The organism is Chromobacterium sp. INPA-IVC (genome assembly GCF_059047085.1).
Window position 1 is genome coordinate 333,359 of sequence record NZ_JBTNLS010000005.1, and the last position, 57,671, is coordinate 391,029.

General features: G+C 63.2%; 46 protein-coding genes (2 of these 46 running past the window's edge). 29 read left to right on the forward strand and 17 right to left on the reverse strand.

What is annotated here, in order from left to right; all coding sequences use genetic code 11:
• From ACX17K_RS11295 to accD, 6 genes are all read left to right on the forward strand, one after another.
• On the forward strand, positions 1–2,035 hold the 3' portion of the coding sequence (locus tag ACX17K_RS11295; protein WP_493774866.1) for a type IV pilus assembly protein FimV. Its footprint begins 407 nt before the window's first position; the window shows 2,035 of its 2,442 coding nt (coding positions 408–2,442); the start codon falls outside the window, past its left edge; the stop codon is at positions 2,033–2,035.
• A 170-nt stretch (positions 2,036–2,205) separates the two neighbouring features.
• Positions 2,206–2,994, forward strand: coding sequence for a tRNA pseudouridine(38-40) synthase TruA (truA, locus tag ACX17K_RS11300; RefSeq protein WP_343479071.1), 789 nt, complete (start codon positions 2,206–2,208; stop codon positions 2,992–2,994).
• A gap of 31 nt (positions 2,995–3,025) precedes the next feature.
• Complete coding sequence (locus ACX17K_RS11305; RefSeq protein WP_493774932.1) at positions 3,026–3,649, forward strand: phosphoribosylanthranilate isomerase; 624 nt, start codon at positions 3,026–3,028, stop codon at positions 3,647–3,649.
• Positions 3,636–4,838, forward strand: a complete 1,203-nt coding sequence (trpB, locus tag ACX17K_RS11310; protein ID WP_493774867.1) for a tryptophan synthase subunit beta — start codon at positions 3,636–3,638, stop codon at positions 4,836–4,838. The genes ACX17K_RS11305 and trpB overlap by 14 nt, the downstream gene beginning before the upstream one ends.
• An 11-nt stretch (positions 4,839–4,849) precedes the next feature.
• Positions 4,850–5,638 carry a tryptophan synthase subunit alpha gene (gene trpA / locus ACX17K_RS11315; protein ID WP_493774868.1) on the forward strand — a complete coding sequence of 263 codons (789 nt, stop codon included), beginning with the start codon at positions 4,850–4,852 and terminating at the stop codon, positions 5,636–5,638.
• A gap of 75 nt (positions 5,639–5,713) precedes the next feature.
• The gene (accD, locus tag ACX17K_RS11320; RefSeq protein ID WP_493774869.1) at positions 5,714–6,583 is read left to right on the forward strand and encodes an acetyl-CoA carboxylase, carboxyltransferase subunit beta; all 870 of its coding nucleotides are present in this window, start codon (positions 5,714–5,716) and stop codon (positions 6,581–6,583) included.
• Between the two features lie 45 nt (positions 6,584–6,628).
• Here accD and ACX17K_RS11325 read toward each other — a convergent pair whose 3' ends face one another.
• The 3 genes from ACX17K_RS11325 to tsaD all read right to left on the reverse strand — a co-directional run bounded on the left by ACX17K_RS11325 (position 6,629) and on the right by tsaD (position 10,417).
• Positions 6,629–7,336, reverse strand: coding sequence for a substrate-binding periplasmic protein (locus ACX17K_RS11325; RefSeq protein WP_493774870.1), 708 nt, complete (start codon positions 7,334–7,336; stop codon positions 6,629–6,631).
• 106 nt (positions 7,337–7,442) lie between these two features.
• Entirely contained in the window at positions 7,443–9,347 is a 1,905-nt protein-coding gene (locus ACX17K_RS11330; RefSeq protein ID WP_493774871.1) for an ATP-binding cassette domain-containing protein, read from the reverse strand.
• 44 nt (positions 9,348–9,391) lie between these two features.
• Positions 9,392–10,417 carry a tRNA (adenosine(37)-N6)-threonylcarbamoyltransferase complex transferase subunit TsaD gene (gene tsaD, locus ACX17K_RS11335; RefSeq protein ID WP_493774872.1) on the reverse strand — a complete coding sequence of 342 codons (1,026 nt, stop codon included), beginning with the start codon at positions 10,415–10,417 and terminating at the stop codon, positions 9,392–9,394.
• Positions 10,418–10,533: 116 nt separating this feature from the next.
• On the opposite strand from tsaD, the gene ACX17K_RS11340 reads away from it, so the two are divergent.
• Entirely contained in the window at positions 10,534–10,950 is a 417-nt protein-coding gene (locus tag ACX17K_RS11340) for an OsmC family protein (protein ID WP_231154018.1), read from the forward strand.
• Position 10,951: 1 nt separating this feature from the next.
• Here the strand turns inward: ACX17K_RS11340 and ACX17K_RS11345 are convergent, their stop codons facing one another.
• Positions 10,952–11,467, reverse strand: coding sequence for a NuoB/complex I 20 kDa subunit family protein (locus ACX17K_RS11345; protein ID WP_493774873.1), 516 nt, complete (start codon positions 11,465–11,467; stop codon positions 10,952–10,954).
• 43 nt (positions 11,468–11,510) lie between these two features.
• The gene (locus ACX17K_RS11350) at positions 11,511–12,413 is read right to left on the reverse strand and encodes a helix-turn-helix domain-containing protein (protein ID WP_493774874.1); all 903 of its coding nucleotides are present in this window, start codon (positions 12,411–12,413) and stop codon (positions 11,511–11,513) included.
• A 164-nt stretch (positions 12,414–12,577) separates the two neighbouring features.
• On the opposite strand from ACX17K_RS11350, the gene ACX17K_RS11355 reads away from it, so the two are divergent.
• The 4 genes from ACX17K_RS11355 to ACX17K_RS11370 all read left to right on the forward strand — a co-directional run bounded on the left by ACX17K_RS11355 (position 12,578) and on the right by ACX17K_RS11370 (position 15,696).
• On the forward strand, positions 12,578–14,107 hold the full coding sequence (locus ACX17K_RS11355) for a thioredoxin family protein (RefSeq protein WP_493774875.1): 1,530 nt from the start codon (positions 12,578–12,580) through the stop codon (positions 14,105–14,107).
• A 286-nt stretch (positions 14,108–14,393) separates the two neighbouring features.
• Entirely contained in the window at positions 14,394–14,798 is a 405-nt protein-coding gene (gene arfB / locus ACX17K_RS11360) for an alternative ribosome rescue aminoacyl-tRNA hydrolase ArfB (protein ID WP_343479057.1), read from the forward strand.
• A gap of 74 nt (positions 14,799–14,872) precedes the next feature.
• Positions 14,873–15,076: a hypothetical protein gene (locus tag ACX17K_RS11365; protein ID WP_021476013.1), complete on the forward strand. Its 204-nt coding sequence runs from the start codon at positions 14,873–14,875 to the stop codon at positions 15,074–15,076.
• On the forward strand, positions 15,073–15,696 hold the full coding sequence (locus ACX17K_RS11370) for a 3'-5' exonuclease (protein WP_493774876.1): 624 nt from the start codon (positions 15,073–15,075) through the stop codon (positions 15,694–15,696). The genes ACX17K_RS11365 and ACX17K_RS11370 overlap by 4 nt, the downstream gene beginning before the upstream one ends.
• 43 nt (positions 15,697–15,739) lie before the next feature.
• Here the strand turns inward: ACX17K_RS11370 and ACX17K_RS11375 are convergent, their stop codons facing one another.
• Positions 15,740–16,087, reverse strand: a complete 348-nt coding sequence (locus ACX17K_RS11375) for a hypothetical protein (RefSeq protein WP_347752351.1) — start codon at positions 16,085–16,087, stop codon at positions 15,740–15,742.
• Positions 16,088–16,301: 214 nt separating this feature from the next.
• Between ACX17K_RS11375 and ACX17K_RS11380 the strand changes: the two genes are divergently transcribed.
• Positions 16,302–17,072 carry a class I SAM-dependent methyltransferase gene (locus ACX17K_RS11380; RefSeq protein ID WP_493774877.1) on the forward strand — a complete coding sequence of 257 codons (771 nt, stop codon included), beginning with the start codon at positions 16,302–16,304 and terminating at the stop codon, positions 17,070–17,072.
• 6 nt (positions 17,073–17,078) lie between these two features.
• Here ACX17K_RS11380 and kdsA read toward each other — a convergent pair whose 3' ends face one another.
• Entirely contained in the window at positions 17,079–17,927 is an 849-nt protein-coding gene (gene kdsA / locus ACX17K_RS11385) for a 3-deoxy-8-phosphooctulonate synthase (protein ID WP_493774878.1), read from the reverse strand.
• Positions 17,928–18,026: 99 nt separating this feature from the next.
• Entirely contained in the window at positions 18,027–18,377 is a 351-nt protein-coding gene (locus tag ACX17K_RS11390; RefSeq protein ID WP_493774879.1) for a hypothetical protein, read from the reverse strand.
• A gap of 130 nt (positions 18,378–18,507) precedes the next feature.
• Between ACX17K_RS11390 and ACX17K_RS11395 the strand changes: the two genes are divergently transcribed.
• Positions 18,508–19,212 (forward strand): glutathione binding-like protein, encoded by a 705-nt coding sequence (locus ACX17K_RS11395; protein WP_493774880.1) that lies wholly within the window; start codon positions 18,508–18,510, stop codon positions 19,210–19,212.
• Positions 19,213–19,234: 22 nt separating this feature from the next.
• A complete protein-coding gene (locus tag ACX17K_RS11400) occupies positions 19,235–19,849 on the forward strand; it encodes a hypothetical protein (RefSeq protein ID WP_493774881.1) in 615 nt (204 codons plus the stop codon).
• Between the two features lie 43 nt (positions 19,850–19,892).
• On the opposite strand, the gene ACX17K_RS11405 is transcribed toward ACX17K_RS11400, so the two are convergent.
• Positions 19,893–20,306, reverse strand: coding sequence for a hypothetical protein (locus tag ACX17K_RS11405; protein ID WP_493774882.1), 414 nt, complete (start codon positions 20,304–20,306; stop codon positions 19,893–19,895).
• Between the two features lie 433 nt (positions 20,307–20,739).
• On the opposite strand from ACX17K_RS11405, the gene ACX17K_RS11410 reads away from it, so the two are divergent.
• Entirely contained in the window at positions 20,740–21,816 is a 1,077-nt protein-coding gene (locus tag ACX17K_RS11410; RefSeq protein WP_493774883.1) for a glycosyl hydrolase family 18 protein, read from the forward strand.
• A 64-nt stretch (positions 21,817–21,880) separates the two neighbouring features.
• On the opposite strand, the gene ACX17K_RS11415 is transcribed toward ACX17K_RS11410, so the two are convergent.
• Genes ACX17K_RS11415 through ACX17K_RS11430 form a run of 4 tightly spaced genes read right to left on the reverse strand, consistent with a single transcriptional unit; the run spans position 21,881 to position 30,746 of the window.
• Complete coding sequence (locus tag ACX17K_RS11415) at positions 21,881–23,272, reverse strand: efflux transporter outer membrane subunit (RefSeq protein WP_493774884.1); 1,392 nt, start codon at positions 23,270–23,272, stop codon at positions 21,881–21,883.
• 5 nt (positions 23,273–23,277) lie between these two features.
• On the reverse strand, positions 23,278–26,382 hold the full coding sequence (locus tag ACX17K_RS11420) for a multidrug efflux RND transporter permease subunit (protein ID WP_493774885.1): 3,105 nt from the start codon (positions 26,380–26,382) through the stop codon (positions 23,278–23,280).
• Complete coding sequence (locus ACX17K_RS11425; RefSeq protein ID WP_493774886.1) at positions 26,379–29,480, reverse strand: MdtB/MuxB family multidrug efflux RND transporter permease subunit; 3,102 nt, start codon at positions 29,478–29,480, stop codon at positions 26,379–26,381. The genes ACX17K_RS11420 and ACX17K_RS11425 overlap by 4 nt, the downstream gene beginning before the upstream one ends.
• A gap of 15 nt (positions 29,481–29,495) precedes the next feature.
• The gene (locus ACX17K_RS11430; protein WP_493774887.1) at positions 29,496–30,746 is read right to left on the reverse strand and encodes an MdtA/MuxA family multidrug efflux RND transporter periplasmic adaptor subunit; all 1,251 of its coding nucleotides are present in this window, start codon (positions 30,744–30,746) and stop codon (positions 29,496–29,498) included.
• Positions 30,747–31,217: 471 nt separating this feature from the next.
• On the opposite strand from ACX17K_RS11430, the gene ACX17K_RS11435 reads away from it, so the two are divergent.
• From ACX17K_RS11435 to ACX17K_RS11495, 13 genes are all read left to right on the forward strand, one after another.
• Positions 31,218–33,077, forward strand: a complete 1,860-nt coding sequence (locus tag ACX17K_RS11435) for a potassium transporter Kup (RefSeq protein WP_493774888.1) — start codon at positions 31,218–31,220, stop codon at positions 33,075–33,077.
• A gap of 248 nt (positions 33,078–33,325) precedes the next feature.
• On the forward strand, positions 33,326–34,852 hold the full coding sequence (locus tag ACX17K_RS11440; RefSeq protein WP_231154036.1) for an amino acid permease: 1,527 nt from the start codon (positions 33,326–33,328) through the stop codon (positions 34,850–34,852).
• Positions 34,853–34,956: 104 nt separating this feature from the next.
• Entirely contained in the window at positions 34,957–35,658 is a 702-nt protein-coding gene (locus ACX17K_RS11445; RefSeq protein WP_021476030.1) for a MarC family protein, read from the forward strand.
• A gap of 113 nt (positions 35,659–35,771) precedes the next feature.
• On the forward strand, positions 35,772–36,905 hold the full coding sequence (yiaY, locus tag ACX17K_RS11450; RefSeq protein WP_493774889.1) for an L-threonine dehydrogenase: 1,134 nt from the start codon (positions 35,772–35,774) through the stop codon (positions 36,903–36,905).
• 166 nt (positions 36,906–37,071) lie between these two features.
• A complete protein-coding gene (locus ACX17K_RS11455) occupies positions 37,072–37,449 on the forward strand; it encodes a DUF488 domain-containing protein (protein WP_493774890.1) in 378 nt (125 codons plus the stop codon).
• 81 nt (positions 37,450–37,530) lie between these two features.
• On the forward strand, positions 37,531–37,974 hold the full coding sequence (locus ACX17K_RS11460; protein WP_021476033.1) for a MarR family transcriptional regulator: 444 nt from the start codon (positions 37,531–37,533) through the stop codon (positions 37,972–37,974).
• Between the two features lie 123 nt (positions 37,975–38,097).
• The gene (locus ACX17K_RS11465) at positions 38,098–39,282 is read left to right on the forward strand and encodes an O-succinylhomoserine sulfhydrylase (RefSeq protein WP_493774891.1); all 1,185 of its coding nucleotides are present in this window, start codon (positions 38,098–38,100) and stop codon (positions 39,280–39,282) included.
• A gap of 196 nt (positions 39,283–39,478) precedes the next feature.
• On the forward strand, positions 39,479–40,120 hold the full coding sequence (locus ACX17K_RS11470) for a TetR/AcrR family transcriptional regulator (RefSeq protein WP_493774892.1): 642 nt from the start codon (positions 39,479–39,481) through the stop codon (positions 40,118–40,120).
• 74 nt (positions 40,121–40,194) lie between these two features.
• The gene (locus ACX17K_RS11475) at positions 40,195–42,648 is read left to right on the forward strand and encodes an acyl-CoA dehydrogenase (protein WP_493774893.1); all 2,454 of its coding nucleotides are present in this window, start codon (positions 40,195–40,197) and stop codon (positions 42,646–42,648) included.
• A gap of 112 nt (positions 42,649–42,760) precedes the next feature.
• Positions 42,761–43,138: an acyl-CoA thioesterase gene (locus ACX17K_RS11480; protein WP_493774894.1), complete on the forward strand. Its 378-nt coding sequence runs from the start codon at positions 42,761–42,763 to the stop codon at positions 43,136–43,138.
• A gap of 177 nt (positions 43,139–43,315) precedes the next feature.
• Positions 43,316–44,797: an OmpP1/FadL family transporter gene (locus tag ACX17K_RS11485; protein ID WP_493774895.1), complete on the forward strand. Its 1,482-nt coding sequence runs from the start codon at positions 43,316–43,318 to the stop codon at positions 44,795–44,797.
• Between the two features lie 422 nt (positions 44,798–45,219).
• Positions 45,220–47,595, forward strand: coding sequence for a 3-hydroxyacyl-CoA dehydrogenase/enoyl-CoA hydratase family protein (locus ACX17K_RS11490; RefSeq protein WP_493774896.1), 2,376 nt, complete (start codon positions 45,220–45,222; stop codon positions 47,593–47,595).
• 194 nt (positions 47,596–47,789) lie between these two features.
• On the forward strand, positions 47,790–48,992 hold the full coding sequence (locus tag ACX17K_RS11495; protein WP_493774897.1) for an acetyl-CoA C-acyltransferase: 1,203 nt from the start codon (positions 47,790–47,792) through the stop codon (positions 48,990–48,992).
• A 114-nt stretch (positions 48,993–49,106) separates the two neighbouring features.
• Here the strand turns inward: ACX17K_RS11495 and ACX17K_RS11500 are convergent, their stop codons facing one another.
• From ACX17K_RS11500 to ACX17K_RS11515, 4 genes are all read right to left on the reverse strand, one after another.
• Positions 49,107–51,155 (reverse strand): acyltransferase family protein, encoded by a 2,049-nt coding sequence (locus ACX17K_RS11500; RefSeq protein ID WP_493774898.1) that lies wholly within the window; start codon positions 51,153–51,155, stop codon positions 49,107–49,109.
• 732 nt (positions 51,156–51,887) lie between these two features.
• Positions 51,888–52,355, reverse strand: coding sequence for a serine protease external chaperone (locus ACX17K_RS11505; protein WP_493774899.1), 468 nt, complete (start codon positions 52,353–52,355; stop codon positions 51,888–51,890).
• Positions 52,352–54,151 (reverse strand): S8 family serine peptidase, encoded by a 1,800-nt coding sequence (locus ACX17K_RS11510; RefSeq protein ID WP_493774900.1) that lies wholly within the window; start codon positions 54,149–54,151, stop codon positions 52,352–52,354. Before ACX17K_RS11510 ends, ACX17K_RS11505 begins: the two co-directional genes overlap by 4 nt.
• A 210-nt stretch (positions 54,152–54,361) precedes the next feature.
• The gene (locus ACX17K_RS11515; protein ID WP_493774901.1) at positions 54,362–55,879 is read right to left on the reverse strand and encodes a cyclic-di-GMP receptor FimW-related protein; all 1,518 of its coding nucleotides are present in this window, start codon (positions 55,877–55,879) and stop codon (positions 54,362–54,364) included.
• A gap of 104 nt (positions 55,880–55,983) precedes the next feature.
• Here ACX17K_RS11515 and ACX17K_RS11520 point away from each other — a divergent pair, with 104 nt between their 5' ends.
• Positions 55,984–57,671: the 5' portion of a patatin-like phospholipase family protein gene (locus ACX17K_RS11520; RefSeq protein ID WP_493774902.1), read on the forward strand. Its footprint extends 547 nt past the window's final position; 1,688 of the gene's 2,235 nt are visible here — the first part of the coding sequence; it begins with the start codon at positions 55,984–55,986; the stop codon falls past the right edge of the window.

A 57,671-nucleotide genomic window follows, 5' to 3' on the forward strand; every position in this document is an offset into this window, starting at 1 on the left:
GCCGGTGCCTGCCGGCGGGGACGACGACAAGCGCCATGCCGCGACGCCGGACCAAGGCTCCAGGCTGGATGGGGCGGGTTTGGGCGATATCCGCGTCAGCTCCCGTCTGGGCGAGCCGCTGATCGCCGAGCTGCCCTTGCTGGGCGGCGCTTTCGACAAGTCGGAGCAGCTGCGGGTGGCGATTCTGCCGGATGCCGCGCAAGGCGTGGCGATGAAGGAGCAGCTGTCGCAAGTGGCGTCGATCTCGCATCAACTGGACCGTTCGCCCAACGGGCACCGCGTGCTGCGGCTGTCCTCATCCCTGCCGATCACCCAGCCGAGATTGTCGTTCCGGGTGGAAGTGATCGCCGGCAATGTCCGGGCGCAAAAGACTTATAGCCTGGCGCTGGATGGCGCAGTCTCCAAGAGTGGAGCGGCTGTCGCCAAGCCGGAGGCGAGGCCTGCCGGCGCGGAGTTGATGTCGAACGGCAAGATCTATCAAGTGAAAAGAGGCGATACCTTGTCGGGGATCGCCATGCGGATGAGCGGCCATGCCCGCGGCGAAGACGTGGCCGGCCGGCTGCTGCGGGACAACCCCGAGGCCTTCGTCGGCGGCGACGCCAATCGCTTGCTGGCGGGAGCGGAGCTGCATTATCCGGGCGGCTGGACGATGCCGGAAGCGGCGAAGGGCGCTGGCAAGCCGGAGGAGGCGAGGGGTGCAGCCAAGCCGGGCAGCATGGCCAAGCTGTTGGCGGAAGGGCATCAGGCCGATCTGGCGAAGCCCGGCCCGGCCAAGGCGGCGGTCCAGCCGGAAGCCAAGCCGGCGGCGAAGCCCGTTCCGGAATCAAAACCTGCCGTCCAGGCCGCATCGTCGCCGCAGGCACTGGCGGCCGAGCGCCGCATGCGCGACATGCTGATGAAGCAGGAACAGGCGCTGAAACAGACCGAGCAAAGAGCCAAGGCGCTGGAAGACAAGATCCGCTCGCTTCAGCAAGCCAAGAGCAAGCCCTCTGCCGCATCCGCGCCATCCGCGGGCGTTGTGGCGGCCAGCAAGCAGGAGGGCGGCGTGTCCGCCAAGCCCACGCCTGCCGCGCCCAAACCACCCGCCGAGAAGCCTGAGGCGCAGGCGGCGAGGAAGGAGGAGCCTCCCGAGACGCCGGCAGTCAAGCCGGAGGTTCCGGCTTTGCATGGCCCGCCGGAGCTGCTTCAGTCCCCTGAGAACAGGCCCAAGCCGCTTGTCCGGCAGGAGGCGGCGCCTCCGTCTCCGCCGGCGCGCGGCGCGGCCAATGGCGGGATGGCGGGGTTGAGCGACCGGGATGTCCAGATCAAGTTGGGCGGCGCCGCCGCCGCGCTGGGGCTGGTGGCTTTGCTGCTGATCCGTCGCAGGCGCGCGGCCGCCGCCGGCCAGGCATCCGGCGGGAAGGAGGGAGGCGATGGCGAGTCCGCCCAGATGCAGTTGAAGCCATTGACCTCGCTGATGAGCTCGTTGAAGAGCGACGATGGAATCGATCTGGGCTCCGTCGACGTGATGGCCGAGGCCGAGGTTTATCTGGCTTATGGCCGGGACGACCAAGCCTTGCTGATTCTGCGCGAGGGTCTGGCGAAAGAGCCCTTAAGGCAGGACTTGCGCTACAAATTGCTGGAAGTGTTGGCGGCCCAGCCTGACAAGGAGGCGTTCATCGAGGAGGCTACCGCCGCCCAGGGCATGTTCAGCCAGGACAGCACGATGTGGCAGCGGATCAGCGAGCTGGGCCGCGCCCAATTGCCCGACCACCCCTTGTTCGCCCGGGAGCCCGGCGTGGAACCGCAGATCGCCGAGCCCAAGGCCGCGGCGCCTGAGCCGCGCCCCGCGATAACGGTTCCGCCGCCCGCGCCCCCGGCACCCCAGGCGCCGCCTGTCGCGGCTAAGGCGCCGTCCGCTCCGCCGCCGGCCATCGAAGCGCCGATCGAGGGGAGCGAGGATGTCGAGAAAATGGAGCTGGCCAAGCTGTATATGGAAATGGGCGACAAGGAAACCGCCGAGTTATTGATGCGGGAGGCCCAGCACGGCCGCTAGACGCGTGAGAGGGTAGAGGTAATGGCGCCGGTTTTCAGCCGGCGCCATTTGTTTTTGTATTGAGGCGACGCGTGTGGCGCAAACCGGGCAGGATAGGATAAAGTGGGTGCTTTATCGCTCTGGCGAGGCTTTGCATGGCCGGAGCGTGGCAATGATATGGATGAGTGGGTATGAGAATCGCGCTCGGCATAGAGTATGACGGTCGGGCGTTCGCCGGCTGGCAGACCCAGCCGCACGGCAACACGGTACAGGACAGGCTGAATCAGGCATTGGGGCAGATCGCCGGCAACCGCGAAGTAGCCACCCACGCCGCCGGCCGCACCGACGCCGGCGTGCATGCCGCGATGCAGGTGGTTCATTTCGATACCGATGCGACGCGTCCGCTCAATGCCTGGGTAAGAGGCGTCAATGCGCTGCTTCCGCCCGAAGTGGCCGTGGTGTGGGCGCGCGAAGTCGGCGACGAATTCCATGCCCGGTTTTCCGCGTTTTCCCGCAGCTACAGCTATTTCCTGCTGACTCATCCGGTCCGCTCCTGCCTGCTGGCGGGCAAGGTGGGGTGGTATCACCAGGCGCTGGATGTGGCGGCGATGCGCGAAGCGGCGGCGCGGTTGCTGGGACGGCATGATTTTTCCAGTTTCCGCGCGTCGGAGTGCCAGGCGAAGTCGCCGGTCAAGGATCTGCAGCAACTGGATATCGTCGAATCCGACGGCCTGCTGCGCTTCGATTTGAACGCCGACGCCTTCCTGCACCACATGGTGCGCAACATCGTCGGCGCGCTGCTCTACGTGGGTAAAGGGGCGTTGAGCCCTGACGACATGCAGGCCTTGCTGGCGGCGCGCGACCGCACCAGCGCGCCGCCCACCTTCATGCCGGACGGCTTGTATCTGACCGGCGTGGGTTATCCGGACGCGTTCGCGCTGCCGTCCCGTTGCGAGGCCGCGCGGCTCAGGCTGCGCTGAAGTACAACCCTTATCGAGCGGGGCACAGGACATCGTGGTCAGAATCAAGATTTGCGGCATCACCCAGCCGGAGGACGGCGCCGAGGCGGCCCGCCTGGGAGCGGACGCCATCGGACTGGTGTTTTACGACAAGAGCCCGCGCAATGTGTCGATTGAGCAGGCGCGCGCGGTGATCGCCGCGCTGCCGCCCTTCGTCAGCGTGGTGGCCTTGTTCGTCAATCCCGAGCGCGAATGGGTGGAGCGGGTGTTGGCCGGTTGCGCGATCGACGTGCTGCAGTTCCATGGCGAGGAGAGCGCTGAGTTCTGCCGCGCTTTCCATCGGCCCTACCTGAAGGCGGTGAGGGTGAAGCCGGGCGTGGACCTGCTGGAATGGGCGGGCCGTTATCCCGATGCGCGCGGCCTGCTGACCGACGCTTTCGTCGAAGGCGCGCACGGCGGCACCGGCGCCACTTTCGACTGGACCCTGTTGCCGGACGATCTGCCCTTGCCGCTGATCCTGTCCGGGGGGCTGGACGAACAGAACATTATCGAAGCCGTGAACCGGGTGAAGCCGGCCGCGGTGGATGTCTCCAGCGGAGTGGAGACGTCCAAGGGAATCAAATCCGCCGCCAGAATGGCGGCCTTCATATCAGGAGCAAGACATGGATCGGTATGATTTTCCGGATGCGCAGGGCCATTTCGGCCCTTACGGCGGCGTCTACGTCGCCGAAACCTTGATGGTGGCGCTGGATCAGCTGAAAGAAGAATACGCCCGCGTGAAGGCCGATCCGACGTTCTGGCAAGAGTTCCATCATGAGCTCAAGCACTATGTCGGCCGCCCCAGCCCGGTTTACCACGCCAAGCGCTGGTCCGAGCAGCTGGGCGGCGCGCAGATCTGGTTCAAGCGCGAAGACCTGAACCATACCGGCGCCCACAAGATCAACAACGCCATCGGCCAGGCGCTGCTGGCCCGCCGCATGGGCAAGAAGCGCGTGATCGCCGAAACCGGTGCCGGCCAGCACGGCGTGGCCACCGCCACCGTCGCCGCCCGCTACGGCATGGAGTGCGTGGTGTACATGGGCGCGGAGGACGTCAAGCGCCAGTCGCCCAATGTGTTCCGGATGAAGCTGCTGGGCGCCACCGTGGTGCCGGTCGAGTCCGGCTCCAAGACGCTGAAGGATGCGCTGAACGAAGCGATGCGCGACTGGGTGACGAATGTCGATTCCACCTTCTACATTCTCGGCACCGCCGCCGGCCCGCATCCGTATCCGATGCTGGTTCGCGATTTCGTATCGGTGATCGGCGCGGAATCCAAGATTCAGATGCCGGAAGTGATAGGCCGCCAGCCCGACGTGGTGGTGGCTTGCGTGGGCGGCGGCTCCAACGCGATCGGCATGTTCCACCCCTATATCGACGTGCCGGGCGTGCGCATGGTGGGCGTGGAGGCGGGCGGCCACGGCGTCGCCAGCGGCAAGCACGCGGCGCCGATCTCCTCCGGCGCGCCGGTGGGCGTGCTGCATGGCTCCAAGAGCTATCTGATGCAGGACGCGGACGGCCAGATCATCGAGACCCATTCGGTCTCGGCCGGGCTGGATTATCCCGGCGTGGGGCCGGAGCATTGCCACCTGAAAGACATCGGCCGCGCCGAATACGTGTCGATCGACGACGACGAGGCGCTGCGCGCCTTCCACGATTGCTGTCATCTGGAAGGCATTATTCCGGCGCTGGAATCCAGCCACGCGCTGGCCTGGGCCGCCAAGGTCGCGCCGACGATGGGCAAGGACCAGGTGATTCTGGTCAACCTGTCCGGCCGCGGCGACAAGGACATCAATACCGTTGCCGGCCTGGCCGGCATCACGCTGTGAAGGGGGCGAGAATGTCACGCATTGCCAACTGTTTTGCCGAGCTCGCGGGCAAGAAGGCCCTGATTCCGTTCATCACCGCGGGTGATCCGCATCCCGGCCTGACCGTGTCGCTGATGCACGGTCTGGTGGAGGGCGGCGCCGACATCATCGAGCTGGGCGTGCCGTTTTCCGACCCGATGGCCGATGGCCCGGTGATTCAGCGCGCGTCCGAGCGCGCGCTCAAGCACAAGGTGGGTTTGCGCCATGTGCTAGAGATGGTGGCCGAATTCCGTCGCGACAACGCAACGACGCCGGTGGTGCTGATGGGCTACCTGAATCCGCTGTGCGCGATGGGCTATACAGAATTTGCCGCCCGGGCCAAGGCTGCCGGCGTGGATGGCGCGCTGACGGTGGATTGCCCGCCGGAGGAAGCCGCCGAGCTTCAATCCGCGCTGGATGCCCAGGGCCTGGACACGGTGTTCCTGGTGGCGCCGACCACGCCGCCGTCGCGGGTGGCGGAAATCGCCAAACTGGCGCGCGGATACGTTTATTATGTGTCGCTGAAAGGCGTGACCGGCGCCGGACATCTGGACATTGAGGATGTAGCGCGTAGAATTGCTGCCCTCAGACAACAATTGCCGCTGCCGATAGGCGTGGGCTTCGGGATTCGCGACGCCGCGACTGCCAAGGCCATCGCGGCCGCCGCCGACGCGGTGGTGGTGGGCAGCAGGCTGGTACAGGAAATTGAGGCGGCGACACCCGAAACTGCCAGAGAGCAGTTAACTCGTCTGGTAGCCGAACTAAAGGCTGCCATCCGCTAGAAAACAGACGGGGGCGCTTCGCCCCCGTCGCAATGTGGCCGGAGATATCCGGACACCTAGATTCAAGGAGTCAGCATGAGCTGGTTGAACAAGCTCCTCCCGCCGAAGATCAAGCGCGAAAACCGCGCCGACAAGCCTTCGGCGGTACCGGAGGGGCTTTGGAGCAAATGCCCGGAATGTGAAGCGGTACTGTATTACACCGATCTGGAAAACAACCTCCAGGTCTGCCCGAAGTGCAGCCATCACCACCCGTTGACGGCGCGCCAGCGCCTGAACCTTCTGTTGGACGAAGAAGGGCGGCGCGAGGTGGGCGAGGAAGTGCGGCCGGTGGACATCTTGAAGTTCAAGGACAGCAAGAAGTACCCGGACCGCCTCACTGCCGCCAAGAGCGACACCGGCGAGGACGACGCGCTGGTGGTGATGCAGGGAAGCATCCATTCGCTGCCGGCGGTCGTGGCCGCGTTCGAATTCAAGTTCATCGGCGGGTCGATGGGCTCGGTGGTCGGCGAGCGCTTCGTGCGCGGCGTGCAGGCCGCAGTGGAGGCCAAGGCGCCGTTCATCTGCGTGTCGGCCTCCGGCGGCGCGCGGATGCAGGAGGGCCTGAACTCGCTGATGCAGATGGCCAAGACCAGCGCCGCGCTGCAACTGCTGACCGAACACAAGCTGCCCTTCATTTCGCTGCTGACCGATCCGACCATGGGTGGCGTGTCCGCATCCTTCGCCTTCCTGGGCGATGTGGTGATGGCCGAACCCAAGGCCCGAATCGGCTTCGCCGGCGCCCGAGTGATCGAGCAGACCGTGCGCGAAACGCTGCCGGAAGGCTTCCAGCGCGCGGAGTTCCTGCTGGACAAGGGCGCGGTGGACATGGTGGTGGACCGCCGCGAACTGAAGCGTAAGATTGCCGGCCTGATCACGCTGCTGATGAAGGAGCCTGCCGCCGTTTGAGCGGCGTGCGCCTAGGCTATCCAATGCCGCCTTCGGGCGGCATTTTCATTTGGGGCGGCAGCCTTGCAGCGCGTTGTTGAATTGGGGCAGGAATTGCGGGCCCTCGCGGGCGAGGAAGACTTTGCCGAAGTAGAGGCCCATCGGCAGCGCTTCGGCCAGTTCGCTGCGCAGCTCCGCCTGCAGCCCCAGGCGGGCGATCAGCGCGTCCACCGCGTAGCTGTTGCCCAGCACGGCGTCCACCCTGCGGGATTGCAGCATGCGCAGCAGTTGCTCGCTATTGCCCGGGGTGGCGCTCAGGCGGTAGCCATGGTCGCGCAGCCAGGCATCCATATTGGAGCCGCTGAAGGCGGCGATGCGCGCCTGGCGTTTGAATGCCGGGCTGGAAGGCGATAGCGGATTGGCTTTGAGCAGATACCAGCGCCGCTCATAGGGAATCAGCGGAGCGGACAGCGTCGCGTAGTTGTCGCGCTCTTCGGATTGCGTGGCGGCGAAGAAACCATCGGATTGCAGATGCTGAACCTGCCATTGCGCGCGGGGCCAGGGCAGGAAGTCCAGGGTGTAGGGTCGCTGCATCTTTTTCAGCGCGCAATCGACGACCTGCACCGCCAGGCCATCCGCCTGGCCGTTGTCGCGAGTGAAAGAGAGAGGAGGCTGCAGATGGGTGGCGAGGCGGATGGGCTCTGCCGGAAAAACGCAGGGCGCGGTCAGCAGCAGGCTGGCCAGCAGAAGCTTGTGCGTGAGCGCATGCGGCATGGCGCGTTCCGGTTCGCGGGAGGCCCCCGCTTCTTCTTAGCGTAAGAAGACGGCGGCGGAGATTACAAGTAATTTCTCTCACCGCCATGATTCGCCGCAAGCGGCGCTAGTCGGCCTGGGCCAGCGCTTCCAGTTGTTCCTGCACTTCCATCCATTCTTCTTCGACGACGCCCAGCCGGCCCGCCACTTCGCCCTGGCGCCGCACGCTGTCGGCCAGTTTCTGCTTGTTGGCGTCGTCGTAGGCGTCACTGGACGACAGGAAGGTTTCTAATTGGCTCTTTTCCTGCGACAGTTTGTCCATTTCCTGCTCCAGCTTGGACAGGCGGCTCTGCAAGGGCTTGCGCTGTTTGGCCAGCTGTTGGCGGGCCTCGGCCTCTTGCCGTTTCTGCTCCTTGCGGTTGACCGTTTGCGCGTCGCCGTCGGACGGCTTGCCGTCTTCCGCCAGCTGGGCGAGGCGCCACTGGCGGTAGTCTTCCAGATCGCCGTCGAACGGCTGCACCTTGCCGCCGCTCACCAGCCAGAACACGTCGGTGGTGGACTCCAGCAGGCTGCGGTCGTGGGATACCACGATCAGCGCGCCGGTGAAGTCCTGCAGCGCCAGCGTCAGCGCGTGGCGCATTTCCAGATCCAGGTGGTTGGTCGGTTCGTCCAGCAGCAGCAGGTTGGGCTTTTGCCAGACTATCATCGCCAGCGCCAGGCGCGCTTTCTCGCCGCCGGACATCGGGCCGACCGGGTCGGTGGCGGCGTCGCCGCGGAAGTTGAAGCCGCCGAGGAAGCTGCGCAGCTCCAGCTCGCGCGTGGTCGGCGCCAGGCGCTGCATGTGCTGCAGCGGAGATTCGTCCGGCCGCAGCGTTTCCAGCGTGTGCTGGGCAAAGTAGCCAATTTTCAACATCTGCGCGTTGACGCGCTCGCCGGTTTGCGGCGCCAGGTCGCTGGACAGCAGCTTCACCAGCGTCGATTTGCCGGCGCCGTTGACGCCCAGCAGGCCGATGCGCGCGCCGGCTTCCACCGACAGGCTGATGCCGGACAAGATGGTCTTGTCGCCGTAGCCGGCGCTGGCTTTGTCCAGCTTCAAGAGCGGGTTGGGCAGGTGCTCGGGGCTGTCGAAATGGAAATCGAACGGCGACGCGGAGTGGGCCGGGGCGATGCGCTCCAGTTTTTCCAGCGCCTTGACCCGGCTCTGCGCCTGGCGCGCCTTGCTGGCCTTGGCCTTGAAGCGGGTGATGAACGATTCCAGGTGGGCGATCTGGCGCTGCTGCTTCTCGTACTCGCCTTGCTGGCGCGCCAGTTTCTCTGCGCGCATCACTTCGAACTGGCTGTAGTTGCCGGTGTACAGCGTCAGCGTCTGGTTGGCCACTTCCACCGTGTGGCTGCAGATGGCGTCCAGGAAATCCCGGTCGTGGGAGATCACCAGCAGCGTGCCCGGATAGGCCTTCAGCCAGTCTTCCAGCCACAACACGGTTTCCAGATCCAGGTGGTTGGTCGGCTCGTCCAGCAGCAGCAGGTCGGAGCGGCACATCAGCGCCTGGGCCAGGTTCAGCCGCATGCGCCAGCCGCCGGAGAAGCTGGCCACCGGGCGCTGCTGGCCGGCCTCGTCGAAGCCCAGGCCGGTCAGCAGTTTGCCGGCGCGGGCAGGGGCGGAGTAGGCGTCGATATGGGCCAGCTCGCCGTGCAGATGGCCGATGGCGTTGCCGTCGTGCTTGTCTTCCGCGAGGGCCAGCTGGGCTTCCAGCGCGCGCAGCTCCTTGTCGCCGTCCAGCACGTAGTCGAGCGCGCTGCGCTCCAGCGCCGGCGTTTCCTGCGCCACGTGGGCGACGGTCCAGTTGGGCGGCAGCAGCATGTCGCCGCCGTCGGCGTGCAACTCGCCCAGCAGCATCGCGAACAGGCTGGATTTGCCGACGCCGTTGGCGCCGGTCAGGCCGGCCTTGTAGCCTGGATTCAGCGTCAGGTTGGCGCCGATCAGCAGCTCTTTCAGGCCGCGGCGCAGGCTGAGGTTTTTCAGTTGGATCATATTCTTCTGGCCACCCGCGTGCGCGGACGGCGTATGAGTTCGGTTTAAACCGCCGGCAGGCTGGACAAGTCCCAGCGCGGCTTGATGGTGAAGCCGCCGGCCGGTTCGGCGAATTTGACGCGCATGGCGCCGGCGAAGGCGATCATGGCGCCGTTGTCGGTGCACAGCGCCAAGGGCGGGTAGAACACCTCGAAACGCTTGCGCGCGGAGGCTTCGTCCAGCGCGGCGCGCAGCTGCTTGTTGGCGCCGACGCCGCCGGCCACCACCAGCCGCTTCATGCCGGCTTGCTTCATCGCGGCCAGAGACTTCCTCACCAGCACCTCGACGATGGCCTCCTGGAAGGCGCGGCAGATGTCCATCCGCGTTTGCTCGTCCAGCTCGCCCTGTTCGGATTCCTGCTGGCGCACCAGCGTCAGCACCGCGGTCTTCAGGCCGGAGAAGCTCATGTCCAGGTTGCCGGAGTGCAGCATCGGCCGCGGCAGCGTGAAGCGGTCCGGACTGCCGGATTCCGCCAGCTTGGACAGCAGCGGGCCGCCGGGATAGGGCAGGCCCAGCAGCTTGGCGGTCTTGTCGAAGGCTTCGCCGGCGGCGTCGTCCACCGTTTCGCCGAGGATTTCGTAGTCGCCGACACCGCGCACGGCCATCAACTGGGTGTGGCCGCCGGAGACCAGCAACGCCAGGAAGGGGAACTCGGGCTTCGGGTCAGCCAGCAGCGGCGACAGCAGATGGCCTTCCAGATGGTGGACCGGGATCACCGGGATGTTCAGGCCGAAGGCCAGCGCATTGGCCATGCTGGCGCCGACCATCAGCGCGCCGCCCAGGCCGGGGCCCTGGGTGTAGGCGACGGCGTCGAGGTCGGCCAGCGTCTTGCCGGCGTCGCGCAGGCAGGCTTCGGTCAGCGGGATGGCGCGGCGGATATGGTCGCGGCTGGCCAGCTCGGGCACCACGCCGCCGTACTCGGCGTGCATCGCCATCTGAGTGTGCAGCTGATGGGCCAGCAGGCCGTGTTCGGTGTCGTACAGCGCGACGCCGGTTTCGTCGCAGGAGGATTCAATGCCTAATACCAGCATGGGTGCAGCTCGGAATATAACGGGACAATCTTTCTATTCTACCGGTGAATCTTTGTCCGCCCAAATCGGCAGTGTTAGTCTGATGAACATTTTTGATCAAATAGGGGAGCGGGACGATGCAGGCGAGGCTGAAATGGGTGGACGGCGTGTGCTTCATGGGCGAGACCGGCAGCGGCCACGCGGTGGTGATGGACGGCGCGCCGGAGGGCGGCGGCCGCAATCTGGGGCCGCGGCCGATGGAGCTGGTGCTGCTGGGCACCGCCGGCTGCACCAGCTACGACGTGATCACCATCCTGAAAAAGTCCCGCCAGGACGTGCGCGACTGTTGGGTGGAGATCCAGGCCGACCGCGCCGACGTCGATCCCAAGGTATTCACCCGCATCCATTTCCACTTCGTGGTGGTGGGCAGGGATTTGAAGCCGGACGCGGTGGAGCGGGCGATCAAGCTGTCGGCGGAAAAGTATTGCTCCGCGTCCATCATGCTGGCCAAGACCGCCGACATCACCCACGATTTCGAGCTGCGCGAGGATTGATTCAGCCAGGCTGCCTGCTTGTCGAACGGTCCAGCAGATCGCGCCGGCTGGCGGTGTCGTCGCGGCGTATCTTGGCCTGCAGTTGCATCAGGCCGTACAGCAGCGCCTCGGCGGTGGGCGGACAACCGGGCACGTAGATGTCCACCGGCACGATGCGGTCGCAGCCGCGCACTACCGAGTAGCTGTAATGGTAGTAGCCGCCGCCGTTGGCGCAGGAGCCCATCGACAGCACGTAGCGCGGTTCGGACATTTGGTCGTAGACCTTGCGCATCGCCGGCGCCATCTTGTTGGTCAGCGTGCCGGCCACGATCATCAGGTCGGCCTGGCGCGGCGTGGCGCGCGGTATCCAGCCAAAACGGTCCATGTCGTAGCGCGCCGCCGCCGCGTGCATCATCTCCACCGCGCAGCAGGCCAAGCCGAACGACAGATACCACAGGCTGCCGCTTTGGGCGCGGCCGAACAGGCCGTCTATGGTGGTGAGCAGGAATCCGTCTTTTTCCAGCGAGGGATGGTCCATCGGCGTTCTCCGTTGTGCAGATGGCCCATGGTGCGCTCTCGTTTCAGAACGTGTCTTGCACCGAGGCGACATCCGTCGCTTCGTCAGCCCGCATTTCCCGCAGATCGGCGTCCACGCTGTCCATCACCAGCCGTTTTTCGCGCGCGTCGTAGCGCAACAGGTCCAGTTCCCGATTGCTTTGGCCATGGAGGCCCTGAGCGAACTCGCGCGGGGTGAAGCCTGACAGCAGCTTGAAGTCGCGGCTCAAATGGGCCTGGTCGAAATAGCCGCAGTCCAGCGCCAGATCGGCCAGAGAGCCGGCCTGGCCCAGGATCACCCCGCCCATCGCCCGCATGAAGCGCGCCATGCGGCGCATGTCGCGCAAGGGCTGGCCGTAGCGGGCGAGGAAGCGGCGTTCGAACTGGCGCAAGCTCAGGCTGGATTGCTCCGCCAACGTTTGGCCATCCAGAAACAAGGACGCGGCCGGCAGTTGCCAATCGTCCAGGCTGTTCCGCGCCTCCCGCCGCGCCAGCCGGCTCAGCATCCATGCCGACAGCGCCTCCACCCACTGCGCAGAACCATCGCGCAGACGCAGGCTGTCGAACAGCTTTTCTTCTTCCGCGCGGCCGATCAGCGCTTCCAGCGGCCAGATCTGGTCGGTCAACTCATGGCTGGATATGCCGAACAGCGTCTGCAACTGGCCGATGCGCAGCGGCGCGCTGACAAATACCGTGCCGGGCTCGATGAGCAGGCTGATCGGGCGGGACAACATGCCGACGGCGAAGCTGCGCGGCGAGCCCATGCGTTCCTCGCCGCGTTCCGCATGCGTGGCGCCGTCCAGCAATGCGCCGACGTAGGGGAAGGGCATGGCGGGCATCCGCAGTGTGCCGCCGTCGGCATGCTCGATGTGGAAGTAACGGACGGTGCCGCTCAGCGATAGCGGCGGCGGCAAGATCAGTCGGCTCATGATTGGCGATGATAGGAGGGCCGGATGTTGAATGCCATCGGAATTTTGGTTGGTCCGCGCCTTTTGCAACGAGGCTGCTAAGCAAATCGCCAGCCTGTCTTTATGCCTCGGGAATATCCGGTGTAGCATGGGTCACGCATACAAAGACAGAAAGAGGCAGAGACATGAAGCGAACCTTGTTGGTGATGGCCCTGGCGCTGGCCGGTTTGATGCCGATCGCGCATGCAGACGTCAGCGACGGCCATGCCTTGCCGCCTGGCATCAGCTGGCAGCAGGGCGACGTGCCGGCGGCGTTCGCGCGCGCGCAGGCTGAGAACAAGCCGGTGTTCCTGTATTGGGGCGCGGTATGGTGCCCGCCGTGCAATCAGGTGAAGTCCACCATCTTCAACCGCCCGGACTTCATTGCCGCGACCCGCCAGTTCGTGCCGGTGTACCTGGACGGCGATAGCGAGAACGCGCAGCAGCTGGGCGAGAAGTTCAAGGTGCGCGGCTACCCGACCATGATTCTGTTCCGCCCGGACGGCGCGGAAATCACCCGCCTGCCGGGCGAGGTGGACCCGGAGCGCTACCTGCGCACGCTGCAACTGGGCTTGACGGCGGTGAAGCCGGTGAAGGCGCTGTTGTCCGACGCCTTGGCCGGCAACAAGCTGGCGACGGCCGACTGGCAGCTGCTGGCCGATTACGCCTGGGACGTGGATCGCGGCCAACTGCTGCCGGAGCAGGACGTTCCCGCCACGCTGGAGAAGCTGGCGGAGCGAGTGCCGGCTCAGCCAGCCGTCGTCGCCACCCGCTTGCAACTGAAGGCGCTGGCCGCGTTGGCTGGGGAAAAGGAGCCGCCGGCCTTCGACAAGAACCTGGCGCGTAGTCGTCTGCTGCAAGTATTGGGCGACGACAAGTTGAGCCGCGCCAACGCCGACGTCGTCATCTATTCCGCCGGCGATGCGCTGAAGCTGCTGGGCGACGATGCGGCGCTGCGGCAGGCTTTCGACGATCAGTTGAAGACGCTGGAGGCCGATTCGACCTTGTCCTGGAGCGACAGGCTGGGCGCGACATCTACGCTGCTGTCCCTGTACAAGCAGCAACATCCCAAGCAGGCGCTGCCGGCCGGGCTGGCGGCGGATGTGAAAGCCAAGGCGGCGGAAGCGGACAAGGCCAGCGCCAACCCCTATCAGCGCCAGGCGGTGATCACCGCCGCCGGCGAGCTGCTGGCCGACGCCGGCTTGCTGGACGAGTCGGACAAATTGCTGAAGGGAGAGCTGAAGACCTCGCACGCGCCGTACTACCACATGCTGATCCTGGCCTCCAACGCCAAGGAGCGCGGCGACAAGGCTGCGGCGCTGGATTGGTACCAGAAGGCCTATCAGGCGTCGGAGGGGCAGGCTACCCGGCTGCAATGGGGCGCCAGCTACGTCAGCAACGCGGTGGAACTGGCGCCGCAGGACGCGGTTCGGATCGAGACCGCCGCCAGCGAGGTGTTCGCCGATGCCGGCAAGTCGGGCAGCGCGTTCTACGAGCGCAGCCGCCGTTCTCTGGAGAAGGTGGCGGGCCGGCTCAAGTCCTGGAATCAGGACGGCAAGCACGCGGAGGCTGTCGGCCGTCTGGCGGGCCAGCTGGACGGCGTGTGCGGGAAGCTGCCGGCGGCCGACGCGCAGAAACCGGTGTGCGACGGGCTGGTGAAAAATCTGAAGTCGTGACAGGTTAGGCTTGATCGAGACCCGCCCGCCTGTCCGGCGCGGCGGGTTTTCTTTTCAGCCGGCGAGCAGCGCGGCCAGTTTGGCGGCGCTGTCGTCATCCGCCAGCGGGGGATGGAGGACATCGCCGACGCGGTGGCGTTTTTGATTTGATAGGCAATAGCTTTGTGACCGGCCAGGCGTTGATCTGCGGCGGGGGCATCCGGCTCGGGGCTTGATGCGAACAAACCGCGCGGGCTATTGGGTCCGCGCGGTTTATAATGCGTGTTTCGCAATGATTGTTTTCGCCATGCCTTCCCTGTATCTGGTCAAAGAGGACGAGGTGACGTTCACCGCGATGCGCGCCCAAGGCGCCGGCGGCCAGAACGTCAACAAGGTTTCGTCCGCCGTCCACCTGCGTTTCGACATCGCCGCCTCGTCGCTGCCGGAATGGTTGCGTGAAAGGCTGTTGGGCTTGAACGATCAACGCCTCAGCAAGGATGGGGTGTTGGTGATCAAGGCGCAGCAATACCGCACCCAGGAGCAAAACCGCGCCGATGCGATCGAGCGGCTCCAGGCGCTGATCGATGCCGCCGGGCATACGCCGAAAACGCGCCGCGCCACCAAGCCGACCTATGGCTCGAAGCAGCGCAGGCTGGCCGGCAAGTCGCAGCGGGCAGCGATCAAGTCCTTGCGTGGCCGGGTGGATGACTAAACCGCGCTTGCGCGCAGGCCAAAGCCGGGTACAATGCCCGGCTCGATAATGTATTGAATCGCAAGGAAATCCCGATGTCGAAGAAGCCGCAGGAAAAACTGGACGAGGAAACGCTGGCGCTGCTGGCCTGGTGCGCGGAAGTGGAAACCCATCTGGTTGCCGCAGGCGCGACCGAGGCCGAGGCTCAGGAACACATCGAAGAGCAGGCCGAATGGTATACCGACCAGTTTTTCGACGGTCTGACGCCGGAAGAGGCGGCAAAGGCCGCTCTGGCATGAGGCAGCGCGTCGCCGTCATCGACTTCGAGACCAACGGCGCGTCCCCGGGCGGCGACTGCCGCGCCACCGAGATCGGCGTGGCGATGGTGGAGGACGGCCGCGTGGTGGACCGTTTCCAGAGCCTGATGAATGCCGGCGTCTGGGTGCCGCCGATGATAGAGCGGCTGACCGGCATCAGCAACGCGATGCTGAAAACCGCGCCGCCGGCGGATCAGGTGATGGGCGACGCGGCCCGTTTTGTCGGCGATGCGCCGCTGGCCGCGCACAACGCCAGCTTCGACCGCAAGTTCTGGGACTACGAGCTGGGTTTGCTGGGTCTGGTCCGCCGCCAGGACTTCGCCTGCACCTTGATGCTGTCGCGCCGCCTGCTGCCGCAGGCGCCGGACCACAAGCTGGGCACGCTGGCGCGCTGGGCCAGCCTGCCGGACACCGGCCGCGCCCACCGCGCGATGGCGGACGCCGAAATGGCGGCCCACTTGATGGCGCTGCTGAGCGACACGCTGCGGCAGCAGTTTCACCTGCCGGACATCGACCACGCCTTGCTGTGCAAGCTGCAGAAAGTAACGGCCGCCAAGGTCAAACCCTATCTCAGGGAGTTGCAGGCCGCGACGACGGCGTGAAAAAGCGGAAGCCCTGGGCTTCCGCTTGTCGTTTATGGCCGGCTTACTTTTCCTGCGGCGTGATGACCTGCACCACATAGGCGTAAGGGCCGTTGGGCGGGCGTTCCGCGATGTAGGCGCAATACCAGTTGGAGCCCCAGGGCAGGCCGCTGTCCCATGGCGTGTTCTGGGCGTCGTCCCAAGTCCATTTCTTGGTCTTGTCCTGCGGATTCGACGGGAAGCTGGTTCCATCGTAAACATGGATCTGGCCCTGCTGCGCGCGGAACGGCGCGGTGCTGCTCCATTTGAGCCAGAGGTTGCCGTGTTGTTGGAACGCGGTCAGCGTCCACGCGTAGCTTTTGGTTGCCGTCGCTTCCGCGATGGCGGCCTGGGTTTCGGTGGCAGTGGTCATATTGCCCTCCAGGAGTTTTTGGGAAGATGATGGGCGGCTGGGGTGAGCCTTCTGGATCGCCGGATGGGCGATATGGGTGCGAGCCAGGCGAATGTCGTCGGCAGGGTATGGAGCCGCCCTGGTCCATATTAGGTAGTGAGGGTCGGCTTAAAAATACGTATCAATACTATTCTTGTTGAAATAATTTCATGGAGCTGTAAAGCGGCGAGGGAATATGGATACATTGCATGGACAGGCTAAGAAGGGTTTTGCCAAGGAGGCCCAGGCTTATGAGCGCGGACGGCCCGAATACGCGCCGGAACTGGCTGACTGGCTGAGGCGCGAATTGGGTTTGAGGCCGGATTCGGCAGTGTTGGACCTCGGCGCGGGCACTGGCAAGTTCACCCGCTTGTTGGCGACGGTGGCGGGCGAGGCGGCGGCGGTGGAGCCGGTGGATGAGATGCGGGCGCAGTTGCAGGCGCGCCTGCCGGGGCTGCGGGCGTTGAAGGGCACTGCGGAGGAGATTCCGCTGCCTGACGCGTCGATGGATGCCGTGGCGTGCGCGCAGGCGTTCCATTGGTTCGCCAATGAAGATGCGCTGCGGGAAATCCACCGGGTGCTGAAGCCCGGCGGCAGCCTGGGGCTGATCTGGAATGTGCGCGACGAGTCCTGCGATTGGGTGGCGCGAATCAGCGAGCTGCTGGCCCCGTACGAAGGCGATACGCCGCGCTTCCACTCCGGCGCATGGCGCAGGCCGTTCGAAGCCGCCCGCTACTTCGCCGCACCCGCCTTGACCATGCTGTCGCACAGCCATGTTGGCCCGCCGGAGCGGGTGATCGTCGATCGCTTCCTGTCGGTCAGCTTCATCGCGGCGCTGCCGGACGATGAAAAACGGCGCTTCGCCGAAGCGCTGCGCCGTTTGATCGCCACCCATCCGGATTTGCGCGGCAGGGACGAGGTGGCGTTTCCCTACCGCACCGAGGCTTATCGCTGCGTCCGGCAGTAGTTCGGCTTAGCCGATCTGCAGCGGCGGGAAGGATTTGACCAGGTCGTCGATGGCCTTGACCTGGGCCAGGAAGGGCTCCAGCTGCGCCAGCGGCAGCGCGCTGGGGCCGTCGCACTTGGCCTCGGCCGGGTTCGGGTGGGCCTCCAGGAACAAGCCGGCCAGGCCGACCGCCATGCCGGCTCGGGCCAGCTCCGCCACTTGGGCGCGGCGGCCGCCGGACGCGGCGGCGCCCGATTCGCGTTGCTGCAGCGAGTGGGTGACATCGAAGATCACCGGACGGTTGCCGCTGACTTTCTTCATCACGCCGAAGCCCAGCATGTCCACCACCAGGTTGTCGTAGCCGAGGCAGGTGCCGCGGTCGCACAGGATCAGTTGCTCGTTGCCGGCTTCGACGAACTTCTCCACCACGTTCTGGATCTGCGCCGGGCTCATGAACTGCGGCTTCTTGATGTTGACGGCGCGGCCGGTCTTGGCCAATGCCTCCACCAGATCGGTCTGGCGGGCGAGGAAGGCCGGCAGCTGAACCACATCGGCCACTTCGGCCACCGGGGCGGCTTGCCACGGCTCATGCACGTCGGTGATCACCGGCACGCCGAAGGTGTCTTTCACCGCCTGCAGGATCTTCATGCCTTCCTCCAGGCCCGGGCCACGGTACGAGTGGATGGACGAGCGGTTGGCCTTGTCGAAGCTGCCCTTGAACACGTAGGGAATGCCCAGCTTCTGCGTGACGCGGACGTATTCCTCGGCGGCGCGCAGCGCCAGGTCGCGGGATTCCAGCACGTTGACGCCGCCGAACAGCGTGAAGGGTGTCTGGTTGCTGACGTTGACGGACGGGAAAAGGGTGACGTTGATCAAGGGATTCTTCCTGTGTTCGTGCGCGGCCGCATGCAAGGCGCGGCCGATTGGGCAAAGCGACATGATATACCTGCGGCGCGGCGCGGGCCATCCTGGCGCTCAGGCGCCGCCTTGCGCGACCACCTCGGGAACCGCGTCGCGGGAGCGGACGCAGGCGTCCGCCGAGTCGGCCGCGCCGGTTTTTTCCAGGCCTGCGCACCATTTCTTTTTCAATTGCAGATTGATGGCGCAGGCATTGGCGGCGGGCTTGGCCGGATCGATCTTGTATGTTTTTGCGGTCGAGAAGATGCAGGACTGCATCTTGGGGCTTTCGATCTCGTCCGCTTCGTAGCGCTGCTGGCAGATGGCGATGGCCCAGTGCAGCGGCTCGCCCGGCGCGTTGGCAGGGCAGGCGGCGAGAGCGGGAGCGGCGGTAGACATCAAGGCAAGGGCGGCGAGGATTCTGCGCATAGTTCGGGTCCTGTCGGGTATCCAAATATCGGCGGGCGGGATCGTAGCATGGGAGGGCTGGCATCGCGAGAGACGCGGCAATGCCGAGCGGGTATAGTGGGCGTTTCGCCGTTTTTCCAAGGATAACGCCATGGCAGACCTGTCCGCCTTCCCGATCGCCGGCAAATGGCCGGCCAAGCATCCCGACCGCCTGCAGCTGTACTCGCTGCCGACGCCCAACGGCGTCAAGGTTTCCATCATGCTGGAGGAAACCGGCTTGCCGTACGAGGCGCACCTGGTCAGCTTCGAGCGCAACGATCAGCTGTCGCCGGAATTCCTGTCGCTAAACCCGAACAACAAGATCCCGGCGATCCTGGACCCGAACGGCCCCGAGGGCCAGCCGCTGGCCTTGTTCGAATCGGGCGCCAGCCTGATCTATCTCGCCGACAAGACTGGGCAGCTGCTGCCCAAGCATCCGGCCGCCCGCTACGAAGCCATCCAGTGGCTGATGTTCCAGATGGGCGGCGTGGGGCCGATGTTCGGCCAGCTCGGCTTCTTCCATAAGTTCGCCGGCAAGGACTACGAGGACAAGCGGCCACGCGACCGCTACGTCGCCGAGTCCCGCCGATTGTTGCAGGTGCTGGAGGGCAGAATGGCCGGCCGCGCCTGGATCATGGGCGACGAATACACCATCGCCGACATCGCCATCTGGCCGTGGGTGCGCAATCTGGTGGGTTTCTACGGCGCAGGCGAGCTGGTGGGCTTCGACGACTTCCCCAATGTCCAGCGCGTGGCGCAGGCCTTCGCCGAGCGGCCGGCGGTGGCGCGCGGCCTGGCTATTCCGGCGCGGGATTGAGGCGGACGTGAAAGGAGCGGCGATGAAATTCCGATGCCTCGCGGCGCTGGCCGCATTCTGCTGCGCCGCCGCGCAGGCGGCTGAGCCGTCCAAAGCCCAGATCGTCCGTTGGCTGGGCGATGTCGGCAAGGTGGAGTTGGGGCAGATTTATCCGCTGGCGCTCAAAGGCGGCGAGAAGGCCTATCTGGCGTCGGCGGAGTTTCCCGATCAGGGGCGCAACTTCATGCAAGGCTATGTGTTGGCCCGTCCGGCGCTGGGCAAGGCCATCGTGCTCGATGGTTTTAGCGGGCTATCCGCCGATGTGACGATGCTGTCCCATGATGGCAGCAAAGGCTATATGGCGATTCTGGGCAGTTCGAGCTCCGGTCAGGGCAATTTCGACGCCACGTATAGCGTGGTGCTGTTCGATGGCTGGAAGCCGCGGACGCTGTTCAAGGCCGAGGAAGGGAATAATTTCGGCGATTGCGGCGACGAGGGCAAGCCTTGCGAGGGCAGCCAGGTGTTTCTGAATCCGCTGGCGGGGCCCGGCGGCCAGCCTCAGCTGGCGGTGACCACCGTTCGTTACTCCGGGCCGGATGAAAAACGGACCAAGGCCAGCGTCAGTTCGAAGGTCGTCACGCTTTCCTACCCGAAGTGATGTTGGTAGGTCCGGCGTCCATACGCTCCCTCTCTCGGCGGCGTCAGCGCAGCGCGCCGCGTTTCACATGCGGCTCGCGCATGCTGTCGCTGTCGATTTTCCAGCCGCCGCCCTGTTTGACCACCACGTAGCGGGCCTTCTCCTCGCCGCCCTTGGGGTGGGGCTTGGCCTGTTCGTCGGTCGGCCGGGTCGGGTCCAATTGATAGCGGACCACGAATTCGCAGCGGCTCGGGCCGCATTGTCGCGGCTGGATGCCGTAGCCGGTGATCAGCGTCACCATATCCCAGCCCGGTTCGTCCTGATAGTTGGCGAAATAGCGGGCGCCCGGGTATGCCTGCAGCCGCATGCCGGCGGCGTCCTTGGCCAGATAGCTTTCCAGCATGCTTTGCGGCGAGCCGGCGGCCGAGGCGAGGGGCGCGGCCAGCGCCAGGCAGAGCAGGGCAAGGTTTTTGTTCATTATGTTTTCCTTGTTGTAATGGGCGAAGGTTCGGGCGATTTGCGGCATGCAGGCGTCGCGGCGGACCATGTACATGATCGCGCTCGGCCGAAACGATCGAGCATCACCGCCAGCAGCCATTGTGCATTTTCGTCTGGATGCGGGCCTTTCGGCTAGGAGAGCGCGACATCCGGATACTGTTCGCCATCGGGGGGCGGCACCCCGTAGACGTCATTTTCCCGCCAAATCGACGCTATCGAGGGACCGTCTGCGCCTTGTCCCTAATTGCCCCGCGATTGAGCCCAGTCTTGGTCTAATGGGAGCCTAGCCGCCAGAGCAAATGATTTGTGCCAGGAACGAAAACGGGGTATCGTCCCATTTTGATAAGTACTTAGCTTATTGATTGGATCTTGGCGAAAAAATTTAAAATCACAGCGCTAGCATCCAGGTGGGTATGTCTAATCAGCCTATCGCTGCACAGGCCGTGCATGCCGCAGGCAAAACTCTTCAAGGTGAATGCATGAAAAAAACGATTGCTGTCTTGCTGGCTGGATTGGCTTTTTCTTCCACAGCGGCGTTGGCTGCCCCAATGGTGCTGACGTATTACTCGGACTATCAGGGCAATTATGCGGCCTTGACCAAGTACTACTCGAACTTCAACGCGGTTTCCGTCGACTTCTACAACATCACCAAGGAAGGCGCGATCACCGGCAACGGGGCGGCCGCGCCGACTAACGCGCTGTCATTCCTGCGCGAGAAAAAAATCGCTGCCTATGGCTGCATTTCCAATGTTGACAGCGACTGGAGCGCGGACATTGCCCATGCGGTGTCAACCACGGCGCTGAATCAGTCGGCGGCTAACTTGGTGAAGTTCGCCCAGGCCAATGGCTTTGTCGGGATCAACATTGATTTCGAGGCGGTGGCGCAGGGCGACCGCAACAATTTCAGCAACTTCATCCAGGTCCTAGGCCGAGCATTGCACGCCAAGGGGCTGAAGCTGATCGTCAGCGTGCCGGCGTTCTCGACCAAAGATTACAACGACAAGGCGAATTATGGTTATGACCTGCAGGCGCTGGGCGCGGCGGCCGATTATCTGCAAATCATGACCTATGACGAAACGATCCCCACCTGGGGCCCGGGACCGGTGGCGGGGTCGGACTGGATGGAAAACGATCTGGATTACGCGGTATCGCTGGTGCCGGCGAGCAAGATATTGAACGGCATTCCCGCCTATGGCTATGACTGGAAGTCCGACAACAGCGGCAAGCAACTGTTCTGGAGCAAGACACAGGCCTTGATCAGCCAGTATGGCGTCAAGCCGCGCTACGATGTCGGCACTCACTCCGTCAACTTCACCTATGCGGCGAAGGACGGCAGCGGCGTGCATACCGTCTGGACCGAAAACGCCCGCAGCGTGGCGCTGAAGGCCAGTTTGGTGAACGCCTACGGTCTGGGCGGCACCTCGCTGTACGCGCTGGGCATGGAGGACGCCGGCTTCTGGGCCGCGGTGAAGCAGGGCCTGGCGCAGTGATGGCTGATTGTCGGCGATGAAAAAAACCGGGCCTGGGCCCGGTTTTTCCTTTGGAATGGCCGTATTACCAGCGGCCGCCAAGCGCGGCGATCAGTGCCACGCTGCCGGTGTACTGGCGGTTGACCACGGTCCAGAGGTTGTTCTCCGCCGCGATGCGGGCGTTTTGCGCCGACAGCACGTTCAGGTAGGCGACGGTGCCGGCCTGGTACTGGTTCATCGCGATGGTCTCCGCCCGCTTGGCCGCGGCCAGCGCCGCGGTCTGCATGCCGGACTCTTCCTTCAGCAGGCTTTGCGCCGACAGATTGTCCTCCACGCCTTGCAGCGCGGCGAGCACGGTCTGGCGGTAACTGGCCACGCTGGCGTCGTAGCTGGCGATCGCCTGGTCGGTCTGGGCGCTGCGCAGGCCGGCGTCGAACAGCGTCAGCGCCAGCGATGGGCCGACCGACCAGATGCGGTTCGGCAGCGTTACCCAGTCGGCGAAGGTGGAGCCGCGGTAGCCGCCGCTGGCGCCCAGCGTCAGCGTCGGGAAGAAAGCGGCTTTGGCGACGCCGATCCCGGCGTTGGCGGCGGCCATATTGCGCTCTGCCGCGGCTACGTCGGGCCGGCGCTCCAGCAGCGCCGAAGGCAGGCCGGCCGGAATCTGCGGCAGGTGGGGCGTTTCCGTGGCAGGAGGCAGCCCGAAGCTGGCCGGCGCCTGGCCCAATTGGGCGGCGATCGCGTGCTCCAGCTGGGCGCGGGTCAACTGCTTGTCCACCACCGCGGCTTGCGCGGTGTTCCATTGGCTTTCGGCCGAGGCCACCGCGTCGTCGCCGACGATGCCGGCGGCGAACTGATTGCGTGTCAGCTTCAGCGCTTCGCTCAGCGCTTTTTCGCTGTCGCGCAGATTGGCCAGCTGCCGGTCAGCCACCACCAGCTGCAGGTAGGCGGTGGCCAGCTGGGCCTGGCTGCTCAGGCGGATGGCCGCCAGCTGGGCCTCGGACGCCTGCTGCTTGGCCTTGCCGGCCTCCACCTCGCGGCGCACACCGCCCCACAGGTCCACTTCCCAGCTGGCGGACAGGCCCAGATTGTAGGCATTGGATGTGCCGGCGCCTGGAGAGGAAACGCCGCGGCTCTGCGAGGCGTTGGCGGACAGCGACGGGAACAGCCCGGCCTCTGCCTGGCGCAGCTGGGCCTGGGCTTCGCGGTACTGCGCCTCGGCCTGGGCGATGGTGGGGCTTTGTTTGTTCAGCGTGTCCATCAGGCCGTTCAGGGTCGGGTCCTGGAATGTTGTCCACCAGTCGCCGCGCGGCATCGCGTCCTGCGGTTCTGCGGTTTTCCAGCGGCCGTCTTCCTTGAAGCTGGCCGGAATGTCCAGCTTGGGCTTGACGTAGTCGGGGCCGATGGCGCAGCCGGCCAGCGCGGCGGCGATGAAGATGGCGCTCAGGCCGTGTTTCAGCGGTGTTGTTGTTCTATTCATGGCAATCATTCCTCTTTGCCGCCGGCCAGCGCGTGGCCGTGGCTGCCGCGCCATTTCAGGCACCACAGGCGGAAGCGGTCCAGATACAGGTAGACGATGGGGGTGGTGTACAGCGTCAGCAACTGGCTGAGCAGCAGGCCGCCGACGATGGAGATGCCCAGCGGGGTGCGCATCTCGGCGCCGTCGCCATGGCCCAGCGCCAGCGGCAGCGCGCCGAACAGAGCGGCCATCGTGGTCATCATGATGGGGCGGAAACGCAGCAGGCAGGCCTGCAGGATGGCTTCCTGCGGCGGCAGGTTCTGTTCGCGCTCGGCGGTGAGCGCGAAGTCGATCATCATGATCGCGTTCTTCTTGACGATGCCGATCAACAGCAGCACGCCGATCAGAGAGATGATGTTGAACTCGCCGCCGGTGGCCATCAGCGCCAGCAGCGCGCCGACGCCGGCGGAGGGCAGGGTGGAGATGATGGTGATCGGGTGCACCACGCTCTCGTACAGCATGCCCAGCACGATGTAGACCGCCACCAGCGCCGCCAGGATCAAATAAGGCTGGCTGTCGAGCGAGGCCTGGAACGACTTGGCCGTGCCCTGGAAGCTGGCGTGGATGCTGCTGGGCAGGCCGATGTCGGCGATGGCTGCGTCTATGGCCAGGGTGGCGTCGGACAGCGAGTAGCCCGGCGGCAGGTTGAAGGAGATGGTGGTGGCCGCGAACTGGCTCTGGTGGTTGACCGACAGCGAGGTGTTGGTCGGCTTCCAGCTGGCGAAGGCCGACAGCGGCGTCGGCTGGCCGCCCGGCGTCTGCAGGTAGATGTCGCGCAGGCTTTCCGGGCTCTGCCAGTACTGCGGCGCCACTTCCAGCACCACGTGGTACTGGTTGAGCGCGTTGTAGATGGTGGAGACCTGGCGCTGGCCGAAGGCGTCGTTCAGCACCGAGTCCACCTGCGCCTGGGTCAGGCCCAGCCGCGCCATCGCCGCGCGGTCGAAGTTGAGCGTGGTTTGCAGGCCCTTCACTTCCTGGTCGTTGTTGAGGTCGGCCAGGAAGGGGATCTTGCTCATCGCCTGCTGCACCTTGGGCGTCCATTCGCGCAGCTCGTTCAGATCGTCGCCCTGCAGCGTGTACTGGTACTGCGCGTTGCTGGCGCGGCCGCCGATGCGGATGTCCTGCACCGACTGCAGGAACAGCTGGGCGCCGGGTTCCGCGGCCAGCTTCTTGCGCAGCCGGGCGATCACCTGGTCGGCGTTTTCCTTGCGCTCGGACAGCGGCTTCAGGCTGACGAACATATTGGCGCCGTTGCGCTGGCCGCCGCCGGTGAAGCCCACCACCTTGTCCACCGCCGGATCGGCGCCGACCACGTTGATGAAGCGCTGGAGTTTGACCTGCATCGCCTGGAAGGAAATGCTCTGGTCGGCGCGGATCATGCCGGTCAGGCGGCCGGTGTCCTGCTGCGGGAAGAAGCCCTTGGCGATCACCACGTACAGGAACACATTGAGCGCGATGGTGGCGCCCAGGATGACCATCATCAGCCGGCTGTGGCGCAGCGCCCAGGACAGCGAGCGGCGGTAGCCGTCCAGCATCGCGTCGAACATGCGCTCGCTCCATCGGAACAGCTTGCCCGGCTCCTTGTGCGCGTCATGCGCTTTCAGCCAGCGCGCGCACAGCATCGGCGTGGTGGTGAGCGACACCACCAGCGACACCATGATGGCCACCGACAGCGTCACGGCGAACTCGCGGAACAAACGGCCGATGATGCCGCCCATCAGCAAAATGGGGATGAACACCGCGATCAGCGAAATGCTCATCGACAGCACGGTGAAACCGACCTCGCGCGCGCCCTGCAGCGCCGCCTGGAACGGCTTCATGCCGTCTTCGATGTGCCGCGAGATGTTTTCCAGCACCACGATGGTGTCGTCGACGACGAAGCCGGTGGCGATGGTCAGCGCCATCAGGCTGAGGTTGTTCAAGGAGAAGCCGGCCATATACATCACGGCGAAAGTGCCCACTAGCGACACCGGCACGGTGATGGCCGGAATCGCGGTGGCGCGGCCGTTGCGCAGGAACATGAACACCACCAGGATCACCAGCGCGATGGAGATCGCCAGCGAGCGCTCCACCTCCGACAGCGAGGCGCGGATGGTGGGGGTGCGGTCCATCACCTGGTTGATCTTGATCGCCGACGGGATGGAGGCTTGCAGCTGCGGCAGCATCGCCTTCACCCGGTCCACCGTTTCGATGATGTTGGCGCCCGGCTGGCGGAACAGGATCAGCATCACAGCCGGCTGTTTGCCCAGCATGCCGGCGTTGCGCAGGTCCACCACCGAATCCTTGACCTCGGCCACGTCGGAAATGCGCACCGCGTTGCCGTTCTTGTAGCTGACGATCAGCGGCAGGTAGTCGCTGGCCTTGCCGGCCTGGTCGTTGGCCTGCACCTGCCAGTGCTTGTCCTCGTTCTCGAGAAAGCCCTTGGGCCGGTTGGCGTTGGTGCTGGTGATGGCGGAGCGCACCGTTTCCATGCCGATGCCGTAGTGGTTCAGCTGCATCGGGTTCATTTCCACCCGCACCGCCGGCTGGGCGCCGCCGCCAATGATCACGTTGCCGATGCCGTCCACCTGCGACAGCTTCTGGCCCAGGATGGAGTCCGCCGCGTCGTACATCTGGCCGCGGGTCAGGCTGTCCGAGGTCAGCGCCATGATCATGATGGGCGCGTCGGCCGGATTCACCTTGCGGTAAGTCGGATTGGACGGCATGCCGGACGGCAGCAGCGAGTGGGCGGCGTTGATCGCCGCCTGCACGTCGCGCGCGGCGCCGTTGATGTCGCGGTCCAGGTCGAACTGCAGCGTGATGTTGGTGGAGCCCAGCGAGCTGGACGAGGTCATCTCGGTGATGCCGGCGATCCGGCCCAGCGCGCGCTCCAGCGGCGTGGCCACGGTGGCGGCCATCGTCTCCGGGCTAGCGCCTGGCAGCTTGGCCGATACCGAAATGGTGGGGAAGTCCACCTGCGGCAGCGGCGACACCGGCAACAGCTTGAAGGCGATGGCGCCGGCCAGCAGGATGGCCAGCGTCAACAGCGTGGTCGCCACCGGCCTGCGGATGAAGGGGGCGGACGGAATCATGCGTCCACCTCTTGCGCCAGTTCAGGCTTGTCCTTGCGGCCGAAGCGCCGCGCCAGCCGGTCGAAGGCCAGGTAGATCACCGGCGTGGTGAACAGCGTCAGCACCTGGCTGACCATCAGGCCGCCCACCATGGTGATGCCCAGCGGCTCGCGCAGCTCTGAGCCCATGCCGCCGCCCATCATCAGCGGCAGCGCGCCCAGCAGCGCCGCCATCGTGGTCATCAGGATGGGGCGGAAGCGCAGCAGGCAGGCCTGGTAGATCGCCTCGCGCGGGCTCATGCCCTGTTCGCGCTCGGCCTCCAGCGCGAAGTCGATCATCATGATCGCGTTTTTCTTGACGATGCCGATCAGCAGGATGATGCCGATGATGGCGATCACCGACAGGTCTGTGCCGGACACCATCAGCGCCAACAGCGCGCCGATGCCGGCCGAGGGCAGGGTGGAGAGAATCGTGATCGGATGGATGTAGCTCTCGTACAGCACGCCCAGCACGATGTACATGGTGACGATGGCGGCCAGGATCAGCCACAGCGTGTTGGACAAGGACGCCTGGAAGGCCATCGCCGCGCCCTGGAACTTGGTGTCCATGCTGGCCGGCAGGCCCAGCTCGGACTCGGCCTGGCGGATGGCGTCCACCGCTTCGCCCAGCGACGCGCCCTGTTTCAGGTTGAAGGAGATGGTGGCGGTGGGGAACTGGCCCAGATGGTTGATCGCCAGCGAAGCCGGGCGCTCCTCTATGGTGGCCACCGCGTCCAGCGGCACCGGGCCGCCGCTGGCGGTGGGCACGTAGATGCCCTTCAGCGACAGCGGATCGCGCTGGTGCTCCTTGTCCACCTCCAGCACCACGCGGTACTGGTTGGTCTGGGTGAAGATGGTGGAGATCAGCCGCTGGCCGAAGGCATCGTACAAGGCGTTGTCGACCGCCGCGGTGGTGACGCCCAGGCGCGAGGCGACATCGCGGTTGATGTTGACGTAGGCTTGCAGGCCCTTGTCTTGCAGGTCGCTGGCCACGTCGGCCAGCGCCGGCTCCTGCTGCAGCCGGTGCACCAGCTTGGGCACCCAGGTGGACAGGTCGTCCTGGCTGGTGGCTTGCAGCGTGAACTGGTACTGGGTGCGGCTGACGCGGGCGTCGATGGTCAGATCCTGCACCGCCTGCAGATACAGCGACATGCCCGGCACGTCGTCGGCGCGCTGCTGCAGCCGCGCGAGCACGGTGCGGATGTCGTCGCGCTCGCCCTTGGGTTTCAGATTGATCAGCAGGCGGCCGCTGTTCAGCGTGGCGTTGGTGCCGTCCACGCCGATGAAGGACGACAGGCTGTCCACCGCCGGATCTTTCAGCAGCTGCTCGGCCAGTTTTTCCTGGCGGTCGGCCATCGCGGTGAAGGAGATGGACTGCGAGGCCTCGCTGATGCCTTGTATCGCGCCGGTGTCCTGCAACGGAAAGAAGCCCTTCGGCACCCAGACGTACAGCGCCGCGGTCAGCGCCACGGTGCCGACGGCCACCAGCAGCGTGGTTTTCTGGCGGTCCAGCACCCAGGTCAGCATCTTGCCGTAGCGGGCGATGATGTCATCGAAGAACTTGCCGCTGGCGTGGTAGAAGCGGCCCTGTTTTTCTTCCGGCACATGCTTGAGCAGGCGCGCGCACATCATCGGCGTAAGCGTCAGCGAGATGAAGGCGGAAATCAGGATGGACACCGCCAGGGTGACCGCGAATTCGCGGAACAGCCGGCCCACCACGTCGCCCATGAACAACAGCGGAATCAGCACCGCGATCAGCGAGATGGTCAGCGAGATGATGGTGAAGCCGATCTGCTTGGAGCCCTTCAGCGCCGCCTCCAGCGGTTTCTCGCCTTCCTCGATGTAGCGGGCGATGTTCTCGATCATCACGATGGCGTCGTCGACGACGAAGCCGGTGGCGATGGTCAGCGCCATCAGCGTCAGGTTGTTGATCGAGAAGCCGGTCAGGTACATCACGCCGAAGGTGCCCACCAGCGACAAGGGCACCGCCACCGCCGGAATGATGGTGGCCGGCACATTGCGCAGGAAGACGAAGATCACCATCACCACTAGGCCGATGGCCAGCATCAGTTCGAATTCCACATCCTCCACCGAGGCGCGGATGGTCACGGTGCGGTCGCTCAGCACATGCACGTCGACCGAGGCGGGCAGGGTGCCCTGCAACTGCGGCAGCAGCGACTTGATGCGGTCGGTCACCTGGATCACGTTGGCGCCCGGCTGGCGCTGCACGTTGAGGATGATGGCCGGCGTGGAGCCGGACCAGGCGGCTAGCCGGGTGTTTTCGGCCGATTCCACCACCTTGGCCACATCCCTGACATAGACCGGCGCGCCGTTCTGGTAGGCGACGATGACGTTTTTGTATTCGTCGGCCGATTGCAATTGGTCGTTACCGTCCACTGTGGACGCCTGGGTCGGACCGTCGAAGCTGCCCTTGGCCTGGTTGACGTTGGCGGCGGCGACGGCGGTGCGGATGTCTTCCAGGGTCAGCCCGCGCGCGGCCAGCGCCTTGGGATTGCTCTGGATGCGCACGGCCGGCCGCTGGCCGCCGCTGATGCTGACCAGGCCCACGCCCGGCACCTGCGACAGCTTCTGCGCCAGGCGGGTGTCGACCATGTCTTCCAGCTTGGTCAGCGGCATGGTGGGCGAGCTGACGGCGACGGTGAGGATGGGCGTGTCGGCGGGATTGACCTTGTTGTAGACCGGCGGGCTGGGCAGGTCGGACGGCAGCAGGTTGCCGGCGGCGTTGATCGCCGCCTGGACTTCCTGTTCGGCCACGTCCAGCGTCAGGTCGAGGCTGAACTGCAGCGTGATCACCGAGGCGCCGCCGGAGCTGGACGATGACATCTGCGACAGGCCCGGCATCTGGCCGAACTGGCGCTCAAGCGGCGCGGTGACCGACGAGGTCATCACATCGGGGCTGGCGCCGGGATAGAGCGTCACCACCTGGATGGTCGGATAGTCGACTTCCGGCAGCGCCGATACCGGCAGCATGCGCCAGGCGACCAGACCGGTCAGCAGGATGGCCACCATCAGCAAGGTGGTGGCCACCGGCCGCGTAATGAACGGACGGGAGGGGTTCATGCGGTGTCCTTCCGTTTAGTTGGCCGCCGAGGCGTGCTTCTTGCCCCAGGCGCCTGCGCCGTGCTTTTTGTGGCCCTTGGCTTCGCCGGCGGCGGCCGAGGCGGCCTCGCGCGCCTGGGCGGCGCGGTCTATCACCTTGACCTGGGCGCCGTTGCGCAGCTTGTCCACGCCGTCTATCACCACGCGTTGGCCTGGTTTCAGGCCATCCTCGATGATGGTGTCGGTGCCTGAAACAGGGCCGGTCTTGACCTTGGCGATGCTGACGGTGGAGTCGCCGCCGACGGTGTAGACATAGCTGCCTACCTTGCCCAGCTGCACCGCCACGGTGGGCACCACCACCGCGTCCTTGCGCACGCCCAGCTGCAGGTTGACGTTGACGAATTGGTTGGGGAACAACTGCTGCTGTTCGTTGGCGAAAGTGGCCTTGATGTTGATGGTGCCGGTGCTGGTGTTCAACTGGTTGTCCAGCGCCAGCAGCTTGCCGTCGGCCAGTTTGTGGCGGTTGTCGCGGTCCCAGGCTTCCACCTTAAGCGCCTTGTCGGCGCGGGCGGCTTGCAGCACCGAGGCCAGGCTGACTTCGGGCACGGCGAAGAGCACGGTGATCGGCTGGGTCTGGGTGATGGTGACCAGGCCGTTGGCGTCGCTGGCGTGGACGATATTGCCCGGATCCACCTGGCGCAGGCCGACGCGGCCGCTGATCGGCGCGACGACGCGGGTGTAGTCGACATTGACGCGGGCGGCGGCCACGGCGCCCTGGTCGACCTTGACCGTGCCTTCGTACTGGTGCACCAGCGCCTGCTGGGTATCCACCTGCTGCTTGGCGATGGAGTTCTGGCTGGCCAGCTGTTTGTAGCGGGCCAGATCCAGGCGGGCGTTTTCCAGCAGCGCCTGGTCGCGCAGCAACTGGCCTTCGGCCTGGGTCAGCGCGGCCTGGTAGGGGCGGGCGTCAAGTTCTGCCAACAGCTGGCCTTGTTTGACCTGCTGGCCTTCGGCGAAGTGGATTTTGTCCAGTTGGCCGTCGACGCGGCTACGCACTGTCACGGTATAGGTAGAGGTGACGGTGCCCAGCGCGTTCAGCTGCAGGGGCGCGTCCATGGTCCGCACGTCGGCCACGCCCACCGCCATCGGCGCGCCGGCCTTGTTTCTGGCGGCGGCCTCCTGGGCGCTTTGATTGTGCTGGTGCCACCACCAGCCGCCGCCCAGCGCGGCGAGCAGAATGAGTATCAGGGGCAGGCGTTTGGATTTGGCTGGCGCGGCGGTGGACATGCGGAGAGCTCCGGGCGGACATTGAGTGTTGTTGTAAGGAAGCATGACATTTTTACATGCTTTGTGCTGCGCTTATGCGTTGAAACAGCGATTTAGTGCTGAATACATATGTATAAGAGTGAACGCATTGTATTAGCCTGGTTTGAGTCGTAAGCGGCTTTGTGTTGTGAATTGTTAATGAAAAACGAGCGTCCGCTTTTTAATATTGATTTAGGGTAAAAGCTCGTCGGGCTAAGGCTTTGGCCGCTATGGCATTCCGAAGTTGCCGGCCATCGAATGGCGGGAACGGTGTTTTTACCATTTGTTTACATGCGCCGGGTGGAATCTCTACCCGGCTTTTATTTTGGCGGCCCTAGCATGCTGAATGAAGTGTCAATTACCTGGACGATAGCGTTGCGAGGAGCAAACATGTTGGCTGCATTCAGAAGCATGGCCATTTCGGCCGCCGACCGAAAACGTCGGAGTCCAGCCATGGCCATGCTGGCATTGGCGGCGCTGGGCGTGGTGTTCGGCGACTTGGGCACCAGCCCGCTGTACGCGCTGCAGGAAGCGTTCAATGGCGATCACGGCGTGCTGCCGACTCCCGACAATGTGGTCGGGGTGGTGTCGCTGTTTTTGTGGTCGCTGATCCTGATGGTCAGCATCAAATACGTGTTGGTGCTGATGCGGGCCGACAACCGGGGCGAGGGCGGCATCCTGGCGTTGTTGGCTCAGATCACCGGCGGACGGACGGATGGCAAGGGGCGCGCCGCTTGGGGCTGGGTGTTGTTGGGCCTGGCCGGCGCGGCGATGCTGTACGGCGACGGGGTGATCACGCCGGCGGTGTCGGTGTTGAGCGCGATGGAAGGGCTGCAGGTGGCGACGCCGGCGCTGGCCGCCTATGTGGTGCCCGCCACCGTCGCCATCCTGGCTTTGCTGTTCATGGTGCAGCCTTTCGGCTCCGGCCGGGTGGGCGTGGCTTTCGGCCCGATACTGGCGGCGTGGTTCGTGGCCATCGCCGCGCTGGGTCTGGCCCAGTTGTGGCACAACCCGGCCATTCTGCAGGCGGCCAACCCTTGGCACGGCATCGCGTATTTCCAGCGCAACGGCTTTGCCGGTTTCGTTTCGCTGGGCGCGGTGGTGCTGTGCCTGACCGGCGCGGAAGCGCTGTACGCCGACATGGGCCATTTCGGCGCGCGGCCGATACGGCTGGCCTGGTATGGCCTGGCGCTGCCGTCGCTGATACTGAGCTATCTGGGGCAGGGCGCGCTGCTGCTCGCGCACCCGCAGTTGTCCGGCAGGCCTTTCTATTCCATGGTGCCGGAGTGGGGGCTGTACCCGATGGTGGCGCTGTCCACGCTGGCCACCATCGTCGCCTCGCAGGCCCTGATCACCGCTGTGTTCTCGCTGACCCACCAGTCGGTGCAGCTGGGCTTCTTCCCCAGGGTGAAGGTGCTGCATACCTCGGGCAGCCACAAGGGCCAGATCTACCTGCCCTTGCTGAACTGGATTCTGATGCTGGCCACGATCGCGGTGGTGCTGGGCTTTCGCGAGTCGGGCAAGCTGGCTGCGGCCTTCGGCCTGGCCGTTTCCACCACCATGGCCATCACCACCGTGCTGTTCGCGGTGCTGGCGCGCCGCCGCTGGCATTGGCCGTGGTGGGCGGTGGCGCTGGTGGCGGGGGGCTTGTTCGCCATCGACCTGGCCTTCTGGCTGGCCAATGTGCTCAAGTTTCTGGATGGCGGCTGGCTGCCTTTGCTGCTAGGCCTGGCGGTGTTCGCGATGATGGGTTGCTGGTTCGGCGGGCGAAGGCTGCAGCGGCATGAAAGCCGCGGCCGCCAGTTGCCGGTGGAGGCCTTGCTCTCCAGCCTGGAGACGCATCCGTTGATGCGGATTCCGGGCGTCGGGGTATTTCTGTCCGAAAGCGCGGACGGCGCGCCGCCGGTGCTGCTGCACCACCTGAAGCATAATCAGGCGCTGCACGAAACCGCGGTCCTGCTGACTTTGCAGATGCTGGACGTGCCGCGGGTCTCCGGCGAGCGCGTGTCGGCGCAGTGGCTGGGGCAGGGGGTGGCCAGGGTGGCGGCGAGCTACGGCTATATGGAGGAGCCGGACGTGCCGGCGGCGATGGCGCGCGCGGCGGAGCTGCTGCGCCTGCCGCCGCTGGAGCCGTTGAGCACCAGCTATTATCTGGGGCGGCAGACGCTGGTGGCCGCGCCGGGCAGCGGCGGCTTCAAGCGCTGGCTGGTCGGCGTCTTCGCCTTCCTCAGGCAGAACGAGCGCAGCGCCACGCTGTACTTCGGCCTGCCGCCCAATCGGGTGGTGGAGCTGGGCGCGCGCATCGAATTGTAGCGTGTCGGCCTCATGGCATTTCTGATCCGGCAGGGCGCGCCGCAGCGCCGGCTTCGCCTTGCCTGCTCTGGGTTCTGCGTTCATTTTCGAACATGACATCTTCGTTTTTTGCGTAAATCGCCTAATCCGGGCTAGGCAATGCCGGCGATCGATGTCATTCTTTCCCGCTTTGATTGTCACCCGCCCGGCGCAGAGCCTGGGCGACGCCGGTTCCGGTCCGCGCGGCAGAACAACAGAGTGAGTTGGATATGAGCAAGAAACAAGACGCGCCCGAGCTGCGGCGCACGCTGCAGGCGCGCCACCTGTCGATGATCGCCATCGGCGGTTCCATCGGCACCGGCCTGTTCCTGGCGTCCGGCGCCACCATCTCCAGCGCGGGCGCCGGCGGCGCGCTGCTGGCTTACGCGCTGGTGGGCCTGATGGTGTACTTCCTGATGACCAGCCTGGGCGAAATGGCCGCCTTCATGCCGGTGTCCGGCTCCTTCCAGGCCTACGGCTCGCGCTTCGTCGATCCGGCCTTCGGCTTCGCCCAGGGCTGGAACTACTGGTACAACTGGGCGATCACCGTCGCGGTGGAGCTGGCCGCGGCCGCCATCATCATGAACTACTGGTACCCCGGCATACCGGGCGTGGTGTGGAGCGGCGGTTTCCTGGCCATCATCTTCGCGCTCAACTATTTCTCGGTGAAGGGCTTCGGCGAGGCCGAGTTCTGGTGCTCCATGTTGAAAGTGGCCACCATCATCGCCTTCATCGTCATCGGCTTCCTGATGATTCTGGGCATCATGACCGAGCCGAATCCGAACCGCATCGCGCCGGGCCTGAATGTGATGATGCAGGGCGACGGCGCCTTCGTCGGCGGCCTGGCTGCCTTCGTCGGCGTCGCCATGGTGGTCGGCTTTTCCTTCCAGGGCACCGAACTGATCGGCGTCGCCGCCGGCGAGTCGGCCAATCCGGGCCGCACCATTCCGCGCGCCGTGCGCCAGATTTTCTGGCGCATCCTGATGTTCTACATGCTGTCCATCCTGATCATCGGCCTGATCCTGCCGCACAACGATCCGTCGCTGCTGAAGAACGACATGAAGGACGTCGGCGCCAGCCCGTTCACGCTGGTGTTCAACCGCGCGGGCCTCGCCTTCGCCGCCAGCCTGATGAACGCGGTGATCCTGTCCGCCATCCTGTCGGCCGGCAATTCCGGCATGTACGCGTCCACCCGCATGCTGTACGCGATGGCCAAGAACGGCATGGCGCCCAAGGTCTTCGGCAAGCTGACCGACAACGGCGTGCCGCGCAACGCGCTGTATGCCACCACGCTGGTGGCCTGCCTGTGCTTCCTGACCTCGCTGTTCCAGAGCAACGCGGTCTACATGTGGCTGCTGAACTCGTCCGGGATGACCGGCTTCATCGCCTGGCTGGGCGTGGCCATCAGCCACTACCGCTTCCGCCGCGCCTATGTGAAGCAGGGCTACAGCCTGGACGATCTGCCGTATAAGGCCAAGTGGTTCCCGCTGGGCCCGGTGTTCGCCTTCGTCTTGTGCCTGCTGATCATGCTGGGCCAGAACTACACCGCCTTCACCGCGGCCAAGGTGGACTGGAACGGCGTCATCGCCACCTATCTGGGCATCCCGCTGTTTGTGGCGCTGTGGTGGGGATACCGCGTCAAGCACAACACCCGGATGGTGCCGCTGGACAAGGTGGAACTGGCCGAGGCCCATCGCAACGCCTTGATGCTGCGGGAAGAAACCCGCGGCGGCAAACCGGCTTCCGCTCAGGCGTGACCGCTCTGGAAAATTGCTTGAAAAAGCCCGCTGGCAAGCGGGCTTTTTTTATGGTTTCATCCGCTATCCTGACAACATTTTAAACCTTCCAGGCGGGGTGCCGTATGCAGTTGCTGTCCACCTTCATTACCAAGTTTCTGTTCGTGATGGCGGCGCTGCTGCCTATCATGAACCCGCCCGGCCTGGTGCCCATCTTCATCTCGATGACGGCGCGTAACACGCCGCAGCAGCGGCGCTACCTGGCGCGGCGCATCGCCGTCTATTGCGCGCTGCTGTTGATCGGCAGCATGTTCGTCGGCGGCTACGTGCTGTCCTTCTTCGGCGTGTCGCTGCCGGTGGTGCAGATGTCAGGCGGCCTGCTGATCACCTTCGCCGCCTGGCGCATGCTGAACGACACGCCGGCCGAGTCCAGCCAGCCGTCGACCGAGCAGGCCAGGGTGGACAGCCAGGCGGAGCTCAAGCAGCGCGCCTTCTACCCGCTGACCTTCCCGCTGACCGTGGGGCCGGGCTCGGTATCGGTGGCCATCACCATCGGCGCCACGCTGACCGGCAGCGGCAAGGGCCTGGTGCGTTTCGTGATCAGTCCGGTGGCGGGTCTCACGGCGGTGCTGGTATGCAGCACCCTGGTTTACCTGTGCTACGCCAACGCCGACAAGCTGTTGCGCTACCTGGGCCAGACCGGCTCGGTGGTGTTCCTGCGGCTGTCCGCCTTCATCTTGCTGTGCCTGGGTGTGCAGATCATGTGGGACGGTTTCGGCGAGCTGGCCAGCCAGTGGCTGCGAGACAACGCCGCGATGCTGCATTGATCGGCATTCCATTGGCGTGCCGCTGGGCCGGCATTTATTGACTTGAGGCAAAGTTGGCGGAGGGAGAAGGCGGCAGACTGTGTTCAATGGCAATCCACTGACTGGAGACGGACATGAGCACAAGCGCTTTCTTCATCCCCTCGCTGAACCTGATGGGCGCGGGCTGTTTGAGACAGGCCGTCGACGCCATGCGCGGCCACGGCTTCCGCCGCGCGCTGATCGTCACCGACCAGGGCCTGGTCAAGGCTGGCCTAGCCGGCAAGGTGGCGAAGATGCTGGGCGACGCCGACATCGAGCCGGTGGTCTTCGACGGGGTCCATCCCAACCCCAGTTGCGCCAACGTCAACGTCGGCCTCGCGCTGCTGCGGGAAAAACAGTGCGACGTGGTGGTGTCGCTGGGTGGCGGCTCGCCGCACGATTGCGCCAAGGGCATCGCGCTGGTGGCGGTGAACGGCGGCAAGATCCAGGATTACGAAGGCGTGGACAAATCGGCCAAGCCGCAGCTGCCGCTGGTGGCGATCAACACCACTGCCGGCACCGCGTCCGAGATGACCCGCTTCTGCATCATCACCGACGAGTCGCGCCACATCAAAATGGCCATCGTCGACAAGCACACCACTCCCATTCTGTCGGTCAACGATCCGGAAACCATGGCCGGCATGCCGGCTTCGCTGACGGCCGCCACCGGCATGGACGCGCTGACTCACGCGGTGGAGGCCTATGTGTCCACCATCGCCACCCCCATCACCGACGCCTGCGCCTTGAAGGCGGTGGAACTGATCGCCGGTTTCCTGCGCCGCGCGGTGAGGGATGGCCAGGACATGGAAGCGCGCGAGCAGATGGCTTACGCGCAATTCCTGGCCGGCATGGCTTTCAACAACGCGTCCTTAGGCTATGTGCACGCGATGGCGCATCAGCTGGGCGGCTTCTACGATCTGCCGCATGGCGTGTGCAACGCGGTGCTGCTGCCGCATGTCCAGGTTTTCAACGCCGCGGTCGCCGGCGAGCGGCTGGGAGATGTGGCCATCGCGCTGGGCGAGAGAGCGCGCAGCGCCGAGGCCGCCATCGCCGCGATCAAGCGCTTGGCCGCCGATGTCGGCATCCCGGCGGGCCTGAAGGAACTGGGCGTCAAGGAGGCGGATATCCCGACGTTGGCGGACAATGCGCTGAAGGACGCTTGCGGCCTGACCAACCCGCGCAAGGGCAGCCATCAGGATGTCTGCTCGATTTTCCGCGCGGCGATGTAGCTGATGGCGGGGCGGAGCGGCCGATGCGTGCGATCGGCAGCTCCGCGAAGCAAAATTTTTTGCCGATATATATCGTATTACGATAGTTTAATTAAAAGCTAAATTAGGCGGCTAGGGCCGGAGGAACTGGTTTGCGCATGCGAAAGCAAGACAGGAGGTAACGATCATGGGAATCGAAATAGGTTTGGAAAGAGCGGAGGGATGCCGGAATCCGCCGGCCGGGGCGTTTCTGGTGGACGGCAAATGGCCGCGAGGATTGCCGCGCTCCGCGCTGGCCGCCGGGCATTGGCTGCCCAGGGTGATGCCGACCGACGAACTGGTGGCCTGGATGCGTTTCCAGCCGCTGCGCTGGACAACTTTCTGCGATATCTATTGGGCCGACATGGGCAACAATCCCGCGCGCTGGCTGCCTTTGCTGAAAGCGATGGAGCAGGGCGAGCTGACGCTGCTGCATAGCGGCGAGCCGGACGAGCATAGCCCGGTGATGGCGCTGAAGGTCTTTTTGCAGCAGCGCTACCGCGAGCGGCAGCTTGAAAAAGCGTAGGCGTGAGCAGTATTGCCATCGGCGGCCGGCCGGGTATGCGCTAGACTGCCGCGCATGATCCACTGTCATTGAAGCCATGGCATGAGCTTGAGCAAGGAAGATTTCGAACGTCTGGCGGATTTTCGCTACCGGCTGCGCCGTTTTCTGCGGTTCAGCGAGGACCTGGCCCAGGATAGCGGCATCACCCCGCTGCAGTATTTGCTGTTGCTGCAGCTGAAAGGCTATCCGGGCCGCAGCTGGGCGACGGTGGCGGAGCTGGCGGAACGGCTGCAGTCCCATCATCACAGCGTGGTGGGGCTGGTCAGCCGCTGCGAGGGGCAGCAGCTGGTGCGGCGCCAGCCTGGGCGCGAGGACAGACGCTGCGTGGAGGTGCACTTGCAGCCCAAGGGCGAAGAGCTGGTGGCCAGGCTGGCCGGCGCGCACCGCGACGAGCTGATCGCCTTGCAGGAGGATGGCGGCTACCTGTCGCTGGACTTGTTGCTGCAGACCAAGCGGCAGCTGCAACTGCCGGAGGAGCTGGGCTAGGCAAATAGCGCGGAGCCGTGTTGCATATGGCTTGATGGCATTTAGTAAACACGCGGTTTTCAGGCAAGATGTCGGGATGCGGTCCGCCGAAGGGGGCGGACAAGAAAGAAAGAGAGAATCATCATGGCATCCGACGCGCCGCATCTTCCGCTGCATCCCGAAACCCTGGCCATCCGCGCCGGCCGCGAGGTCAGCCAGTTCAACGAGCACAGCCAGGGCTTGTACCTCACCTCCAGCTTCACCTACGATTCCGCCGCCCAGGCCGCCGCGATGTTTCTCGGCGAGATCGACGGCTACACCTACACCCGCTTCACCAATCCCACCGTCGCGGCGTTCCAGCAGCGGCTGGCGCAGATGGAGGAGGGAGAGCGCGCCATCGCCACCGCCACCGGCATGGCGGCGATCCAGGCGATCATGATGACGCTGCTGCAGGCCGGCGACCACATCGTGTCGTCGCAAAGCCTGTTCGGCTCCACCACCAATCTGTTCGCCAACCAGCTGTCCAAGTTCGGCGTGGCCACCACCTTTGTGGACGCGCGCGACCTGTCGCTGTGGCGCGAGGCGCTGCAACCGAATACCAAGCTGCTGTTCCTGGAAACGCCGTCCAATCCCTTGACCGAGGTGGCGGACATCGCGGCCATCGCCGATATCGCCCACGCGCACGGCGCGCTTCTGGTGGTGGACAACAGCTTCTGTTCCCCGGCCTTGCAGCAGCCGCTGAAGCTGGGCGCGGATCTGGTCATGCACTCCGCCACCAAGTTCCTGGACGGCCATGGCCGGGTGATGGGCGGCGCGGTGGTGGGCAGCGACAAGCTGATCGAGCAAATCTATCTGCACGTGCGCGCGGCTGGCCCATCGCTGGCGCCGTTCAATGCCTGGACGCTGTTGTCCGGCATGGAGACGCTGCATCTGCGGATGGAGAAGCACAGCGCCAACGCGCTGGAGCTGGCGCGCTGGCTGGAAGCGCAGCCCAATGTGGAGCGCGTCTATTATCCGGGTCTGGAGAGCCATCCTCAGCATGAACTGGCGCTGCGCCAGCAGAAGAGCGGCGGCGCGGTGGTGTCCTTCGTGGTCAAGGGCGGCAGAGAGGCCGCATGGCGGGTGGTGGACGCGGTCCAAGTGATTTCCCGCACCGCCAATCTGGGCGATGTGAAAACCACCATCACCCATCCTTCCAGCACCACGCACGCCCGCGTGACGCCGGAGGCGCGGGAGCGCGCCGGCATCGTCGAGGGACTGTTGCGCGTCAGCGTCGGCCTGGAAAATGTGCGCGACCTTCAACAAGATCTGTTGCGAGGCCTTGACTAAGCGCTTTTAACGCGTGTTTCATTCAAACGGCAGTCTAAAATTAGATTGCCGTTTTTGTTTGCCCTGGGAGATGGGTGGCGAGGCAAGTGGGACATGCCTTGACATCGATCAAGTTAAAACGTAAGTTTGAAACGCTTGTTCGAAAGCTGAGATGAGCAAGACCAAATCACAAAACACAATAAAGGCTCTGGAGATCATGGAGGGCAACCGTCCCGATACCGCAACCCGCATCCTGGACGTCGCGGAACGTCTGTTCGTGGAGCACGGCTTCGAGGCGACTTCTCTGCGAATGATCACCCAGCAGGCCGAGGTGAATCTGGCCGCGGTGAATTATCACTTCGGCTCCAAGGATGCGTTGTTTGAATCCGTGTTTCTGCGCAGGCTGGCTCCCTTGCTGGAGGACTGCCTGGCGGAACTGGATACGCTTGAGGCGCGGGAGGGCGGCTTGCCGCTTGACCAGCTGGTGCTGTCCTTCATACGGCCCTGTCTGGCTCTGTCCAAGGATCCGTCGCGCGGCGGCGCCATGTTCGTGCGCTTGTTGTCGAGGACCCTGGTGGAGAACCACCGCCTGTTGCGCGAGACCATTTCGCAACAGTACAGCGTGTTCGTGCAACGCTATACCAGCGCCTTCCAACGCGCGCTGCCGCACCTGGAGCCGGAGCAGCTCGCCTGGCGGATGCATCTCGCCTTCAGCGTCATGTTCAACGCCTTCGCCGGCAACGATGTGCTGAAAATCTTCACGCGCAGCCAGATCGTTACCGCCCGGGACCCGGACATGATCGTCAAATACCTGGTGCCTTTTGTGATTGCCGGTCTGGTCGCGCCCATCGAAGGCTGATTCCGCATCGCCAGCTCATTACAAGATCACGGCGGCGCATGCGGAACTGAGGGGTCAACACGAGGGTAAACACAATGATTGCTGCCGTTCTTCTGGTCGTGCTGCTCGGCGCGCTGGCGTATTTCGCCGCGCCGGTGCTGGTCTGGACCGTTGGTGTCGCCGCCTGGCTCGCCGCGCTCCAGTTCGTATTCCACTGTCCGGTGCCTGTCGCCGCCTGGGCGGTGTTCGCCGTTGTCGCCGCGGCGCTCAACATCGTGCCGCTGCGCCGCGCCGTTTTCACTGGCCCGGTGTTCGGCGTGTTCAAGAAAATCACGCCCGCGATGTCGCAGACCGAGCAGGAGGCCATCAACGCCGGCACCGTCTGGTGGGATCGCGACCTGTTCTCCGGCAAGCCGGATTACAGCCGCCTGCTGTCCTTTCCGGATCCCAAGCTGACGCCGGAAGAGCAGGCCTTCATCGACGGCCCGACCGAGCAGCTGTGCGGCATGATCGACGACTGGAAGATCACCCATGAGCTGAAGGACCTGCCGCCGGAAGTCTGGCAGTTCATCAAGGATCATGGCTTCCTGGGCATGATCGTCAAAAAGAAATACGGCGGCCTGGAATTCTCCAACTACGCCCACGCTAAAGTCGTGACCAAGATCGCCACCCGCGGCGGCACCGCGGCGGTGACCGTGATGGTGCCCAACTCGCTCGGACCGGGCGAATTGCTGCAGCACTATGGCACTGAGGCGCAGAAAGATTACTACCTGCCGCGTCTGGCCAAGGGCGTGGAAGTGCCGTGTTTCGCGCTGACCAGCCCGTACGCCGGCTCCGACGCGGGCGCCATTCCGGATTACGGCGTGGTCTGCCGCGGCTCTTACACCCATCCGCGCACCGGCGAGCGGTTCGAGAACGTTCTAGGCGTGCGCGTCAGCTGGGAAAAACGCTGGATCACGCTGGCGCCGGTCGCCACTATCCTGGGCTTGGCGTTCAAGATGTACGACCCGGAGCATCTGCTGGGCGACAAGGAAGACATCGGCATCACCTGCGCGCTGGTGCCGACCGAGCACGAGGGCGTTGAAATCGGCCGTCGCCATTTCCCGGGCGGCTCTGCCTTCATGAACGGCCCGACCTGGGGCAAGGACGTGTTCATTCCGCTGGACTGGATCATCGGCGGACGCGAATACGCCGGCCAGGGCTGGCGCATGCTGGTCGAGTGCCTGTCGGTCGGCCGCTGCATCTCGCTGCCGGCGATGTCCGTCGCCTGCGGCAAGCTGACCACCTGGACCACCGGCGCGTATGCCCGCATCCGCGACCAGTTCGGCCTGCCCATCGGCAAGTTCGAGGGCGTGGACGAGGCAATGGCCCGCATCGGCGGCTTCACCTACCAGATGGAAGCGTCGCAGGACCTGGCGCTGACCGCGCTCGACAACGGCGAAAAGCCGTCGGTGCTGTCTGCCATCCTGAAGTACCACAATACCGAGCGCATGCGCAAAACCCTGAACGATGCGATGGACGTGCACGGCGGCAAGACCGTGGTGCTGGGCCCGCGCAACTACCTGGCGCGCGGATATCAGGCGGTGCCGATCGGCATCACCGTGGAAGGCGCCAACATCCTGACCCGTTCGATGATCATCTACGGGCAGGGCGCGATCCGCTGCCATCCGTTCGTGCTGCGCGAGATGAAGTCGGCGATGACCGATGACGGCGCCGAATTCGACAAGGCCATCACCGGCCATATCAATTTCGTGATCAGCAACTTCGTCCGTTCGCTGTGGCTGGGCCTGACCTGCGCCCGCTTCGCGTCCAGTCCGAAGGGCGGCGTCACCGCGGCGTACTACAAGCGCGTCACTCGCCTCTCCAGCGCCTTCGCGTTGCTGTCCGACATGGCGATGTTCAGCCTGGGCGGCTCGCTGAAGTTCCGCGAGAAGCTGTCGGCCCGTCTGGGCGACATGCTGTCCGGCCTGTATATCGCCACGGCCAGCCTGAAGCGTTTCGAGCGCGACGGCGCGCCGAAGGAAGACATCGCCGTGATGAGCTGGGCGGTGGAGAACGCCCTGTACGACGTGCAGGTGGCGATGGACGGCTTCCTGGCCAACCTGCCTAGCCGCGGCCTGGCCTGGCTGCTGCGCCGCGTGATCTTCCCGTGGGGCCTGACCCTGAAGCCGGCCTCCGATCGCGTCGGCACCAAGGTCGCCCGCGCGATGATGGAGCCGGGCGCCACCCGCGACCGCCTGACCCATGGCATGTATGTGCCGAAGTCGGAGGCCGATCCGGTGGGCGTGCTGGATCACGCGCTGCACGCCATTCTGGCCACCGAGCCGGTGGAGCAGAAGCTGCGCAAGCTGGCGCGCGACGGCAAGTTCAAGACCATCACCGCGCGCGAGCGTCTGGCGGAAGCGCTGCAGACCGGCCTGATCAACCAGGAAGAGTTCGACGCGGTCACCCGCGCCCGCAAGCTGAAGCGCGACGTGATCATGGTGGACGACTTCGACAAGAAGCTGGATCAGCATGACGAACAATTGCTGCAGCGCCTGATTTTCTAAATCCGGCAACGTGGTACCATGCGCCGGATGCCGCATGCATCCGGCGTTGAGCAAAGCGGCCGCGCCTGTTGCGGCCGTTTTTCTCAGCGCTTCGCTTTCAAGGGGGTAGGGGATGGAACAGCAGGAACACCGGACTCCGGTATTGCGGGTGCGCGCCTTGCCCACCAGCACCAATGCCTATGGCCGGGTCCAGGCGGGCTGGCTGATGAGCCAGATCGACATGGCGGGCAGCTTGGACGCCGAGCGGCTGTCCCGCGGCCCGGTGACGACGGTGGCCGTCAACGCCTTCCAGTTCGCCGCGCCCATCCTGTTGGGCGATGTGGTGGATCTGTATGTGGAGCGCCTGCGGATCGGCCAGAAATCCATCACGCTGAAGATCTCCGTCGAGGCCGAACGCATGGATGGCTCCCACATCCGCATCACTGAAGTGATCGCCACTTTCGTCGCGGTGGATACCGACGGCAAGTCCAGATTGCTGGGCGATTCCTAGCCTAAATGTGGTGGCGGAAACAAATTGTTGTGGAAATGTTGCATTAAACGAACGTTTGGAACAAAAGCTCTGATATCTGGTTGGATTGCTCTAATTCTCTGGTAGCATCAATGATGCTGCGGTCAATGACCGAGTCATCGTTAATGAAAATATCCAAGCTACAATAGAGAGGGAAGCATGAAGCTCAAGCATCTCAGCCTGTCCGTGATGATCATGGGCACCGCGCTCGGTCTGGCATCGACTCAGGCTGCGGCCTCGGGTTATCAGTTCGGCTCGCAGAGCGTCTCCGGCCAGGGCACCGCCCACGCCAACGGAGCAGAGGCCAACGATCCTTCCACCATCTTCACCAACCCGGCCGGCCTGTCCCGGCTGGATGGCACCCAGCTCGTCATCGGCGGCACCCTGGTGGTTCCGCACTCCGAATATACCGATAACGGTTCCACCACTACGGGTGCTTTGGGTTTCCCCGCGCATGCAACCGGTGGTGGCAACGGCGGCACGTTCGCGCCCAAGGCGGTAGCCGCGCCGACCTTCTACCTATCACACAAGATCAACGACAAGATCACCGCCGGCATCGGCATGTATGTGCCTTACGGCGCCAAGCTGGACTATGGCTTCGATTGGGCCGGCCGCTACGCGCTGAAGAGCATCAACCTGCAGTCTCTGAACATCAACCCGTCCATCTCCTTCAAGCTGGATGAGCGCCACTCCTTCGGTTTCGGCGTGTCTGCCCAGTATATGGATGCGACGCTGGAGCAAATGGCGGATGCGACGACTGGATTGAATGCGGCGCTGTATCAGAAGGTTCTGGCTGCAACTGGTAGCGCTGCTGCTGCTGCTGGCGCGGTGGGTCAAGCTGGAATCAAGGGCGATGGCCTAGCGCATGTGGAGGGGAATGATTGGGGCTTTGGCTGGAACATCGGTTACATGTTCCAATTGGATGAAAACACACGATTTGGTTTGGCTTATCGTTCCAGCGTCAAGCAGACTTTGAGCGGTTCCTCCACTTGGACGTTCAATAACGTCACTAATAACGCGCTTGCTGGATTGGGCATTGGCGCGAATACCTTGTGGCAGCAGGCTAAGGCCAAGCATCCTGATGCATCTGCTTCCGTTGACGTAACCACTCCGGAAACCGCATCCGCCAACTTCTTCCATCAGTTGAACCCGAAGGTGGCGTTGATGGGCGATGTGACCTGGGTGCGCAACTCGCGCATGCAGCAGATCGACATCAAGCAATCTGCGGTGAACGGTGTTGCGCAAGGCGATTTGGTGCTGCACCAGAACTGGAAGGATACCTGGCGCGTGTCGTTCGGCTCCAACTACCAGCTGAACGATTCCTGGATGTTGCGCGGCGGTGTGGCCTGGGAGCAGGCTCCGCTGCAGTCCGACGACCAGCGTCACCCGGCCATCCCGGACAGCGACCGCATCTGGCTGTCGTTCGGCGCCAATTACAAGATCAACAAGCAGAGCTCGCTTGATCTGGCCTACAGCTTCATCGACTTCAAGAACGCCAACGTCAACTATACTGACAGCTGCACCCCGGCTGGCGTGAGCCCGACTACCGGTGCGGCATGTACCGGCAACGGCGGCACGGTCAAAGGCAGCTACAAGACTTATCTGCAGCTGATCGGCGTGCAATACAACTACCGTTTCTAAGCGGCTGCGCGCCGTCGTAAAACCGGTTCGGGGCGGGCGCGCAAGCGTTCGCCCCGCTTGCTTTGGACGACCCGGCGGCGTTGTTGCGCTCGCGCCAGCGCCGCATGCGATTTTTTTGCAAAACCTGCTTTGATTTTGCCCAAAATGGGTTAGACTAATCCAGCATAAAAGCGAGTGTTTGATATTTTATCTATGCCCGCGATATGGCCGTCGTTTGCGCTCGAGGAGAGCCGATTGCGGTCCAGACCGGAACAATAGCGATTATCCCCGGTCGTTTCTATCAAGCAGTACCCGCCCGCGCCGCGTCAGCCCCTGCCGGCGCAGGGCAATGGGCAAGGACGATTTCAACGCCCGTCCTTGAAGCAAGCAGGACAGGTTGAGAGGGGCCTGTCTCATGTGTGTTTCAACAAAACGAGGAAACCATGTCTCAAACCAAATTCAATGTACGCAAGGTTGCCGTGCTCGGCGCTGGCGTGATGGGGGCGCAGATCGCCGCCCACCTGGTGAACGCCAAAGTACCGACCATCCTGTTTGACCTTCCGGCCAAGGAAGGCGACAAGAACGGCATCGCGCTGAAGGCCATCGACGGTCTGAAGAAGCTGAAACCCTCTCCGCTGGCCGGCAGCGATGTGGTCGCCCACATCCAGCCCGCCAATTACGACGACCACCTGCACCTGCTGAAGGACTGCGATCTGGTGATCGAAGCCATCGCCGAGCGCATGGACTGGAAGGTGGATCTGTACCACAAGGTGGCGCCGCATCTGGGCGAGCACACCATCTTCGCCACCAATACTTCCGGCCTGTCGATCAACAAGCTGGCCGAAGGCTGCCCGGATTCGGTTCGCCCGCGCTTCTGCGGCGTGCACTTCTTCAACCCGCCGCGCTACATGCATCTGGTTGAGATCATCCCCTGCGTGACCTCTGACGCCCACATCCTGGACAATCTGGAGCGCTTCCTGGTGTCCACGCTGGGCAAGGGCGTGGTCCGCGCCAAGGACACCCCGAACTTCGTGGCCAACCGCATCGGCGTATTCTCGATGCTGGCCACCATTGCCAACGCCGCCAAGTACGGCATCCGCTTCGATGTGGTGGACGACCTGACCGGCCCGCGCCTGGGCCGCCCGAAGTCCGCCACCTTCCGCACTGCCGATGTTGTAGGCCTGGATACCTTCGCCCACGTGGTGAAAACCATGCAGGACACGCTGCCGCAAGACCCGTGGCACAGCCTGTTCGCTACGCCTGACTGGATGCAGCAGCTGATCGCGAACGGCGCGCTGGGCTCCAAGACCCGCGCCGGCATCTACAAGAAAGACGGCAAGCGCATGCTGGTGCTCGACCCGGCCAAGGGCGAGTATGTCGGTTCCGGCGAAAAGGGCGACGACGCGGTCAAGGACATCCTGAAGATTGCGAACCCAGCCGAGAAATTCCAGAAGCTGCGCGAAAGCGAGCATCCGCAGGCGCAATTCCTGTGGGCCTGCTTCCGCGACGTGTTCCACTACATTTCCTTCCACCTGGGCGACATCGCCAACTGCGCGCGCGACGTGGACTTCGCCATTCGCTGGGGCTTCGGCTGGTCCGCAGGTCCGTTCGAAACCTGGCAATCCGCCGGCTGGCAGCAGGTGGCCAAGTGGCTGAAGGAAGACATCGCCGCCGGCAAGACCCTGGCCAAGGCCGAGCTGCCGGCCTGGGTGCTGGAAAGCGACCGCGCCGGCGTGCATTTCGCCGACGGCTCCTACAATGCCGCCGACAAGAAGCTGGTGGGCCGCTCCACGCTGGACGTTTACCAGCGCCAGCTGGCTCCGGCCAAGGTGCTGGGCGAGAAGGCCGAGCAACTGGGCGAGACCGTGTTCGAGAACGAGGGCGTGCGCGCCTTCACCACCGGCGATGAAGTGCTGGTGGTGTCGTTCAAGTCCAAGGCCCACGCTATCGGCCCGGCCGTGCTGGATGGCCTGAATACCGCGCTGGACATCGCCGAGGACCGCTTCAAGGGTCTGGTGATCTGGCAGACCGAAGAGCCGTTCTCCGTCGGCGCCGACCTGCAGTCGATGATGCCGGCCTTCATGATGGGCGACTGGGACGCGATCGACGCGATGATCGGCCGCTTCCAGTCCACCGCGCTGCGTCTGCGCTACAGCCAGGTTCCGACCGTGGCGGCGACCCAGGGCTATGTGTTCGGCGGCGGCTGCGAGTTCGCGATGCACTGCGACAAGACCGTGGCCGCGCTGGAATCCTACGTCGGTCTGGTGGAAGTGGGCGTCGGCCTGCTGCCGGGCGGCGGCGGCTGCAAGGAATTCGCGCTGCGCGCTTCGCAGGAGTCCAAAGGCGATCTGCTGGCCGCGCTGAAAGACTACTTCATGAACATCGCCACCGCCAAGGTCGCCACCAGCGGCGTGGAAGCGCAGGAGCTGGGCTTCTTCCGCAAGGGCGACTCGGTAGTGTTCAACGCTTACGAACTGCTGTACGTCGCCAAGAAGCAGGCGCTGGCGCTGGCCGAATCCGGCTACCGCCCGCCGCTGAAGGTGAAGGGCTTCCCGGTTGCCGGCCGTTCCGGCGCGGCGTCGATCAAGGGCCAGTTGGTGAACATGCTGGAAGGCAATTTCATCAGCCAGCACGACTTCTTCATCGCCTCGCAGATCGCCGACGTGATGACCGGCGGCGACTTGGAGGCCGGCACCCTGGTCAACGAGCAATGGATTCTGGAACTGGAGCGCAAGGCCTTCATGACCTTGCTGAAAAACTCCAAGACCCAGGACCGCATCGCCAATATGCTGACCACCGGCAAGCCGCTGCGCAACTAAGTGTTTGGGGGCGATTCTGCTGCGCGCGCCGATCTCGAATGCTGTGATGCTCGCCGTACCGCATGTACGGCTGCGCTTCTCGCTTCGATCTCGGCCCGCTCGCGGCGAATCCTCCCGCAAACACGGCCAATAGCCAGATGAAGGGCCGCTTGATCGCTGCAGAGCTGATCGGGCGGCCGACAGGAGAATCGAAAATGAGCAAACAAGTACAAGAAGCTTACATCGTCGCCGCCACCCGCACCCCGGTGGGCAAGGCGCCGCGCGGCATGATGCGCAATGTGCGTCCGGACGACATGCTGGCGCATGTGATCACCGGCGCGCTGGCGCAAGTGCCGAACCTGGATCCGAAGCTGATTTCCGACTGCGTGGTCGGCTGCGCCTTCCCGGAAGCGGAGCAGGGCTTGAACATGGCGCGCATCGGCGTGCTGCTGGCCGGCCTGCCCAATACCGTGGGCGGCATCACCATCAACCGCTATTGCTCGTCCGGCATCAACGCCGTGCAGATGGCGGCTGACCGCATCCGCCTCGGCGAAGCCGACGTGGTGATTGCTGCTGGTTCCGAATCGATGTCCCTGGTGCCGATGATGGGCAACAAGGTGTCGCTGAACCCGGAAATCTTCGCCAAGGACGAGAACTACGGTATCGCCTACGGCATGGGTCTGACCGCTGAAAAAGTGGCCCAGCAATGGGGCGTGTCGCGCGAAGACCAGGACGCGTTCGCGGTCGAATCCCATCGCCGCGCGCTGGCCGCGATCGACGGCGGCAAGTTCAAGAACGAGATCACCCCGCTGGAAGTGACTTACCGCACGCCGAATCTGGAAACCGGCGAAGTGGTGTCCAAGACCCGCGTGCTGGATACCGACGAAGGCCCGCGCCGCGAGACTACGCTGGAAGGCCTGGCCAAGCTGAAAACCGTGTTCGACGCCAAGGGTTCGGTCACCGCCGGCAACTCTTCACAGATGTCCGACGGCGCCGGAGCGGTGATCCTGGTGTCCGAGCGTGTGCTGAAGGAATTCAACCTGGTGCCGTTGGCCCGCTACGTGACCTTCTCGGTCAAGGGCGTGCCCCCGGAAATCATGGGCATCGGTCCGAAGGAGGCTATTCCGGCCGCGCTGGCCCAGGCTGGCCTGAAGCAGGACGACCTGAAGTGGATCGAGCTGAACGAAGCTTTCGCCGCTCAGGCGCTGGCCGTGGCGCGCGATCTGGAGCTGGACATGTCCAAGGTGAACCCGCACGGCGGGGCGATCGCCCTGGGCCACCCGCTGGGCGCGACCGGCGCGATCCGCACCGCCACGCTGGTGCACGGCATGCGCGATGCCGGCCTGAAGGGCCACGGCATGGTGACGATGTGCATCGGCACCGGCATGGGCGCCGCCGGCATCATCGAGGTGCTGTAAGTCTGGAATTATTTTAATGTTTGAATAAACGCCACGGCATTATGCCGTGGCGTTTTTTTTAACCTAAAAGCATAGGTTCCAAGTTGGCTTGCGGTGGAGTCTGGTTGTTTTTGGCTATGGTATGTTTTCTTGCTTGGCGCTTGATTTGGCTAGAAGTTGAAGCAGCGTGGGTTCAAATTGCTTGGTTAAATATACTGCGCCAGGGCCAGATAAGTGCCCATAATCAACAGCTGTCAAATCAGATACTGCGGTTCCTGTTCTTGTTAGGCATCCTTCTTTTGTGCACATTGCATTAAATGCCGAAAAATAAGTTAAACCCATTTGGGGTATTTCTCTTCTGAGATATATGTCCCACTGTTCAATCTCAGGAGCTAGTCCGTAGCTCATGTAGATAGGTGGTTTTTTATGGGGTAGAGTATTTTCCCAGTATGAATACATTATTTTTGATAAATTATCTTTCCAGTTGGGGACTGGGCCAATAACCATAATTTTAGAATGTGGTGAAACTTGGTGTATCTTGATTGCAGTGTCTTTGATTTTGTTGATAGTCTCAGCTGGGGATGTATGATAAGCCTCGTATGCCCAGCGGGCGTGAAGAATAACAATTTGCGGTTTATGTGCTGCAATTATTTTAAAGGCTTGCATGTTAAGAGCCAAACGCTTTGAAGGAGAACCGCACCATACTTGATCTGAGTAATTACCTAGCGTCAGGAATGGTGGGTTGCCGCATCCTGTTGTTTGAATGATTCCAAAGGAAGCTCTTCGTTGCAGGTCATTCAGACCGGGATATAATGATGCGGCGTGAGAGTCTCCCCATAAGAATACTAATGGCTTGGTTTTTTCTATGCAGAAAGTTTGATGGCCATCAAGCCTGCATGTTTTCTCAACTTTATATTGACTGAACTTGAATTTGTCTTGGGTGAGGGAGGCTATTTCTCTAACTTCTGCTGGTATTCTATTGGGGAAGCCATATTTTTTATGTGTTACATATCCTAATACGGCCATGCCAATAAGCATCATGCCTAGGAGCTTTGGTACGTGCCGGTGTTTGCTAAATCGTATAGGCTTTTCTATTGCAATATATGTAAGCCAGGCCAGGATGAAGCTTGCGATGACAGCTAGTAGGGCTTCAATGGTATTTATTTTGCGGTGGGTTAATATTTTGGTAAGTGATAGTATTGGCCAGTGCCATAGGTATAACGGGTAGCTAATTAGACCAATAAATATCATCGGTTTGCATGAGAGTAATTTTCGATTAATCCATGCGCCTTGGCCTGCTGCAATGATTAAGGCTGTCCCAACGGTGGGCAGCGTGGCCCACCAGCCAGGAAAACTTTCACCATCATGCAAGGTGATTAATGTTGAAATGACAAAAAATAGCCCAGTAAATGCAATTGCATTTTTGACATTTTTTTTGAATTTTTCGTCAAGTGCCGACCACCATTTTGATAGTTTCTTGTGTTGATTTTCTTCAATGGCATGATTGTGATTTAATAGTATAAAGGCTAATAAAGATCCAATCAGCAATTCCCAAAATCTAGTTTGTGGAGAGAAGAATGCCCAAGTGAGATTTCTGTTGATGCTGGCGATGTTCATAAAAAAAGACATGCCACCTAAAAGAAGAATAAGATGCAGCCAATTTTTTCTGAAATACCAGAAAAGCCATGCGGTGAGCGGGAAGAATAAATAAAACTGCTCCTCAATTGCCAAGGACCAGAGATGCATGAGGGGTTTTAATTCCATGGAAGTGTCAAAGTACCCTGATTCGTGTAGTAGGGTAAAGTTTTGAACAAAACCAACTCCCGTGGCGATATGTTTTCCAAGACTGGAGAAATCGTCAGGAGGTAAAAGGAACCAACCTAAAGAAAAGCAGGCAAGCAAGATTGTGAGTAGAGAGGGGGCGATTCTTTTTATTCTATGAGTATAGAATTCGGCAATGCTGAAATTTTCTTGTAGGAGCCCTTTGAATATGATGGTTGATATTAGGTATCCTGAAATAACAAAGAAAATATCAACACCAATAAATCCCCCCCTTATTGCTGATGGGAATGCATGAAAAAGCACCACGGATAATATTGCTAGCGCACGAAGTCCGTCGATGTCTGGTCTGTATGTTGGTCGATTGTATATTGGTTTTTGTGAGTCAGATATTTGTTTTAACATTGTGCTATCTTTACTGCTTAATATTTTATTGAAATGAGAATTATTTCATTGAGCGAAGCGGATGTTTGCTCGGTGACAGTGGTTAATTTCAGGCTGGGGTGTGAGTGGAATCTAGGGTGAGGAATTTAACACAAATATACAATGTACATATAGTTTTTGTAAGTATATTGTGCATTTTGACTAGCTGTTGATTGATGGATCGATGTATGGCTTGGGGCTGGGGGGCATGTTTACGCGAGGGATTGGTAATCGAATCAGCTTGCCTTGAGCCAGGACCTAGAGGGGAGAGGACCTGTGTTGGCAATAATTTGCTTAAATTGGATTTGGGTGCGGCTGGCTGAGGGCGTAAAGTGAAGAGGGTTTTTCGCTGCGTTGGATAATACTCTACGGCCTGGCGCGCCTGTTGAAAGTAAATGGCGCATTGGCATCAATGATGCTGATTGTGTGGGTGGGTGGTCGGAGATTTTTCGATTGTAAAGTAGTAAGAGGTGGCATTGGAAACTCTGCTTGAATTGCAGATCTTGCTACATTTTTCACCGATGCCATGATTGCATGGCGAATCAAATAACTCCACTATATATTATAGCCCGCTGGCGACTGGTCGTCTTTATGAATTTCCAGGTAAAATTCACGGCAGTGCTTTGCGCCAATGCTTGTTATCGCTCGAAATCATGATCCGGCAAATGACCTCGATTATAGATGAGGCCGTTTGCCGGATGGCCAACTAAAGTTTTACTCGGCCTGCTTGTCGTTGCTGGCCAGTTCCAGCTGGGCCTTTTTCACCCGCTTGTCGGCGGATAGCTTCTGCTGCAGCGCCAGCAGGTCGGCCTGGGCCGGCGTGTTGAAGATGACGATGCTGGCGGTGCGGTAGCGCACGGTCAGGCCGTGATCGCGGGCGACGGCGGCTTCGTCGTTGGACGACGCCAGTTGCACCAGCACGGTGCCGCTGACGGTGGCCGGCACGCGTTGCTTGGGCGCCTGGACCACGTCGCCGCGCTTCAGCGACGGCGCCGGGGTGCCGGTGCTGCGGGCGGAAACGCCGTTGGCGATCTTGGATTGCGGAACCTGCTTGTAGTAGGTTTTGCCGTTGATCACCACCGCCTGGCCGGCGGGCTGGGCGAGAAAGGGCGGCTCGGCGGCTTGGCTGTGTGCGGCTAGGGTCAGCAGGGCGAGGGGGATGATTCGGATGATCTGTTTCATGCTGCGCTCCGGTGGCCGAAGAAGCGGATCGACCACGATTTCAGTTTGCCTTCCGCGTTGGGAAGCGAGTAGACGTTGTTTTGGCCGTTGGCGCGATAGGTGTACTGGTATTCGGCGCCGTTGGTGTCGATCACGCGCAACCGCCACTGGCCCTTGGCCTGTTCGCCGTAGAAGTGGTTGGACAGCAGGCGCTGTTGGTTGAGGCCGTAGGTTTCGGCCACCAGCGTGGTGCGCGGCGACAGCAGCACCGAACGGGTGCCGGACGGCGAGATCAGCTCCACCGCCAGGTCGTTGGCGCGGCCGTGCTCGGCGTCCACCAGGATCTGCACCGCTTCCACCGTCAGGTCGTCTGGCTGGTTGTACGCGCTTTCCACGCCGCGTTCGTCGGCATCCGGGATGGAGGCCTGGGCCGAGATCGTCTGCCAACGGGTCTTTTGCAACGGCGGCAGCGGCTTGTTGTAGAACAACGCCTTTTCCACCGCCTTGTCGATGTTGATCAAACCGAAACCGTAGAACTGATGGAAGGGCAGGCCGGCTGCGTTCTTCTGCCAGCCGGGAATGGCCTGGTAGCTGTGCGCGCCGCCGTTCTTGTCCTTGAACGCCAGCGTCACGCCCGGCTGGGCGGCGTCCACCTGGCGGGCGGTGGTGATCAGGATGTGGCGCACGTCGCGGGCGCTGAGCGCCGGATTGGCGGACATCACCAGCGCGAATGAGCCGGAGGTGGACGGCGCGGCGGACGAGGTGCCGTTCATGATGCCGTTGTAGTCGCAGTTGGGATCCAGGGAGGTGCCGCCGTGCAGGCCGTTGGAAGTGCTGCCGGTAACGTTGTAGCCGCGGGCGCAACCGGACAGGTCGGTGGTGACCATCGCGGGCGAATCGGTGCCGTATTCGCCGCCAGGCGCGGTGAGCAGCACGTTGGCGCCGACCGACGAGTAAGAGGAGCGCACGCCGTCGGCGTTCAGCGCCGACACCACCACGTTCCAGTAGTTGTTGTTGTCGGTGGACAGGTTGGCGTCCTGCACCGGCAGGCCGTTGTTGCCTTGGTAACCCAGGATGACTTCTGTGCTGCTCAGGCGGAAGGAGTTGTAGGCGTTGCCGGCCGATTTGACGAATACCGCGCCGCGGCCCCAGTGGCTGTTGCGGCTGACGTCTTCATAGGTTTCCTCCTCGGTTTTCAGTTCGATGTCCTGATCCGGATTGCCGGGGACGGAGGTGAGGGTGGAGGAGCCGTAGCTTTGGTTGAACACGCGGGCGTCGGTGAAGGCTTCCAGCGGGCCGCCATTCGGTTTTTTTCCGTGCGCCAGCAGCCAGCCGTCCAGGGTTTGAGCCAGCAGCCAGTTGAAGCCCTTTAGGCCGGCCGAGGGCGCGATGCCGCGGCCGCCTATGCCGTTGAAGGCTACCGCCGCGGCGATGCCGGCCACTGCGGTGCCGTGACCGTTGCTACCCAATTCAGGCGTCGGATCATTGCTGCCGTTCACCAGGTTCTTGGAGCCGGGCACGATGTTGGCGGCCAGGTCGGGATGTTTGATTTCCAGGCCGTCGTCGATGACGGCGATGGTGGTGCCGATGCCGCGGATGCCGCGCAGGTGGGTGAATGCCAGGTTGAGGTCGACGCCCTTGACGCCGCCGCGTTTGGAGAAGGCATTCTGGCCGGTGTTCTTCAGGTGCCACTGCTGGTTGACCAAGGGGTCGCCCGGCAGCAGCGGGACGCTGCGATCGGGCGCGGAAGGGGCGGCATGACTGGCCAGGGAGGCCAGCGCCAGCATGACTGCGCTGCTGGTGATGCGAACGTGCATGATTGAGATCCTCTATTTTGCCTTTGTGTTTTGCGGTTGTGACCGCTAGAGGATCATATTTGTTAATTTTTGTTGCGCAAATATCTTTTTGTCATATCGAGATCGGCGGCAAGAATTTGCGGTTCGCGCGCTTGAGGCAAGGGAAGGAGAGTCGCAGGGGCGGGGGCGGGGAAAGAAGGAAGCGCCGGCCCGTGCAGGGCCGGCGGCGGGTCAGTCCATCTTGGACAGCGTATCGAAATTGCTATGGCTGCAGTCTTCGAATTCCTGCTGCGGATCTTTCAGCTTGATCTGGTAGGATTTGCCCTGGGCGCTGAGCACCAGCTGCTTGTCGTCGTCCAGCAGCGTCTTGGGCATCAGGAACCAGCGCTGTCCCTTGCGGGAATTGGGCTGCGTGATGTAGATGGCCGAAAAGGGCGCGCTGTCCGGCAACGACGGATCCTGCAGCGAGACGCCGACCGGCGTTTGTCCAAGGATCTCGATGCCCACCTTGGTGCCGTTGTTCTGGCGCAAAATGCGCCGGATCACGCCCAACAGCAACGGATGGGTTTCGGTCTTGACCAGGATCAGCCGGCCTATCGCCAGCTGGTCTATGGTTTTGCCGATGAAGGTAAGCCCCATGCCGGTGCTGCTGATGTCGTTGATGCGCCATTCGTCGGTGCGGTCGGCTTCCAGCCCGCCGACATCCTGAACCTTGATGTGGAAGGCCACGCGGTCGAAGCCTATCGATACCTGGGCGCTGGATGAGTGCAGCGAGCGTTCCGACTTGCGCAGTGATTTGCCGCCGTCGCTGGACCAGCGCACCGCCAGCTTCTCGCACAGCACAGACCACTCCTCGCGCTCCAGCTCGCAGTCCAGCGCGGCGATCTGCGAGGGAATGCGGGCGTCGAGATCGAACATCAGGTCGGCCAGGCGGGTGGTGATCTCGTAGGAGGACCAGTAACGGTGCCACTTGCCGGCCATGCCGCGCAGCATCGGCTGCGGAGGCTCCGGCAAGGACAGATTGTAGACGAAGACCGGCATTTCGGTCGGTGGCTGCTTGTCCAGCAGGATGTTTTGGCAGATCAGCATCAGCAGCTGGTCCACCGCGACGATTTCCTTGTGCAGCATGTTCTCGGTCTGCGCCAGATGCAGCATGCCGGCCTGGACCAGCAGGTGTTCGCAGCTGATCTCCTGCTTGGCGTCCGGATACAGCAAGATGGGCGAACGGGCGAAGCCCGCTTCCTCGGCGTAGGTGTAGAAGCGGAAACCTTGCTGCCAGGCGCTGCCCTCCGGTTTAAGATAGCGCAGCGCGTTCCAGGCCAGCAGCCGCATCTGGTGATGCAGGCCGCGAGTGGTCACCAGCTGCAGCTCCGCGTCGCCGGCCTGGCTGGACGAGCCGCGCTGCAGGCGCAGACAGATCTGGTAGGCGCTGGCCAATTCGTGCCAGTAGGCGAGAATGGTGGGCAGATAGCCTTTGCTGCCGCCCCTGGAATGAAGATAATCCTGGCACAGCTGGTGGTGGATGCCGGCAGCCTTGTCGTCGACGTAGAGCAGCGTCTTGATGCGTTCCTTCAACGACATCTCGCTGTCTGCGTTGATTTTGGATACGGCCTTGATGATTTCCACCAGGGCGGTAAAGTATTCAGCCTGCGGCAGATCGCGTACCAGCAGGGTGGCAGATTGCGCCACGCCGGAGGCGGGCGTGTTCTTGCTGAGAAGTGAGCTGACTAGAGATTTGAAGTCAAACATTGAACCGGGCTTCTGGTTATGGGATTTATGTTCTCACTTATATGTCACTCTATCTTACGTCACGCATTGATGCTGGTGAAACCATAATCGCAAATTTATCGGGCATGCCAAAAAGCAAGTTTTTCCCCTATCGTCGTCTGATTCTCGCCTTGTGCGCGGCCGGACTGTTCGTTTCGACAGCTGCGGAGGCCGCCGACGCGACGCAAGTGCCTGAGGGCGTTGGCGTTGTGTTGGGCGGCGGCGGCGCGCGCGGCTTCGCTCACCTGGGCGTTTTGAAGGAGTTGGAGAGCCTGCGCATACCGGTCGCGTGCATCGCCGGCACCAGCGCCGGGGCGCTGATCGGTGGCATTTACGCCAACGGTCTGCCGCTGGATGAGATGGAGCGCGAGTTCAATGCCGCCGACTGGGACCAGATGTTGTCCGGCAAGCCGGCGCGCACCGACATCCCATACGATCGCAAGCGCAACGACTACCAAAACTACCTGGATGTCAGCTTCGGGCTCAAAGGCGGCGCGCTGCGGGTCCCGCGCAGCGCGATCAACTCCCAGGGCATCGAGCTCTACATCCATAAAATGACGCGGGACCGCGACATCGACAGCTTCGACAAGCTGCCTATTCCATTCCGCGCGGTGGCGGCCGATTTGTTGACTGGCGACGCGGTGGTGTTCGACAAGGGATCGCTGTCGCGGGCCTTGCGCGCCAGCATGGCGGTTCCCGGCGTGTTCGATCTGGTGGAGGATGACAACAAGCTGCTGGTGGACGGCGCCATCGCCCGCAATATCCCGGTGCAGGAGGTGAAGGGCCGCTGCGCCGAGCACGTGATCGTGGTGGATGTGAGCACGCCGCTGTTGAAGGCGGACGAGATCCATACCTTGTTCGACGTGGTCGATCAAAGCTCCAACCTGGCGGTGATGCGCAATGAGCAGGAGCAGATGAAGCGGCTGGACAAGCGCGACATCGTGATCCGGCCGGATCTGAACGGCTATACCGTGGCGTCTTTCGGCGACCACAAGGCCATTGTCGAGCGCGGCGCCGAGGCGGCCCGCAAGATGGCGCGGCAATTGTCTACCTATTCGGTGTCGGAGGCGGAGTACCAGGCCTGGAAGAGCAAGCTGAGCCGGCCCCGCTACCCGGTGCTGGATGACGTCAAGGTGGACGGCAAGGACGGCGACTTCACCAAGGTGTCGTCGTTGCAGGAGTCGCTGAACTTCCCGTCGAATACGATACCGGTGGGCGATGCGCGCAGTCGCTTGGCTGAAATTTTCACCGGCGGCGAATACGACAAGCTGGGCTACCGCGTGGACAGCGTGTCCGGCCGCAATGTGATGATGGTGATGCCGGTGGAGCGCAGCATAGGCCAGAACACCCTGCATTTCGGCCTCAATCTCAGCAGCGACACGCCGGGCGACAGCCGCTTTACGCTGCGCGCCGCGCATGAGTGGACATCGCTGAACGCTGCGGGAGGCTCCTGGCGCAACGATGTGGCCATCGGCGACGACAAGGCCTTCAAGACCGAACTGTACCAGCCGTTGTGGCGCGGCAGCCCGATGTTCGTCGCCGCTTCGCTAGGGTATCAGCAGAGTCCGTTCAAACTGTTCAATGATGACCACACGGTGTTTGCCACATTCAACAACAGCATAGTCGAAACGCAGGTGAATGCGGGCGTGGCGCTGGGCAAGTATGGCGAGTGGCGATTCGGCCTTTATCGGCAGGATAACGATTTCACCTTGTCGCAAGGCATTCCTGACGACGCTAACAATTTCCGCTTCCGCGATGTCGGCGTGCAGACTCG

What these genes read in the sequence shown, in the direction of transcription:
- ACX17K_RS11445 (WP_021476030.1), top strand. Translation starts at nt 34,957, where the DNA reads ATGCAGTTGCTGTCCACCTTCATTACCAAGTTTCTGTTCGTGATGGCG.
- ACX17K_RS11430 (WP_493774887.1), bottom strand. Translation starts at nt 30,746, where the DNA reads ATGTCCACCGCCGCGCCAGCCAAATCCAAACGCCTGCCCCTGATACTC.
- ACX17K_RS11440 (WP_231154036.1), top strand. Translation starts at nt 33,326, where the DNA reads ATGAGCAAGAAACAAGACGCGCCCGAGCTGCGGCGCACGCTGCAGGCG.
- ACX17K_RS11345 (WP_493774873.1), bottom strand. Translation starts at nt 11,467, where the DNA reads ATGGACCATCCCTCGCTGGAAAAAGACGGATTCCTGCTCACCACCATA.
- ACX17K_RS11425 (WP_493774886.1), bottom strand. Translation starts at nt 29,480, where the DNA reads ATGAACCCCTCCCGTCCGTTCATTACGCGGCCGGTGGCCACCACCTTG.
- tsaD (WP_493774872.1), bottom strand. Translation starts at nt 10,417, where the DNA reads ATGCTGGTATTAGGCATTGAATCCTCCTGCGACGAAACCGGCGTCGCG.
- ACX17K_RS11340 (WP_231154018.1), top strand. Translation starts at nt 10,534, where the DNA reads ATGCAGGCGAGGCTGAAATGGGTGGACGGCGTGTGCTTCATGGGCGAG.
- ACX17K_RS11485 (WP_493774895.1), top strand. Translation starts at nt 43,316, where the DNA reads ATGAAGCTCAAGCATCTCAGCCTGTCCGTGATGATCATGGGCACCGCG.
- ACX17K_RS11405 (WP_493774882.1), bottom strand. Translation starts at nt 20,306, where the DNA reads ATGAACAAAAACCTTGCCCTGCTCTGCCTGGCGCTGGCCGCGCCCCTC.
- ACX17K_RS11500 (WP_493774898.1), bottom strand. Translation starts at nt 51,155, where the DNA reads ATGTTAAAACAAATATCTGACTCACAAAAACCAATATACAATCGACCA.
- ACX17K_RS11475 (WP_493774893.1), top strand. Translation starts at nt 40,195, where the DNA reads ATGATTGCTGCCGTTCTTCTGGTCGTGCTGCTCGGCGCGCTGGCGTAT.
- ACX17K_RS11490 (WP_493774896.1), top strand. Translation starts at nt 45,220, where the DNA reads ATGTCTCAAACCAAATTCAATGTACGCAAGGTTGCCGTGCTCGGCGCT.
- ACX17K_RS11350 (WP_493774874.1), bottom strand. Translation starts at nt 12,413, where the DNA reads ATGAGCCGACTGATCTTGCCGCCGCCGCTATCGCTGAGCGGCACCGTC.
- ACX17K_RS11480 (WP_493774894.1), top strand. Translation starts at nt 42,761, where the DNA reads ATGGAACAGCAGGAACACCGGACTCCGGTATTGCGGGTGCGCGCCTTG.
- ACX17K_RS11355 (WP_493774875.1), top strand. Translation starts at nt 12,578, where the DNA reads ATGAAGCGAACCTTGTTGGTGATGGCCCTGGCGCTGGCCGGTTTGATG.
- ACX17K_RS11325 (WP_493774870.1), bottom strand. Translation starts at nt 7,336, where the DNA reads ATGCCGCATGCGCTCACGCACAAGCTTCTGCTGGCCAGCCTGCTGCTG.
- accD (WP_493774869.1), top strand. Translation starts at nt 5,714, where the DNA reads ATGAGCTGGTTGAACAAGCTCCTCCCGCCGAAGATCAAGCGCGAAAAC.
- ACX17K_RS11375 (WP_347752351.1), bottom strand. Translation starts at nt 16,087, where the DNA reads ATGACCACTGCCACCGAAACCCAGGCCGCCATCGCGGAAGCGACGGCA.
- ACX17K_RS11380 (WP_493774877.1), top strand. Translation starts at nt 16,302, where the DNA reads ATGGATACATTGCATGGACAGGCTAAGAAGGGTTTTGCCAAGGAGGCC.
- ACX17K_RS11495 (WP_493774897.1), top strand. Translation starts at nt 47,790, where the DNA reads ATGAGCAAACAAGTACAAGAAGCTTACATCGTCGCCGCCACCCGCACC.
- ACX17K_RS11455 (WP_493774890.1), top strand. Translation starts at nt 37,072, where the DNA reads ATGGGAATCGAAATAGGTTTGGAAAGAGCGGAGGGATGCCGGAATCCG.
- ACX17K_RS11460 (WP_021476033.1), top strand. Translation starts at nt 37,531, where the DNA reads ATGAGCTTGAGCAAGGAAGATTTCGAACGTCTGGCGGATTTTCGCTAC.
- ACX17K_RS11365 (WP_021476013.1), top strand. Translation starts at nt 14,873, where the DNA reads ATGTCGAAGAAGCCGCAGGAAAAACTGGACGAGGAAACGCTGGCGCTG.
- ACX17K_RS11420 (WP_493774885.1), bottom strand. Translation starts at nt 26,382, where the DNA reads ATGATTCCGTCCGCCCCCTTCATCCGCAGGCCGGTGGCGACCACGCTG.
- trpA (WP_493774868.1), top strand. Translation starts at nt 4,850, where the DNA reads ATGTCACGCATTGCCAACTGTTTTGCCGAGCTCGCGGGCAAGAAGGCC.
- ACX17K_RS11465 (WP_493774891.1), top strand. Translation starts at nt 38,098, where the DNA reads ATGGCATCCGACGCGCCGCATCTTCCGCTGCATCCCGAAACCCTGGCC.
- ACX17K_RS11330 (WP_493774871.1), bottom strand. Translation starts at nt 9,347, where the DNA reads ATGATCCAACTGAAAAACCTCAGCCTGCGCCGCGGCCTGAAAGAGCTG.
- ACX17K_RS11470 (WP_493774892.1), top strand. Translation starts at nt 39,479, where the DNA reads ATGGAGGGCAACCGTCCCGATACCGCAACCCGCATCCTGGACGTCGCG.
- ACX17K_RS11510 (WP_493774900.1), bottom strand. Translation starts at nt 54,151, where the DNA reads ATGCACGTTCGCATCACCAGCAGCGCAGTCATGCTGGCGCTGGCCTCC.
- ACX17K_RS11395 (WP_493774880.1), top strand. Translation starts at nt 18,508, where the DNA reads ATGGCAGACCTGTCCGCCTTCCCGATCGCCGGCAAATGGCCGGCCAAG.
- trpB (WP_493774867.1), top strand. Translation starts at nt 3,636, where the DNA reads ATGGATCGGTATGATTTTCCGGATGCGCAGGGCCATTTCGGCCCTTAC.
- truA (WP_343479071.1), top strand. Translation starts at nt 2,206, where the DNA reads ATGAGAATCGCGCTCGGCATAGAGTATGACGGTCGGGCGTTCGCCGGC.
- ACX17K_RS11370 (WP_493774876.1), top strand. Translation starts at nt 15,073, where the DNA reads ATGAGGCAGCGCGTCGCCGTCATCGACTTCGAGACCAACGGCGCGTCC.
- arfB (WP_343479057.1), top strand. Translation starts at nt 14,394, where the DNA reads ATGCCTTCCCTGTATCTGGTCAAAGAGGACGAGGTGACGTTCACCGCG.
- ACX17K_RS11410 (WP_493774883.1), top strand. Translation starts at nt 20,740, where the DNA reads ATGTCTAATCAGCCTATCGCTGCACAGGCCGTGCATGCCGCAGGCAAA.
- yiaY (WP_493774889.1), top strand. Translation starts at nt 35,772, where the DNA reads ATGAGCACAAGCGCTTTCTTCATCCCCTCGCTGAACCTGATGGGCGCG.
- ACX17K_RS11390 (WP_493774879.1), bottom strand. Translation starts at nt 18,377, where the DNA reads ATGCGCAGAATCCTCGCCGCCCTTGCCTTGATGTCTACCGCCGCTCCC.
- ACX17K_RS11415 (WP_493774884.1), bottom strand. Translation starts at nt 23,272, where the DNA reads ATGAATAGAACAACAACACCGCTGAAACACGGCCTGAGCGCCATCTTC.
- ACX17K_RS11400 (WP_493774881.1), top strand. Translation starts at nt 19,235, where the DNA reads ATGAAATTCCGATGCCTCGCGGCGCTGGCCGCATTCTGCTGCGCCGCC.
- ACX17K_RS11505 (WP_493774899.1), bottom strand. Translation starts at nt 52,355, where the DNA reads ATGAAACAGATCATCCGAATCATCCCCCTCGCCCTGCTGACCCTAGCC.
- ACX17K_RS11515 (WP_493774901.1), bottom strand. Translation starts at nt 55,879, where the DNA reads ATGTTTGACTTCAAATCTCTAGTCAGCTCACTTCTCAGCAAGAACACG.
- ACX17K_RS11435 (WP_493774888.1), top strand. Translation starts at nt 31,218, where the DNA reads ATGGCCATGCTGGCATTGGCGGCGCTGGGCGTGGTGTTCGGCGACTTG.